This is a genomic window from Staphylococcus shinii (assembly GCF_017583065.1).
GTDB classification, from domain to species: domain Bacteria; phylum Bacillota; class Bacilli; order Staphylococcales; family Staphylococcaceae; genus Staphylococcus; species Staphylococcus shinii.
The window spans coordinates 346,028-401,491 of sequence record NZ_JAGEVL010000007.1; the positions used below are offsets into that span (position 1 = coordinate 346,028).

72 protein-coding genes, 4 pseudogenes and 1 riboswitch (1 of these 77 running past the window's edge) are annotated in these 55,464 nt (G+C 30.9%); of the genes and pseudogenes, 53 read left to right on the top strand and 23 right to left on the bottom strand.

The genetic code is table 11. The annotated features are described in order from the left end of the window. Positions 1 to 354, top strand: partial view of a DUF1722 domain-containing protein gene (locus tag J5E45_RS11380; RefSeq protein WP_101050286.1) — the 3' portion only. The gene continues 24 nt to the left of window position 1, outside the view; only the last 354 of its 378 coding nucleotides appear in the window; the start codon falls outside the window, past its left edge; it ends in the stop codon at positions 352 to 354. Between the two features lie 105 nt (positions 355 to 459). On the opposite strand, the gene J5E45_RS11385 is transcribed toward J5E45_RS11380, so the two are convergent. Beyond that, positions 460 to 948, bottom strand: a complete 489-nt coding sequence (locus tag J5E45_RS11385; protein WP_101050284.1) for a MepB family protein — start codon at positions 946 to 948, stop codon at positions 460 to 462. Positions 949 to 1,149: 201 nt separating this feature from the next. On the opposite strand from J5E45_RS11385, the gene J5E45_RS11390 reads away from it, so the two are divergent. Together J5E45_RS11390 and J5E45_RS11395 are read left to right on the top strand one after the other, a co-directional pair. Continuing rightward, positions 1,150 to 1,971 carry an alpha/beta hydrolase gene (locus J5E45_RS11390; protein WP_119586379.1) on the top strand — a complete coding sequence of 274 codons (822 nt, stop codon included), beginning with the start codon at positions 1,150 to 1,152 and terminating at the stop codon, positions 1,969 to 1,971. 118 nt (positions 1,972 to 2,089) lie between these two features. After that, on the top strand, positions 2,090 to 2,272 hold the full coding sequence (locus J5E45_RS11395) for a hypothetical protein (protein WP_069792495.1): 183 nt from the start codon (positions 2,090 to 2,092) through the stop codon (positions 2,270 to 2,272). Positions 2,273 to 2,486: 214 nt separating this feature from the next. Here the strand turns inward: J5E45_RS11395 and J5E45_RS11400 are convergent, their stop codons facing one another. Next, positions 2,487 to 2,687: a helix-turn-helix domain-containing protein gene (locus tag J5E45_RS11400; protein WP_052253447.1), complete on the bottom strand. Its 201-nt coding sequence runs from the start codon at positions 2,685 to 2,687 to the stop codon at positions 2,487 to 2,489. Positions 2,688 to 2,929: 242 nt separating this feature from the next. On the opposite strand from J5E45_RS11400, the gene J5E45_RS11405 reads away from it, so the two are divergent. Together J5E45_RS11405 and J5E45_RS11410 are read left to right on the top strand one after the other, a co-directional pair. Next, positions 2,930 to 3,316 carry a VOC family protein gene (locus J5E45_RS11405; RefSeq protein ID WP_119586399.1) on the top strand — a complete coding sequence of 129 codons (387 nt, stop codon included), beginning with the start codon at positions 2,930 to 2,932 and terminating at the stop codon, positions 3,314 to 3,316. A 215-nt stretch (positions 3,317 to 3,531) separates the two neighbouring features. After that, entirely contained in the window at positions 3,532 to 3,972 is a 441-nt protein-coding gene (locus J5E45_RS11410) for a GNAT family N-acetyltransferase (protein WP_208182248.1), read from the top strand. 268 nt (positions 3,973 to 4,240) lie between these two features. Here J5E45_RS11410 and vraX read toward each other — a convergent pair whose 3' ends face one another. The 7 genes from vraX to tsaT form a co-directional block, all read right to left on the bottom strand. Then, positions 4,241 to 4,405, bottom strand: coding sequence for a C1q-binding complement inhibitor VraX (gene vraX / locus J5E45_RS11415; RefSeq protein WP_157822551.1), 165 nt, complete (start codon positions 4,403 to 4,405; stop codon positions 4,241 to 4,243). A 623-nt stretch (positions 4,406 to 5,028) separates the two neighbouring features. Continuing rightward, on the bottom strand, positions 5,029 to 5,205 hold the full coding sequence (locus tag J5E45_RS11420; protein WP_172643895.1) for a hypothetical protein: 177 nt from the start codon (positions 5,203 to 5,205) through the stop codon (positions 5,029 to 5,031). A 237-nt stretch (positions 5,206 to 5,442) separates the two neighbouring features. Next, entirely contained in the window at positions 5,443 to 5,571 is a 129-nt protein-coding gene (locus J5E45_RS14465; RefSeq protein ID WP_256093178.1) for a hypothetical protein, read from the bottom strand. A gap of 234 nt (positions 5,572 to 5,805) precedes the next feature. Next, a complete protein-coding gene (locus J5E45_RS11425; RefSeq protein ID WP_208182249.1) occupies positions 5,806 to 6,768 on the bottom strand; it encodes an arsenic resistance protein in 963 nt (320 codons plus the stop codon). Between the two features lie 99 nt (positions 6,769 to 6,867). Further along, the gene (locus J5E45_RS14470; protein ID WP_256093177.1) at positions 6,868 to 6,999 is read right to left on the bottom strand and encodes a hypothetical protein; all 132 of its coding nucleotides are present in this window, start codon (positions 6,997 to 6,999) and stop codon (positions 6,868 to 6,870) included. Positions 7,000 to 7,132: 133 nt separating this feature from the next. Beyond that, positions 7,133 to 7,381, bottom strand: a complete 249-nt coding sequence (locus J5E45_RS11430) for a hypothetical protein (protein WP_039068700.1) — start codon at positions 7,379 to 7,381, stop codon at positions 7,133 to 7,135. 603 nt (positions 7,382 to 7,984) lie between these two features. Then, the gene (gene tsaT, locus J5E45_RS11435; protein WP_039068703.1) at positions 7,985 to 8,167 is read right to left on the bottom strand and encodes a type II toxin-antitoxin system toxin TsaT; all 183 of its coding nucleotides are present in this window, start codon (positions 8,165 to 8,167) and stop codon (positions 7,985 to 7,987) included. Positions 8,168 to 8,395: 228 nt separating this feature from the next. Here tsaT and J5E45_RS11440 point away from each other — a divergent pair, with 228 nt between their 5' ends. The 3 genes from J5E45_RS11440 (at position 8,396) to J5E45_RS11450 (ending at position 10,136) form a co-directional block, all read left to right on the top strand. Continuing rightward, positions 8,396 to 8,899 carry a hypothetical protein gene (locus tag J5E45_RS11440; RefSeq protein WP_119586017.1) on the top strand — a complete coding sequence of 168 codons (504 nt, stop codon included), beginning with the start codon at positions 8,396 to 8,398 and terminating at the stop codon, positions 8,897 to 8,899. Between the two features lie 68 nt (positions 8,900 to 8,967). Further along, on the top strand, positions 8,968 to 9,174 hold the full coding sequence (locus J5E45_RS11445) for a TM2 domain-containing protein (protein ID WP_119586019.1): 207 nt from the start codon (positions 8,968 to 8,970) through the stop codon (positions 9,172 to 9,174). 743 nt (positions 9,175 to 9,917) lie between these two features. Then, entirely contained in the window at positions 9,918 to 10,136 is a 219-nt protein-coding gene (locus J5E45_RS11450) for a YozE family protein (protein WP_039068706.1), read from the top strand. A gap of 4 nt (positions 10,137 to 10,140) precedes the next feature. Here the strand turns inward: J5E45_RS11450 and J5E45_RS11455 are convergent, their stop codons facing one another. From J5E45_RS11455 to J5E45_RS11475, 5 genes are all read right to left on the bottom strand, one after another. Continuing rightward, on the bottom strand, positions 10,141 to 10,377 hold the full coding sequence (locus tag J5E45_RS11455; RefSeq protein ID WP_039068707.1) for a hypothetical protein: 237 nt from the start codon (positions 10,375 to 10,377) through the stop codon (positions 10,141 to 10,143). A 353-nt stretch (positions 10,378 to 10,730) separates the two neighbouring features. Then, positions 10,731 to 12,026, bottom strand: a complete 1,296-nt coding sequence (locus J5E45_RS11460; protein ID WP_039068709.1) for a CitMHS family transporter — start codon at positions 12,024 to 12,026, stop codon at positions 10,731 to 10,733. Positions 12,027 to 12,183: 157 nt separating this feature from the next. Next, entirely contained in the window at positions 12,184 to 12,447 is a 264-nt protein-coding gene (locus tag J5E45_RS11465; protein WP_039068711.1) for a hypothetical protein, read from the bottom strand. 237 nt (positions 12,448 to 12,684) lie between these two features. Beyond that, the gene (locus J5E45_RS11470) at positions 12,685 to 13,221 is read right to left on the bottom strand and encodes a GNAT family N-acetyltransferase (RefSeq protein ID WP_039068712.1); all 537 of its coding nucleotides are present in this window, start codon (positions 13,219 to 13,221) and stop codon (positions 12,685 to 12,687) included. Between the two features lie 490 nt (positions 13,222 to 13,711). After that, positions 13,712 to 14,137, bottom strand: coding sequence for an organic hydroperoxide resistance protein (locus J5E45_RS11475; protein WP_039068714.1), 426 nt, complete (start codon positions 14,135 to 14,137; stop codon positions 13,712 to 13,714). Positions 14,138 to 14,290: 153 nt separating this feature from the next. Here J5E45_RS11475 and aroD point away from each other — a divergent pair, with 153 nt between their 5' ends. Next, positions 14,291 to 15,010 (top strand): type I 3-dehydroquinate dehydratase, encoded by a 720-nt coding sequence (aroD, locus tag J5E45_RS11480; protein WP_107549966.1) that lies wholly within the window; start codon positions 14,291 to 14,293, stop codon positions 15,008 to 15,010. A 66-nt stretch (positions 15,011 to 15,076) separates the two neighbouring features. After that, the gene (locus tag J5E45_RS11485) at positions 15,077 to 15,616 is read left to right on the top strand and encodes a nitroreductase family protein (RefSeq protein ID WP_119586025.1); all 540 of its coding nucleotides are present in this window, start codon (positions 15,077 to 15,079) and stop codon (positions 15,614 to 15,616) included. 484 nt (positions 15,617 to 16,100) lie between these two features. Here J5E45_RS11485 and J5E45_RS11490 read toward each other — a convergent pair whose 3' ends face one another. Next, complete coding sequence (locus J5E45_RS11490; RefSeq protein ID WP_107548620.1) at positions 16,101 to 16,421, bottom strand: thioredoxin family protein; 321 nt, start codon at positions 16,419 to 16,421, stop codon at positions 16,101 to 16,103. Positions 16,422 to 16,562: 141 nt separating this feature from the next. Here J5E45_RS11490 and J5E45_RS11495 point away from each other — a divergent pair, with 141 nt between their 5' ends. From J5E45_RS11495 to J5E45_RS11525, 7 genes are all read left to right on the top strand, one after another. Beyond that, positions 16,563 to 16,919 (top strand): arsenate reductase family protein, encoded by a 357-nt coding sequence (locus tag J5E45_RS11495; RefSeq protein ID WP_039068722.1) that lies wholly within the window; start codon positions 16,563 to 16,565, stop codon positions 16,917 to 16,919. A 175-nt stretch (positions 16,920 to 17,094) separates the two neighbouring features. After that, a complete protein-coding gene (gene gcvH / locus J5E45_RS11500; protein ID WP_017722393.1) occupies positions 17,095 to 17,475 on the top strand; it encodes a glycine cleavage system protein GcvH in 381 nt (126 codons plus the stop codon). Between the two features lie 234 nt (positions 17,476 to 17,709). Further along, the gene (locus J5E45_RS11505; RefSeq protein WP_039068723.1) at positions 17,710 to 18,102 is read left to right on the top strand and encodes a toprim domain-containing protein; all 393 of its coding nucleotides are present in this window, start codon (positions 17,710 to 17,712) and stop codon (positions 18,100 to 18,102) included. Continuing rightward, positions 18,099 to 18,398, top strand: coding sequence for a thioredoxin family protein (locus J5E45_RS11510; RefSeq protein WP_101050266.1), 300 nt, complete (start codon positions 18,099 to 18,101; stop codon positions 18,396 to 18,398). The genes J5E45_RS11505 and J5E45_RS11510 overlap by 4 nt, the downstream gene beginning before the upstream one ends. 54 nt (positions 18,399 to 18,452) lie before the next feature. Beyond that, a riboswitch (SAM riboswitch) is annotated at positions 18,453 to 18,558 on the top strand. 85 nt (positions 18,559 to 18,643) lie between these two features. After that, entirely contained in the window at positions 18,644 to 19,669 is a 1,026-nt protein-coding gene (locus J5E45_RS11515) for a methionine ABC transporter ATP-binding protein (protein WP_069792487.1), read from the top strand. Then, entirely contained in the window at positions 19,662 to 20,357 is a 696-nt protein-coding gene (locus J5E45_RS11520) for a methionine ABC transporter permease (protein ID WP_039068729.1), read from the top strand. Before J5E45_RS11515 ends, J5E45_RS11520 begins: the two co-directional genes overlap by 8 nt. A 23-nt stretch (positions 20,358 to 20,380) precedes the next feature. Further along, positions 20,381 to 21,196 (top strand): MetQ/NlpA family ABC transporter substrate-binding protein, encoded by an 816-nt coding sequence (locus tag J5E45_RS11525; protein ID WP_039068731.1) that lies wholly within the window; start codon positions 20,381 to 20,383, stop codon positions 21,194 to 21,196. A 111-nt stretch (positions 21,197 to 21,307) separates the two neighbouring features. Here J5E45_RS11525 and J5E45_RS11530 read toward each other — a convergent pair. Next, positions 21,308 to 21,621 (bottom strand): annotated as a pseudogene (locus tag J5E45_RS11530) (tyrosine-type recombinase/integrase); the annotation flags it as partial. On the opposite strand from J5E45_RS11530, the gene J5E45_RS11535 reads away from it, so the two are divergent. From J5E45_RS11535 to J5E45_RS14505, 3 genes are all read left to right on the top strand, one after another. Beyond that, positions 21,563 to 21,811 (top strand): DnaD domain protein, encoded by a 249-nt coding sequence (locus J5E45_RS11535; RefSeq protein ID WP_081324993.1) that lies wholly within the window; start codon positions 21,563 to 21,565, stop codon positions 21,809 to 21,811. The pseudogene J5E45_RS11530 and the gene J5E45_RS11535 sit on opposite strands and share 59 nt — an antisense overlap. Further along, complete coding sequence (locus J5E45_RS14500) at positions 21,808 to 22,131, top strand: hypothetical protein (protein ID WP_119571399.1); 324 nt, start codon at positions 21,808 to 21,810, stop codon at positions 22,129 to 22,131. Before J5E45_RS11535 ends, J5E45_RS14500 begins: the two co-directional genes overlap by 4 nt. Before the next feature lie 211 nt (positions 22,132 to 22,342). Then, a complete protein-coding gene (locus tag J5E45_RS14505; RefSeq protein ID WP_338061908.1) occupies positions 22,343 to 22,588 on the top strand; it encodes a P-loop NTPase family protein in 246 nt (81 codons plus the stop codon). A gap of 432 nt (positions 22,589 to 23,020) precedes the next feature. On the opposite strand, the gene J5E45_RS11545 is transcribed toward J5E45_RS14505, so the two are convergent. After that, positions 23,021 to 23,236 (bottom strand): hypothetical protein, encoded by a 216-nt coding sequence (locus tag J5E45_RS11545; protein ID WP_208182250.1) that lies wholly within the window; start codon positions 23,234 to 23,236, stop codon positions 23,021 to 23,023. 485 nt (positions 23,237 to 23,721) lie between these two features. Between J5E45_RS11545 and J5E45_RS11550 the strand changes: the two are divergent. The 9 genes and pseudogenes from J5E45_RS11550 (at position 23,722) to J5E45_RS11590 (ending at position 27,701) form a co-directional block, all read left to right on the top strand. Further along, positions 23,722 to 24,057, top strand: a pseudogene (locus tag J5E45_RS11550) (pathogenicity island protein). Positions 24,058 to 24,060: 3 nt separating this feature from the next. Then, positions 24,061 to 24,633 carry a hypothetical protein gene (locus J5E45_RS11555; protein ID WP_069792486.1) on the top strand — a complete coding sequence of 191 codons (573 nt, stop codon included), beginning with the start codon at positions 24,061 to 24,063 and terminating at the stop codon, positions 24,631 to 24,633. Further along, a complete protein-coding gene (locus J5E45_RS11560; RefSeq protein ID WP_155278125.1) occupies positions 24,608 to 24,778 on the top strand; it encodes a hypothetical protein in 171 nt (56 codons plus the stop codon). Before J5E45_RS11555 ends, J5E45_RS11560 begins: the two co-directional genes overlap by 26 nt. A 15-nt stretch (positions 24,779 to 24,793) precedes the next feature. Then, on the top strand, positions 24,794 to 25,390 hold the full coding sequence (locus J5E45_RS11565; RefSeq protein ID WP_208182251.1) for a pathogenicity island protein: 597 nt from the start codon (positions 24,794 to 24,796) through the stop codon (positions 25,388 to 25,390). Positions 25,391 to 25,392: 2 nt separating this feature from the next. After that, positions 25,393 to 25,590, top strand: a complete 198-nt coding sequence (locus J5E45_RS11570) for a hypothetical protein (RefSeq protein WP_107548624.1) — start codon at positions 25,393 to 25,395, stop codon at positions 25,588 to 25,590. Positions 25,591 to 25,646: 56 nt separating this feature from the next. Then, positions 25,647 to 26,200: pseudogene (locus J5E45_RS11575) on the top strand (terminase small subunit). 118 nt (positions 26,201 to 26,318) lie between these two features. Then, positions 26,319 to 26,768 carry an AraC family transcriptional regulator gene (locus J5E45_RS11580; protein ID WP_158262131.1) on the top strand — a complete coding sequence of 150 codons (450 nt, stop codon included), beginning with the start codon at positions 26,319 to 26,321 and terminating at the stop codon, positions 26,766 to 26,768. A gap of 174 nt (positions 26,769 to 26,942) precedes the next feature. After that, a complete protein-coding gene (locus J5E45_RS11585) occupies positions 26,943 to 27,479 on the top strand; it encodes a hypothetical protein (protein ID WP_208182252.1) in 537 nt (178 codons plus the stop codon). 21 nt (positions 27,480 to 27,500) lie between these two features. Further along, on the top strand, positions 27,501 to 27,701 hold the full coding sequence (locus J5E45_RS11590) for a hypothetical protein (protein ID WP_039069874.1): 201 nt from the start codon (positions 27,501 to 27,503) through the stop codon (positions 27,699 to 27,701). Positions 27,702 to 27,735: 34 nt separating this feature from the next. Here J5E45_RS11590 and J5E45_RS11595 read toward each other — a convergent pair. Beyond that, positions 27,736 to 28,020, bottom strand: a pseudogene (locus J5E45_RS11595) (transposase); the annotation flags it as partial. Positions 28,021 to 28,094: 74 nt separating this feature from the next. On the opposite strand from J5E45_RS11595, the gene J5E45_RS14400 reads away from it, so the two are divergent. Next, entirely contained in the window at positions 28,095 to 28,211 is a 117-nt protein-coding gene (locus tag J5E45_RS14400; protein ID WP_327621042.1) for a VraH family peptide resistance protein, read from the top strand. Positions 28,212 to 28,820: 609 nt separating this feature from the next. On the opposite strand, the gene J5E45_RS11605 is transcribed toward J5E45_RS14400, so the two are convergent. Together J5E45_RS11605 and popT are read right to left on the bottom strand one after the other, a co-directional pair. Next, entirely contained in the window at positions 28,821 to 29,849 is a 1,029-nt protein-coding gene (locus J5E45_RS11605) for a hemolysin family protein (protein ID WP_208182254.1), read from the bottom strand. Positions 29,850 to 30,030: 181 nt separating this feature from the next. Then, complete coding sequence (popT, locus tag J5E45_RS11610; RefSeq protein ID WP_101094358.1) at positions 30,031 to 30,879, bottom strand: polyprenyl-phosphate transporter PopT; 849 nt, start codon at positions 30,877 to 30,879, stop codon at positions 30,031 to 30,033. Positions 30,880 to 31,244: 365 nt separating this feature from the next. Here popT and sufC point away from each other — a divergent pair, with 365 nt between their 5' ends. The 13 genes from sufC to J5E45_RS11675 all read left to right on the top strand — a co-directional run bounded on the left by sufC (position 31,245) and on the right by J5E45_RS11675 (position 44,903). Then, complete coding sequence (sufC, locus tag J5E45_RS11615; protein ID WP_017722384.1) at positions 31,245 to 32,006, top strand: Fe-S cluster assembly ATPase SufC; 762 nt, start codon at positions 31,245 to 31,247, stop codon at positions 32,004 to 32,006. A 101-nt stretch (positions 32,007 to 32,107) separates the two neighbouring features. Continuing rightward, positions 32,108 to 33,415 (top strand): Fe-S cluster assembly protein SufD, encoded by a 1,308-nt coding sequence (gene sufD, locus J5E45_RS11620; RefSeq protein ID WP_039067861.1) that lies wholly within the window; start codon positions 32,108 to 32,110, stop codon positions 33,413 to 33,415. Between the two features lie 151 nt (positions 33,416 to 33,566). After that, complete coding sequence (locus J5E45_RS11625; protein ID WP_237282897.1) at positions 33,567 to 34,805, top strand: cysteine desulfurase; 1,239 nt, start codon at positions 33,567 to 33,569, stop codon at positions 34,803 to 34,805. After that, positions 34,795 to 35,244, top strand: coding sequence for a Fe-S cluster assembly sulfur transfer protein SufU (gene sufU, locus J5E45_RS11630; RefSeq protein WP_069792479.1), 450 nt, complete (start codon positions 34,795 to 34,797; stop codon positions 35,242 to 35,244). Before J5E45_RS11625 ends, sufU begins: the two co-directional genes overlap by 11 nt. A gap of 179 nt (positions 35,245 to 35,423) precedes the next feature. Then, positions 35,424 to 36,821: a Fe-S cluster assembly protein SufB gene (gene sufB / locus J5E45_RS11635; protein ID WP_017722380.1), complete on the top strand. Its 1,398-nt coding sequence runs from the start codon at positions 35,424 to 35,426 to the stop codon at positions 36,819 to 36,821. 227 nt (positions 36,822 to 37,048) lie between these two features. Next, positions 37,049 to 37,576, top strand: coding sequence for a GNAT family N-acetyltransferase (locus tag J5E45_RS11640; RefSeq protein ID WP_069792478.1), 528 nt, complete (start codon positions 37,049 to 37,051; stop codon positions 37,574 to 37,576). Positions 37,577 to 37,941: 365 nt separating this feature from the next. Further along, positions 37,942 to 38,967 carry a hemolysin family protein gene (locus J5E45_RS11645; RefSeq protein WP_039067857.1) on the top strand — a complete coding sequence of 342 codons (1,026 nt, stop codon included), beginning with the start codon at positions 37,942 to 37,944 and terminating at the stop codon, positions 38,965 to 38,967. Positions 38,968 to 39,022: 55 nt separating this feature from the next. Continuing rightward, complete coding sequence (locus J5E45_RS11650; RefSeq protein WP_039067855.1) at positions 39,023 to 40,090, top strand: NAD(P)H-dependent flavin oxidoreductase; 1,068 nt, start codon at positions 39,023 to 39,025, stop codon at positions 40,088 to 40,090. Positions 40,091 to 40,306: 216 nt separating this feature from the next. After that, positions 40,307 to 41,155 (top strand): DUF72 domain-containing protein, encoded by an 849-nt coding sequence (locus J5E45_RS11655; RefSeq protein ID WP_119605281.1) that lies wholly within the window; start codon positions 40,307 to 40,309, stop codon positions 41,153 to 41,155. 10 nt (positions 41,156 to 41,165) lie between these two features. Next, entirely contained in the window at positions 41,166 to 41,990 is an 825-nt protein-coding gene (locus J5E45_RS11660) for a sulfite exporter TauE/SafE family protein (RefSeq protein WP_208182257.1), read from the top strand. Positions 41,991 to 42,011: 21 nt separating this feature from the next. Continuing rightward, positions 42,012 to 43,331 (top strand): bifunctional metallophosphatase/5'-nucleotidase, encoded by a 1,320-nt coding sequence (locus J5E45_RS11665; RefSeq protein WP_039067852.1) that lies wholly within the window; start codon positions 42,012 to 42,014, stop codon positions 43,329 to 43,331. Positions 43,332 to 43,411: 80 nt separating this feature from the next. After that, the gene (gene lipA, locus J5E45_RS11670) at positions 43,412 to 44,353 is read left to right on the top strand and encodes a lipoyl synthase (RefSeq protein ID WP_017722371.1); all 942 of its coding nucleotides are present in this window, start codon (positions 43,412 to 43,414) and stop codon (positions 44,351 to 44,353) included. 166 nt (positions 44,354 to 44,519) lie between these two features. After that, positions 44,520 to 44,903, top strand: coding sequence for a YutD family protein (locus tag J5E45_RS11675; protein ID WP_039067851.1), 384 nt, complete (start codon positions 44,520 to 44,522; stop codon positions 44,901 to 44,903). A gap of 283 nt (positions 44,904 to 45,186) precedes the next feature. Here the strand turns inward: J5E45_RS11675 and J5E45_RS11680 are convergent, their stop codons facing one another. Beyond that, complete coding sequence (locus J5E45_RS11680; protein ID WP_039067849.1) at positions 45,187 to 45,453, bottom strand: DUF3055 domain-containing protein; 267 nt, start codon at positions 45,451 to 45,453, stop codon at positions 45,187 to 45,189. 143 nt (positions 45,454 to 45,596) lie between these two features. Here J5E45_RS11680 and J5E45_RS11685 point away from each other — a divergent pair, with 143 nt between their 5' ends. The 8 genes from J5E45_RS11685 (at position 45,597) to dltD (ending at position 52,709) form a co-directional block, all read left to right on the top strand. Next, positions 45,597 to 46,028, top strand: coding sequence for a DUF86 domain-containing protein (locus J5E45_RS11685; RefSeq protein WP_101051371.1), 432 nt, complete (start codon positions 45,597 to 45,599; stop codon positions 46,026 to 46,028). 5 nt (positions 46,029 to 46,033) lie between these two features. After that, positions 46,034 to 46,813, top strand: a complete 780-nt coding sequence (locus J5E45_RS11690) for a TIGR01457 family HAD-type hydrolase (protein WP_069792472.1) — start codon at positions 46,034 to 46,036, stop codon at positions 46,811 to 46,813. A gap of 10 nt (positions 46,814 to 46,823) precedes the next feature. Next, the gene (locus tag J5E45_RS11695) at positions 46,824 to 47,789 is read left to right on the top strand and encodes a 2-hydroxyacid dehydrogenase (protein ID WP_039067845.1); all 966 of its coding nucleotides are present in this window, start codon (positions 46,824 to 46,826) and stop codon (positions 47,787 to 47,789) included. 684 nt (positions 47,790 to 48,473) lie between these two features. Next, the gene (locus J5E45_RS11700) at positions 48,474 to 48,620 is read left to right on the top strand and encodes a teichoic acid D-Ala incorporation-associated protein DltX (protein WP_039067842.1); all 147 of its coding nucleotides are present in this window, start codon (positions 48,474 to 48,476) and stop codon (positions 48,618 to 48,620) included. 14 nt (positions 48,621 to 48,634) lie between these two features. Beyond that, positions 48,635 to 50,098: a D-alanine--poly(phosphoribitol) ligase subunit DltA gene (gene dltA, locus J5E45_RS11705; protein WP_208182258.1), complete on the top strand. Its 1,464-nt coding sequence runs from the start codon at positions 48,635 to 48,637 to the stop codon at positions 50,096 to 50,098. Continuing rightward, positions 50,095 to 51,309: a D-alanyl-lipoteichoic acid biosynthesis protein DltB gene (dltB, locus tag J5E45_RS11710; RefSeq protein WP_208182260.1), complete on the top strand. Its 1,215-nt coding sequence runs from the start codon at positions 50,095 to 50,097 to the stop codon at positions 51,307 to 51,309. Before dltA ends, dltB begins: the two co-directional genes overlap by 4 nt. 18 nt (positions 51,310 to 51,327) lie before the next feature. Continuing rightward, on the top strand, positions 51,328 to 51,564 hold the full coding sequence (dltC, locus tag J5E45_RS11715) for a D-alanine--poly(phosphoribitol) ligase subunit 2 (RefSeq protein ID WP_039067839.1): 237 nt from the start codon (positions 51,328 to 51,330) through the stop codon (positions 51,562 to 51,564). Then, on the top strand, positions 51,561 to 52,709 hold the full coding sequence (gene dltD / locus J5E45_RS11720; protein WP_119585487.1) for a D-alanyl-lipoteichoic acid biosynthesis protein DltD: 1,149 nt from the start codon (positions 51,561 to 51,563) through the stop codon (positions 52,707 to 52,709). Before dltC ends, dltD begins: the two co-directional genes overlap by 4 nt. Before the next feature lie 186 nt (positions 52,710 to 52,895). Here the strand turns inward: dltD and J5E45_RS11725 are convergent, their stop codons facing one another. Further along, the gene (locus J5E45_RS11725) at positions 52,896 to 53,138 is read right to left on the bottom strand and encodes a NifU family protein (protein ID WP_002483816.1); all 243 of its coding nucleotides are present in this window, start codon (positions 53,136 to 53,138) and stop codon (positions 52,896 to 52,898) included. A gap of 105 nt (positions 53,139 to 53,243) precedes the next feature. Here J5E45_RS11725 and J5E45_RS11730 point away from each other — a divergent pair, with 105 nt between their 5' ends. Further along, entirely contained in the window at positions 53,244 to 53,555 is a 312-nt protein-coding gene (locus J5E45_RS11730) for a YuzD family protein (RefSeq protein ID WP_039067837.1), read from the top strand. A 194-nt stretch (positions 53,556 to 53,749) separates the two neighbouring features. On the opposite strand, the gene J5E45_RS11735 is transcribed toward J5E45_RS11730, so the two are convergent. Next, entirely contained in the window at positions 53,750 to 54,814 is a 1,065-nt protein-coding gene (locus tag J5E45_RS11735; RefSeq protein WP_039067836.1) for an NAD(P)/FAD-dependent oxidoreductase, read from the bottom strand. A gap of 405 nt (positions 54,815 to 55,219) precedes the next feature. Between J5E45_RS11735 and J5E45_RS11740 the strand changes: the two genes are divergently transcribed. Beyond that, positions 55,220 to 55,456 (top strand): YuzB family protein, encoded by a 237-nt coding sequence (locus J5E45_RS11740; protein ID WP_029377562.1) that lies wholly within the window; start codon positions 55,220 to 55,222, stop codon positions 55,454 to 55,456. Positions 55,457 to 55,464 lie beyond the last annotated feature (8 nt).

Below are 55,464 nucleotides of genomic sequence, written 5' to 3' on the forward strand. Positions count from 1 at the left end.
CAATTATGGAAACAACATAAGTATGAGGTACTATGGCATGATCAAAATAAATATCGATTAATTAGAGAACAATTGAAAATTGATACAACGATTGAAGAAGTTGAAAATTTAATTAACGATGCATTAAATACGAAACCAAATAGTGGATCAATAATTAATGCGTACGACCACATGTGGGGGTATTTTAAAAATAAATGTAGTTCATCAGAAAAGAACTTGCATAATTATTTAAAAGAAGCATTTAAACGTGAAGAAATAGACGAAATATATCTATTACAATTTTTAAAAAGTATGGCGGATTATTATGATATAAGCTATATCAAAACTTCATCAATAATACAAAAATTAAACTGATTATGTGTAGAGATGGTAATTATTTTTCAGTTTTAAGAGTGTAAAACGCAGAGAATTGATTTAGTTACGTTTTTATAATATTGCTTGAATTTGGTAGGTGAGGTTTTAATTTAATAAATTGTTTAATAAAACTTTATCAACATTACCAGTTAAATCAATAAAATAGTTTAATTGCCATTTTTGAGTTTTAAATGCAGTTTGATTTAAATTGTATTCCCAAGATGGATAAATCCTCATTGCCATTTTTCCCTTTTTATCTTTATTAGCTATAATATTCTTTTTAGCTAATACATCTTTTGGGAATATGAATAAACCTTTTTGACTTTCATCAATTACTGCAATAATTAATTTGTCGCAAGATTCATCAAATGTAAAGGGTCTGTTTTTATTAGCGTTATCTTTAGTCCAAAATACTACAAAATAGCCTCGCTTATTTGGTGTTTTTTTAGCGATTCTACTTCTGAAAGTTTGTTTATTAGTTTGAAAAGTACAACTTTCATATTCCTCATTAAAAATTTCTGTTTCCAAAGTTTTAATATTAATGTCATTTGTAAATTTAAATACTGAATTTATTAAGTCTACTGATTTGTACATAAGAAAATTATCCTTCTTTATTGAGATTTGCTTGTTTTGAGTATAACAAATTAATTAGACTGAAACTATTTTTATATGCGCTATCAAAATAAAATTTGCAACGAGCAGATAAGTAATAACATAAAAACGTGAGTGTAAATTGATACAATAAGGGTAGACATAATTGCGAGTATAGAATTTAAAAATTGAGGAGTGAACGAGATGCATTATATTAAATATTTAACTTCATCAGATAATACGAAACTATACACTAAAATTAATGATTGTCCAGAAGCGAAGGCAAATATAATCATAGCACATGGGTTAGCGGAACATTTAGATCGTTACGATGTTTTAACAACATATTTAAACGAAAACGAGTTTAATGTAATAAGATATGACCAAAGAGGACATGGGAGATCTGGAGGAGCGAAAACTTATTATAGTAATATGTATGAAATTGTCGAAGATTTAACGGCGATAATAGAATATGTGAAAAATACTTTTGAAGGTAAAGTATACCTCATTGGACATAGCATGGGTGGTTATACTGTCACTCTATTTGAAACGCTTTATCCTGGTACTGTAGATGGAGTAGTTACATCTGGTGCCTTAACACGCTATAACAATAAACTATTCGGTAATCCTAATCGAAACATTTCATCAGATACTTATATCAAAAATGAATTAGGAGAGGGGCTATGCTCTGATGCTGAAGTTATTAGAAAATATGAAATAGACCAATTAAATGCTCAACACATATCCATGGGATTAATTTTTACATTAATGGATGGCATAACATATTTGAATAATAATGCGCAGCGATTTACGAATAATATTTTGATATTACATGGAAAAGAAGATGGTTTAGTAAGTTATCATGACTCATTACAATTATACCAAGAAATTGGATCCGAACATAAATCCATCCATATTTATGATAGATTACAACATGAAATATTAAATGAATCATCTTATAATTTAAGTATTTTCAAAGAAATTGTTGATTGGTTAGATAATGAAATACGTATTTCTAAAATTTAAAAAGTATCCTTACAATAAAAGTGTTTAATCAAACTAAGTAAGTCTCGTAATGTTTGTTACGGAAAATTCATAGATTTATAATTAGTTATGAAAAAAATTGTGGAAAGGAAAGATTACTATGAAGATAAAAACATTGCATATGCAATATGAAGAAAGTTTTGAAGAATTTGATGAACGTGTCAACGAATTCTTAAAAAACGTGGATGAGAAACAGCATTGGGAATTAGTGAGTGTCACGCCATCAGTAACAAATAGCATTGAAGGTGTTGACTACTTTATTACTGTTGTTTACAAAAAATAAAGTGACTGGAAAATTTGAAAAATAAGAGTTGAAATGGAATAGTAATAGAGAAAAATCAAGCAGTATAAAAAAAGTGTTTTGTATAATAGAGTTTATTGTTAAGGGAATTTTATATAACCATTCTCAAGATTAAAGGCTATGACATTTGCTATGTCATAGCCTTTAGTAACAATTTATTGTCCCTTAATTTATTATTACATTCCGTTGGATGCAATTATGAAATAAATGTTTCTCCTGAAACATTAAAATAGTCTGCTAACATTGCAGCGTCTTTTTCTGAAATTGTGCGATAGCCATTTTCCCAATCCCATATTTGGCAATTTCTGATATCTGTACCATAGCCATTATTCAAATTAATAGCTAGTTTGGATATGCTTAAATTTGATTTTTCGCGTAATTCGTTAAGAATTTTCACAACCATTCACTCCTAAAAAATAGATAATACTACTACCACTATTAATTGTAATATATAGGTAGTAGTATTACAAAATTTATGTTTTTTTATTTTAGTAAATTAAATAAAAAATTGTATATTTACATTAATTTTTATAGTGATATAGAAAAGTGTAATTTATATAGTTAATTGTAAGTATGTGTCAAAATAATTTAATTAGGGCATATGTATAAAATAATAAATTATGACAAAGGAGATCAATAATGAAAATAATCGCTATGAGTATTTTTGTTAATAGTCAAGATAAAGCACAACAAGTTTATACCGAAAAATTAGGCTTTAAATTAAAGCATAATATTGAAATAGGCGGTGATTTTAGATGGTTAACAGTTACTGAAGAGAATTCTAATAACCCTGTTGAAATTGTTTTGGAGCCTAATGAAAGTCCAATTGCTAAAAACTATCAAGATGGATTATATGCAGCGGGTATACCGGTAACTATGTTTGGTGTAGATAACTTGGAAAAAGAATATGAAATATTATTAAATAAAGGGATTGAATTTTATACAAAACCTAAAGAGGTTGAAGGTGTAAAATATGCTATATTTGATGATACATGCGGTAATTTAATTCAAATTGTTGAGCAATAGAAAATATAAATTTTAAGATATAATAAACTGGCTAAAATGAGTGAATAACTATAAAGTAAATGAGTTTTTTACTTGGCTACGAATTAAATCGTTAACTCTTGTATGTTTTTCTTTTCATGGATTAATTTTGTTGATAGTGCTAGATTTATTCTTAGTATCCTCGTTTTTAGTAGGGAAGGATAGAGCTAGTACTTTTTTAATTGGAGAAATAGGGGTTGGAATTAGTTATAAAGCACACAAAAGAAATGTCGAATTTGGAATTGATTAAAGTGTTCCAAGTTAGGGTCAATGTATTCATAGTTGAGCAAAATTGTGTTTATCAAGAAGTAGATGAATTTGATTTAAATACTTTGCATATAATGCTCAAAAATGGGGAAGAAATCGTTGCATATACTCGTATTATTGAACATCCATCTTATATCACTTTCGGTAGGGTGCTAGTAGTAGAAAAATATAGAAAATCTCGCTATGGTAGGGAAATTGTAAAAGCCACACTTGATGAGATAAAAAAGAGATACAAACAAACGCTTGTTAGAATATCTGGTCAAGCATATCTTAAGTCATTCTATGAGTTATTTGGCTTTGAAAGCGTTTCAGATGTTTATTTAGAAGATAATATCCCTCACATAACTTTTCAAATTGATTTAGACTATTAATAATCTGAAAATATAATTTAAAAATACGTGAATTCGAAATCTAAAACTTTGTTTAGGTTTCACATTCACGCATTTCGTATGTGTTACTATATCGGAATTATTTATTCGAAACATAATATTAACCTTTTATCTCAGTATATTACTACAGTTAATGTATTTTTTATCTTATACAGGTGTTTTACTGCTTAATTGCCCCTTTATTTAAACATGCACCTAATAATTAGATTATGTATTATACATTTTGTAGTATTTTATAAAATATAATCGTTTATTTTTTCATTTTATCAATATCTTGAGATACGAGTGTTAATAGTTCTTCAGTTTCTTGTTCTGTTAGTTCGTCAGAACCTTTGATCCGAATGACTGATCCTTTGTCAGTTTTGACATGATAGATTGGTTCATCGTCCTTATAAACTTTACGTAGTACTTCCATTTCATCACCCTTTTTATTGAAAACAGTTCTATTATTAAGTTAATACATAACTAAATAGAATTGCGTTGTAAATTATTACTACGAATAACGATTATTTAATTACTCATTTCATTTAATGCTTTATCTATAGGATAACTTTTTATTAAATTGTTTTCCAACAGTATGATTGGATTCATTTAATTTTTTTCTTAAACATCAAAATATATATTAGCAAAAATGCTAAAATGAATATATTGAATTAATAAATAAAATTAAGGGATTTAAAAATAATTTAGTTATTCATGTTTTTATTAAATAATTTAAGGGTAGATATAAATAAGCACAAGAAGTCCTCCAAACTCTAGTGTGGATTATATTTTCGAGATTTGCGCCATCCTTAGAGATGGCGCTTTTTTCTTGTTATTTAATCTCTAAGTATTTTTGGATTAATTCAGTACATAATTATAAAAACTGCGAAAAAATCTTTAACTACAGATCTTTTCACAGTTCATCTAAATAGGATTGTCATATAGATACCTAAAGAAGTGAATAGTTTTTAAAATTGTTATTAAACAACAGTAATGAAGGAAGCCTTTACAAACCGTCATTAAATTTTTGAATATAAAGAATATAGAAACTGTTATTTATTCTATATTACTCCTCAATTTATCATCCATTTCCTTTGCTACGTCAATCAACATTTGTTTTGTTTCGGCATTGTTTAAAGAAGGATTAGATTTAATTTTAATGATTAAACCTAGATCAGTTTTTATATAATATACAAGGGCGTCATTGTCAGTCACTTTTCTTAGTATTTGCATCAAATCACCTCAAATTTAGAAATTTCACATGTATAGAGGACTTAAAGGTATAATGGATTAAATTGGTACATAATCATTATAAATTAAAAACTATATATCTATTTTATAGTAAATTTACACAAAATAACAATAATTGAATTGTGACTAGAAATATCAAAAAAACCAACAAACTCTTAAGAGTTTGTTGGCGCTTTTGAAAATACTCATAATTGACCTATCGTATTTACATACAGTAGTTTAAAATTGTTCGTTTGTTCGATCCTCGTCAACACTTTCATCTTCGTCATCGATTACAACTGTTAACAAAGGTTTGATTAAAAATGCAGTACCTAGTGCCCCTAATAAAACTAAAATAAATTTTTTCAAAACATCCAACTCCTCAGTTTAATAGTTTAAATCCAATATGAAACTTAATGAATTTATGCTCAAACGTATTAAAGTATTAACTTATATGAAGACTTTAAATCAAAAGGTAATATTCTACGATTGATATCTATTATAGCAAATGTTTTAATTGCATGATATGTAATTCTGATATAATAAAAAACTTTTTTTATATCAGAAAACGGGGTGTTGATTATAAAAACTTTATAGTAAGCATTATTTAATTAATTTTGGTATTACTTTTATATAGAAAATCTCTCCTGTTAACTCAACCAGCGTTTGTGTGATAATCACAGTTGTTGTGATTGTGACCAATCTATCTGGTAATGAAAGAGCTAAAGGTAATACAACCAAAGCATTTCTTGTACTTGAACTAAAAGCTAATGTTCGTAAAGTCTCAGTTTCTAACGCAAATAATTTCCCTGACATATATCCAATATAAGGAGCGATAATCATAAATATAATATAGATTGGGACGACAGTAGCTAAGATATTTAAATCATGAGTGATTTTATGTATTTGAGAACCAACCACTGAAAAAAGTACGAATGACATAAATATTTCTGGTAACCATTCAGTGATATTCAAAGTTTTCGCTATAATCAAAGTACGCTTACTAAAATATTGTAATAGCATAGCAATCACTAGTGGTAATACGATAAAAATGATAAATGATTGAACAAAGGGCGCTAAATCTATAGAAGTAAATAAATTTTCTTTATTAAAAATAGCGAAGTATAAGGGCAATAAGATAATTTGTAAAATAAACAAAATAGGCGTAGAAAACAACATATATTGTGCATTGCCTTTGCCCAATGAGGTAAAGACAACCACATAATCAATACAGGGCGTTAACAATACGAGCATTATACCTATCAATATAGCAGTGGAAGTGATATTGAATAAAGAGATTAGACAAAACACCAAAATAGGGATAAGTACGAAATTTGATAGAACTAAAGCTATAATATATTTAACACTTAGAACGTTTTTACGTAAGTTAAAAAAAGGAATTTGTGAAAACATGCTAAGCATTAAAATTCCAATAAAGATAGGGATTAATGATTCAAGTAATGTAGATGTATAATCTAATGTTAATCCCACAATTACACCAAGCAATATGGCAGCAAAATATATATAGATTTGATAATTTTCAATTTTAGTTTTTAATTGTTGCATATTTACCTCTCTTTGAAATATAAACTAAAGTCAGAAATATAACACTAACAATCATTAAAATTCAAAATAATGATTGTTAGTTAAATTAATATTAATTTATTATTTTTGTTTATCTTGAACACTCACTTTGTTTTCTATTTTATTATTAGTTGAATTATCAACACTTAATAAAAGCGCGCGGACGACTAATACACCAGATACGAGTAACAATAAATTTCTGAAAAATTTCATACAAATCACTCACCTATCTTATTTTAGATAAAATAAATAACACATGCTATAAATAGTATACCCATTAATTGCTTTAATAAGTGAAAATCTATATCTAATATTTATTCTGAATTATTGTTTAGAATGTAGCGTTTTAAATATCTTTAATTATTAACCGTTTCTTTGATTCATCGATTTCAATAATTAAAGATTTGCTGTTATTTTCTATTTTATAGTTTGTTATTACTCCTCCATCGACATCAAAATACACCTGGCTTAAAATCCCCATGGCATAATCATTTATAGGGCTAACAATTGATAGCGATGTGTTATCTTCTTGTATAACAAATTGTTTTTGACTTTGGTTAATAACAGCCCATTGTGGTAAATAAGTTAAATTCATAATAGTTCCTCCTTTAAAAGTTTTTATCCGAGCTAAATCCAATTTAATTTAATTATAAATCAAAAAGTTGTAATACTGTTGCTAATATTCAATCAATCCTTCATTAAAATCCAAAATACAGGGAATAAGAATTAAGAAAAACAATGTTTTTTAGAGGTGAGCCTATGAACATAGTTATTATTATAATATTAAGTCTTATTTTTGCATTTTTAGCTACAATGCCGTTTTTGTTTATTAACACTAGGTTACATGAAAATAAAAATTATGCCAAAGATGAAATACGGCATGAAAAGAAACGTACTTTTCAACGTTTTATTTATTTTTTTGTTTTAGCAATAGTAATATTAATCATTTACACTTTTCTGCTAGATTAAAGGATGTAGTTTAATTTTAGTAAAAAAGAACAGGGCAACAATCAAAATTAAAAATTGATTTCTGCCTTGTTCCTACTTAAAAGCATTATTAATTTGTTTTTCCAAAATCACCTATAGGGGCGTGTTAAGTATTTTGTGTTGTTTGGTTTACGTTAAGAAATAAGATATAACGCATTTTGGATTATAGATCTATAGATTCTTGTAAAAACTTTAAGTTAACATTTATTTTTTAACTAAATATCAATGAGAATAGTATACCTACAATACCAAAAACAAGAAGCATGACAGTAACGCCAAGTAAAGATTCTTTAGCTTGTTGTGAACCTCTTACTTTGTATGCAATAAGGGCGCCTATACCGCAAATTAAGAAAATTACTGATAACCAAAAAACAACCATGAAATGTAGACTCAAAATACCACACCTCCTTTTTCTGTGTATGCACTCAAGAAACTATTAACTTTGTGCAAAATTTATGTAAATCTTAAAAAATTTAACTGTAGTAACATTTAATCTTATAACATTATCATCTTATCATTAATTTGCACTCTCATATAGGATGAATTTTAAGGTTTCACTCGGTAAAGATAGGATAAAAAGTAGTAAGCTTTAATTATTCGAAGGGGGAAAGAGGGAGAAATAATGAAAGAATATGATAGTAATTTGAAAAAGATTGAGCAAAAAGTTGAAACATTGAAGTCGAAAAGTGTTAGCGATTATGTAGAGTCATATAATCAAATAGAAAATGATATTGTTGAACAAAAAAACTTGATTCGCAATGATTTAATGCCTAAAAATAGACAAGAAGATGAAAGAATTAGAGAAATCGCCGACAAAATTCATTTGCATATCCGTACTGGCCTTGAAACATATAGTAGTGTAGACGATATACTTAGTTATTTAGAGCCTGCTTTTCAAAGAAGTAAAGTAGATAAAACTTATGGGCGTGCACTTGTGCTCTTAGAAGAAAATATGGTTATTGAACAAATCAAACACAAGTTTAAAGATGCTAAGTATAATGCTTACTTGATAATTTTAATTTTAGATAAGTTTATCGAATTAAGTACTGAAATTATGCCTAATAGCTATACAAATATTTTGAAATTAGAGCAATCATATTTCGAAATATATTATGATAACATGTAATATTATTTAATTTATTAAATAGTTTGATGTATAATGGAGTTAATATAAATAAGTAAGGAGATAAAAATATGAATGAAGTAAATAAAGTTATTTACATTGTTTTAGCCGTTTTTTTAGGTAGCTTTGGTATTCATAAATTTTATGCTAGAAAAACAGGAATGGGATTATTATTCTTAGTATTTTGTTGGACTGGTGTTCCACAAATTTTAGCTATCATAGGCGCAATATTAACATTGTTCAAACCAGCAGATCAAAATGGTAACGTGTTAGTATAATCACAATTAAAAAATATACTCATAATAGCTGTAAAGTAATTTATCATTTTGGATTGCTTTATAGCTTTTTTAGTTAAAAGGCAAAATTTTACGTTTAAAATAAGAAGTTTTAATAAACAAAAAGGGAGCGTTTCATATATTGATTAGCTTAAAAATATATTTGTAAACAATTGTTTTATACATATAATTTCATTTTTTAGTATAAGAATGGTTATTTAATTTAAAGGTGGTTTTGTTTTGAATTTATTGAGTTTTGTAATTGTTATGTTTGTTTGATCAATTAAGTTGGCTACATTGAAAAAGTAGGACTTTAATTTTCAAAGCATTTTAACATAAAATTATATATGATTGCGCCGTATTTTGGCGAGACTCTTGGGGAACAGGACAAGTTGAAGACTACAGGCTGAAGCTGTCCTCTAAGAAAGCGAGCTAACAATACGAAGTATTGAATAAAAAAGAAGCACTTAGAGGATTGAATTGAATCATCTAAGTGCTATTTATCTAGGATTTATGTCCCAGGCTCTATCTATAGTTTAATTTATGAAATTAACATTAAATTAAAAAAACTTTGTAAATTTTACAATTCAAATTAAATATTGTCATAGCAGTATTTAATTTATAAACATTTAAATTTATAAATGTATCGTGATAGACAAAACATTATTATTTGTTATGATTAAACAAACGCTCACATAATTGAAAACACTGTAACGATTAAAATATTGATAATCGAGGTAATGCTTATGACATTTTATAATTTTGTAATCGGTTTTATAGAAGATGATACACCACTCGGGCAACTTGCGCATAATATTATTGGCGACAAAAATTTTCCGAAAAATGAAACAAGCTTTATTGCATTAAATTCGTATTTCTATAGTAACTATTTTGATCATGAAGTTTTAGCTTCTGCCAAGCGAGCATTAAGTTTATATCGACATAACGTAGAGTTAGCTAATTAATAATTTAATTGTCATAATACCAATTTTGTTTTTCTAAGGCAGCTTTTATATCTGTTGTTTTAAAATTAATTTCGTTGTTTCTAATAGAAAAAGGTTCAATGATATTTTGTGCCATCCAAGAATTAATGAGTTCCTTTGGCAATCCATCTAGTTCCATGTCACTTTTGCTTAGTACAAAGCATTCCCAATCAAGTGAAATATTAGAAGGATTGATATAATTACATTCATTAATTTGATTCATAAAAACACTCCTCAATATTGTAAATCCGACGTTAACTTTTACCCATGTAAAACATAAATAAAACGGTTTGTATGATACAAATTTATTTCTTCTAATATTTCTTGTTTACTATCTACGTTTATGTTGAAATATGAACGCTAAAATACTGCAATGGGGCATATGAGATGTATCAATATATGAACAGACAAAAGTGGGACCTTGTATAATGATTACTATCTCCAGGTTGGAGCAATAAATCATAAATGCTACAATGCTTGCCATAAGTATATAGAAATGGGGCTATGCCGCCTATCTTTTTAGATAAGTTGCATAGCCCCATATTTTATAATTTATTTTAAAAGTTTACTTTGAAGTTACCACGGTATAATTCCTAAAATACACGCAACAAGTATCATAAATAAACTAGATCCAACTGCCCATTTTATTACAATTCTTTGATTTTGTCCGTATTCTATATCAAGCATACCAACTAGTAAATAACCAGCGGCATATAAAGGACTTAGTACATGTAATGGTTGGCCTAATACAGAAGCTCTTGCCATATCAACTTTTGAAATACCGAATTGATGTGCAGATTCAGCAAGAATTGGTAGTACACCATAATAGAATGGGTCGTTTGCCATGAAGTATGTAAAAGGCCCACTTAATATCGCAGTTATCAATGCAAAATGATTACCCATAGCATCTGGAATGATATTTACTAAGGCATTTGCCATTTCATTAACCATTTTTGTACCGTTCATCACACCTGTAAAAATACCAGAGGCAAATACTAAACTAATAACTGATAATACATCGCCTGCATGTTTTTTAACCACTGAATTTTGAATACTAAGATTTGGATAATTTAATAAAATTGCGATTCCAAACCAAAGCATAAACATTACTGGGATTGGTAGTATACCTATTACCAAACAGACAATTAGTGAAATTGTAAGTATTGCATTTGGTATCAACATTTTTGGTCTTTTCAGCAATGAGTCTTCAGTTGAAATTTCTGGTTTAATGTCATTTAAATCTATATCGGTATAAGATGTAATATGTCTTTTAGCTCGTTTTCCTAGTATGAACGCAACACCGAAAGCAAAAACAATACCTGCGATCATTGCAGGTATTATAGGAATAAATACTTCTTCGGTTGTTACTTGCAAAGAAGAAATAGCTCGAGCTGTCGGGCCGCCCCAAGGTAACATATTCATAACACCAATAGATAATAATGCAAGCGTTGACAGTGTGTATAAACTCATACCAATTTTTTTATAAAGTGGCATCATTGCTGTGACAGTGATAATAAATGTAGTTGTGCCATCTCCATCCAATGCCACCATTGAAGCTAATATTACAGTACCAAATGCAATTTTAACGGGATCCCCTTTGACCACTTTAATGATTTGGTTAATTACAGGTTCAAATAGACCCGCATCTATCATAACTCCGAAATAAAGAATTGCGAATGTAAGCATAATTCCTGTCGGTGCAACTGTTTCTATTCCTTCGAGCATAAATTTACCTAACCCAGCATAGAACCCACCAAGCAAAGCGAAAATTGTTGGTAAAACAATTAAAGCTGTTAATGCTGACATTTTACGCGTCATGATTAATATCATAAAAATAATTATCATGATAAAACCTAATAATGCTAAATTCATAATGTTCTCCCCCTTATTTTTTATATTATAGCGTTTTCAGAAAATTTGTAAATTTATATTTACAGCATAATAATATATATAAAATCATAAAAAGCTTCATAGTTACAGATATAGTAACCATAAAGCTTTTATAAATAAGTTGAGATATTTATTAGTATTATAAAAAACCAATTACAAAAGGTTTCCATAATGGATAGCTTAATAAAACGAATGAAAATATGGAAACACATAGTGCGAATAAATTAGCAATACGGTCGCCACGTATTGCTGCATATATATTAATTAATATAACGCCTAAGATAAATAGTCCGCCTGCTAATATCGGCAGTTTGCCTTCTAAAACTTCGTTTACTACTAACAATGGAGTAGCAAGTGTGATTAATGACAAGAACAGTGATAATAATGTTGTAGCATATTTCAAAATGTTCAGCCCTCTCTTAAATAATAAGATGAATAGAATATTTATTGATACAATAGCACTTAACAAAAATAATATTTGTTAAGCAATATAATTGCAAGTTATTTTTAAGATTAGTTGGACAGGATTATAGTAAGCAAACTGTTTAAAATTAAAAACAATCTATCAACTTGCACGTAAAATTAATTGTGAGGTAGGGGATTTGGTCTCCTGTTGTCAACGATTTATCAATCACTGTTATTAAGCAAATAAATCATCGTCATCACCGTTAAAGTAATATATAAGCCAGTGTTCATCTACATAATAATTATCATACTTTCTAGCGTGCTGTTCTAAAACAAGTGTTTCAAAATTTAAGTTACTAAAAAAGACTTTGCCACTGATATTATTTGAAATAAGTGAAGTCATCAATATTTCAATTTCTTTTTCATGGCATATTTCAAATATTTGACGCATAAGCATTTTTGAAATAAGTTCTTTGGAAATTTGACTTTCATCTTTAATGCACATATTTTCTAAGGTTGCTTTATGAGATAAACTATAGGTTTGGTGATGGATTAATGTAACAGCGCCAATAAGAACATCTTGTTCGAAAGCTCCAAGAACGATACAATCTGTTGAATCTGCAGATAATAGTTTGTGTAAATCTGTATCATTTAAGCACTTCTCATTTTGTAATTTCCAGGCTAATACTTCGAGTTCTTTATGAATGCCTTGTAGTAATAAGGATTTATAAATAGAAAAATCTTCAGTAGTTAAATAACGAATTTGCGTCATTCAATGCCTCCTAACTTCTGCAAAGGTTTTTTTATAATGTATGAATAATTCTCGTTTACCAATTTAATTATAATATTAAAGGAAATAATTTATTTGAGCAATACTATCTTTAATGTTTTACAAAAATATGTGGACATTTACAATTCAAGATACAAAAGAATAGGTTTTTATAAAGTTTTAAATTTATTTTAATATGTATTTTAAGTAAATAAGAGAGATATGATAATTATGGTATAATGTAGTGAGACGCATAAATGTGAATGGAGGCATAAATTGTGGGAGCTTTAATAACTATTATAGTTTCACTAGCAGTGCTAATCCTGATTTCTTTTGCTGTATTAATTGCTTATATCTTTTCTCAAAGTAAAGATGAAGGGAACAAGTGATTAAATTTTATGTAAGCATTAAAGCATCTAGATTTTACATCAGGAATAAAAAGACAAAAAACCCCTCAAAAATTTCAAATAAGAAATTTTCGAGGGGAAATAAATTAGTCAACTACTGATACATTTAAGTCAACTTCGATGTTGCCACGTGTAGCTTTTGAATATGGACAAAATTCATGCGCGTCTTGTAAATATTTCTCAGCTTCTTCTTGAGATAATACATTTTTAACTTTTGCATCAATTGAGACGCTTAATTTAGGGCTTTCAGCGTCTGGGTCATCTTCTAAACGTACTGTTAAAGTAACTTCTGGCTCAGCGCCTCTAACTTTGTTTTGTTTTAAGATTAAATCAAATGCGCCATTAAAACATGAAGCATATCCGGCTGCAAACAATTGCTCTGGGTTCGTACCTTTTTCAGCATCAGCTTGAGCTGGTGGCACAATTGCTACATCAATTGCTTTATCATCAGTTTGAACGTGACCATTACGTCCACCTGTATTTGTTGCTTTTGTTTCATAATTTACTGCCATTTTATGACCTCCTTAAAAACTTCTAATTCATGTTTACCCAAGAAAAATTATTTAAATCATTTCAACGAGTAATTTATATGTTTTTTTAATTGTATTATTTTTAGAAATTGTTATACAATTATTTAAATATTACTTATAAAAGGAAGTTTAAACATGGCAAAAGTTGATATAGCTGTAACAATTGCACCTGAACGTGAATTACTACGAACTACAATTGAAGATTTGAAACAATATCAATCATCTATAGATATTATAGAACTAAGAATAGATCAATGGTCAGTTTTTGATGAAACATATCTGGCGAAAATTGCTGAAGATATATACAATTTAAACTTAAATAAAAAATTATTAGTAACCTATCGAACGAAGACACAAGGTGGAGAAGGTCTACTAGAAAACGACGCATACTTAAACGTGCTAAAGAGGATAATTCCATTAAACTACATCGATATGATAGATATTGAATATGAAGAAGCTATGCCAATAGAAAAATATCATACAGTAATAGATTCAGCGCATCGTGAAAATCTAGAAGTTGTCTTATCACAACATAATTTCAAAAAGACACCTAAATTGGAAATTTTAAAACGTTTATATTATAAAATGCATCAGCTTGAGCCAGATTATTTAAAAGTAGCTGTTATGCCTCATGATAAACAAGATGTCTTAAATTTATTAAATGCAATGTCTGAGACAGTAGACACGGTTTCACAAAACGTTGTTGGTATAGCGATGTCTAAGTTAGGGTTAATTTCAAGAACTGCTCAGGGATTGTTCGGAGGTTCAGTTTCATACGGTTGTTTAGATGCGCCAAAAGCGCCTGGTCAAATTCATGTTGAAAAATTAAAAGAACAAATTAAATTATACGAGTAGTTTGAAAATAGTGGTCGCCTGATTTATAATTGAAAATAATTATCATTAACGAAAGGGCGATAATCAATGGAACTACAAGATGCAATTGCACATCGTAGAAGTATTAAGGTTTTTAAAAGAGACATGACGATAGATGATAACGCATTATATCAAGCAATACAGCAAGCGACAGACGCGCCCAATCATGGTATGAGAGAGCCTTGGAGAGTGGTTCATATCGCTAAAGATCGTTTAGGTCCGATGAGTAAACAACTCTCAGAAGTTGCCTTTCCTAATTTAGATAAAAAACAAGAAAATCATTATAATACCGTTACGAATCTTGGTGGCATGCTTGCCTTAATTCTAAAAAGGGATCCGAGACAACGAGAAAATTTAGAGAATAACATGGCATTTGGCGCTTTCGCACAAAACCTAATGTTATTGTTGTATGAAGCTGGTATTGGCACATGTTGGAAATCACCGACATATATATTTACGCCTGAAATAAGATCAATATTTAATGTAAAGGATGATGAACAACTTGTAGGTTTCTTATATCTTACAGATTTACAAGACGAGATGCCACATAGAAAACGTCATGCGGAGCAGGTAATAGAAAAGTTTTAAAGCAAATTTTAGGGAGTGAGATAAGAATCAAATTTTACGTTAGATTCTTATCCCACTCCCAATTGTTATAGCTATTCACTCAAAATTTAAAAATAATGTTTATATAAAAAATGAGAGAGTGAGACAAAAATCTAATTCATTTAAAAAGATTGCGACGGCCTGTTAGTAAAGGCGAGTAGGGTTGAGAGGGACAAAAGGCCTACTTAAGTCTAAGGTTATTATAAGGTCCCACTAATTTAAAACTGGTTACAAGAGCTGGTGCTCATGCATAAGAACCACTAACTTTCAAAAGTGAAACACATGTGTATGGACTCAGGTGTAAGAGCCACTAACTCAAAACTGATTGCCTGAACTAAAGCTCATGCATAAGAGCCACTAACTCAATAAATTGAGAAGTGGCTCTTTAAAAAATACTGCTATTACAAAGATTAAGGCTGGACATTTAATTTGCCCCAGCCACTTAAAATGAGATAAAAAATCTCAATTATTTAAATGTTTCAGCTAAAAATGATTCTACTTGTTCTGGTGATTTTGCATTAGCTGAGTGTAAGTGAGCTAATTTTTCTCCATTTTTAAATACTAATAAGCTTGGTATACCCATCACGTCGTTGTCAGCTGCAACGTCTTCAAGCTCATCACGATTAACTGTAAACCAATCGTAATCATTGTATTTTTCTTGGATAGGGTCAATCCACATATCCATTGCTTTACAGTCAGGACACCAGCCAGCTTCGAATTTCACAATAACTGGATTACTACTTTGTACAGTTTCTTTAAATGCTTCATTTGTATTAATAGGTTTCATAAATTTCTCCTTTTTAAAAATATAATTAAGCTTATTATAACGGACATTTTAAAGTTATAAAAAAAATCAGCTTATTAATTAGAGCGTTTTAGCAATAAATTTGATATATTAATGTTAACTAGTTATAGGAGGTACAGAATAATGATAAAATTTTACCAATATCCTAATTGTACTACTTGTAAAAAAGCAGCTAAGTTTTTACAAGACTACGGTGTGAGCTTTGAACCAATCGATATAGTGCAGCATACGCCCACTAAAAACGAGTTTAAAGAAATTTTAGAGGCTACAGATATCGATATAAATAAACTTTTTAATACGCACGGTGCTAAATATCGTGAATTAGGTCTTAAAGACAAAATGAGTGATCTTACTGATGATGAAAAGTTAGATTTATTATCAACAAATGGTATGTTGGTCAAAAGACCATTAGCTATTTCTGGAGACAAAGTTACAGTAGGTTTTAAAGAAGACCAATATAAAGCAACATGGTTATCTTAATTACTTTTTTATAAAAAAAGTAATCTCTGTAAGTTGTAAATATAAATAATATATGTAAACGCTTCAACTATTGCTGTGAAAACATTATAAAAATATTAATATGTCAAGAAATAGTTGATTGTATGGTATGCATATGGCATCATTAATATGTAAAATCATTTAGGAGGGGATTCTCGTGGCAGTACCGAGTGAATTAAAATATTCTAAAGAACATGAATGGGTAAAAGTTGAAGGTAATACAGTAACTATTGGTATCACTGAATACGCTCAAGGTGAACTTGGCGACATCGTATTCGTTGAATTACCAGAAGTTGATGACGAAATTAATGAAGGCGACACTTTTGGTAGTGTTGAATCCGTAAAAACAGTTTCAGAACTATACGCGCCTGTATCAGGTAAAGTAGTTGAATCTAACGACGAGTTAGAAGATAGCCCAGAATTCGTAAATGAATCACCATACGAAAAAGCTTGGATGGTTAAAGTTGAACTAAGTGATGAAAGTCAATTAGATGAATTATTAACTGCTGAGCAATATTCAGAAATGATTGGCGAATAATATAACATTGAACTCCATGATATAATTATCTTGGAGTTTTTCTTATAGCACTGTAGATTATTGAAAACTTAGGAATTATATAAGCCTAACAAGTTCATCTTAATTTTAAAAAATGATAAATTATGGTTGTAATAATAAGAAATGTTTTAACTATGTAAATTATGTTTATTGTCACCACGGATTGTGAAGAACTAAGTAGAAAGATTTACTATCAACATTTAGAGGGTGGATGTCATGACGATACTGAACCAAGTAATTGTTGTCGAAGGAAAGTCAGACAAGAAACGAGTCAAACAGGTAATTGATCAACCGATAGAAATTATCTGCACGAATGGTACGATGGGTGTAGATAAATTAGATGAAATGATCGATACTTTATATGACAAGCAAGTATATATTCTTGTAGATTCTGATGATGAAGGTGAAAGAATACGAAAATGGTTCAAACGCTATTTAAGTGAGAGTAGACATATAAGAGTAGATAAAAAATTTTGTGAAGTTGCTCGTTGTCCTAGACCATATTTATCTAGAGTATTGGAAAAACATGGTTTTATAGTAAAGGATGAGGACAAAGTAGCGAAAGCAAGATTGGATTATATAGCTGAAAGGGTAAGTTTATTAACATGAATGTAACAAGTGAACAACGCGTTGACGTCAATAAATATATAAACGAAGATAAGTATCTTATATTTGGTTATACGCCAACATGTGGGACATGTAAGATTTCTGAACGTATGCTAGATATTGCGAATGATATTTTGAAATTACCTACAATAAAAATGGACTTAAACTTTCATCCCGATTTTAGCCAATCGTATGAAATTCAATCTGTACCAGTTTTATTAGTAATGTCAAAAGGTGAAGAGCAAAAAAGAATCTATGCGTTTCAATCGGTGCCTTATTTGTTAGAAAATTTAAAATAGTTATTGACGAAACATTAGTGCAATGGTAGGATTAAAAATAATTAAATAATGAAACTCTTATCACGAGAGGTGGAGGGATGTGCCCTATGAAGCCCGGCAACCGTCTTTAAAAGAAATGGTGCCAATTCACATAAAGTTTTAAAACTTTAGAAGATGAGAGAAGCAATTTTGCTTTCTCTATACTTCGGTGAACATAGAGGAAGCATTTTTTAATTGAATGAATAGCAACACAAGGAGGAAACACTATGATTGAGTTAAATCAAATAGTCAAAAAGTACAAAACGAAAAAACAGGACGTACTGGCTGTAGATCATGTTGATTTAAGTATTCAATCAGGCTCGATTTTTGGAGTAGTTGGTTTTTCAGGTGCGGGGAAAAGTACTTTAATTAGACTTTTAAATAACCTCGAACAACCGACTTCAGGAGACGTCATTATCGATGGAGATACAATTGGTAAGCTATCAAAATCACAATTAAGAAAAAAGCGTCAAAAAGTGAGCATGATATTTCAACATTTTAATTTACTATGGTCGCGTACTGTATTAAATAATATTACATTTCCATTGGAAATAGCCGGCGTACCTCGCCGTGAAGCAAAACAACGAGCAAAAGAATTAGTAGAACTTGTTGGACTAAAAGGTAGAGAAAGTGCATATCCTTCAGAGCTGTCAGGTGGTCAAAAACAACGTGTAGGTATTGCACGTGCGTTAGCAAACGAACCAACTGTATTACTTTGTGATGAAGCGACAAGTGCTTTGGATCCACAAACAACAGATGAAATTTTAGAGTTATTATTGAAAATTAAAGAAGAAAGAAATTTGACAATAGTGATTATCACGCACGAAATGCATGTCATTAGACGTATATGCGATGAAGTAGCTGTTATGGAAAACGGTCGTGTGATTGAACAGGGTCAAGTATCCACTGTCTTTGAAAATCCACAACATGCCGTTACAAAACGCTTTGTCAAAGATGATTTAAATGATGATTTCGATGAATCTATTAGTGACTTAGTATCGCTTAATGAAGATGATTATGTTGTACGTTTGAATTTCACAGGGAATAATGCCACGCAACCACTAGTGTCATACATAACGAAAACACATAATATTGATGTGAATATATTAGAAGCTAATATTAAACATACAAAAGACGGTTCACTTGGATTCTTAGTAATTCAATTGGGCGAGGTAAATTCAGAAAAATTCGAAAAGTTCAAAAATGATTTAGAAGCGCAACATGTATCAGTGGAGGTGTTAAGACATGGGTAATTCATTGAGTGACATCCTCCGCGAGATGTTTACAATGCCAAACGTCAGCTGGGACGAAGTTTGGTTAGCGACATACGAAACAATTTATATGACAGTAATTTCGACAATTTTTGCGTTTGTATTAGGTTTAATATTAGGTGTATTACTATTTTTATCAGCTAAAAGTAAATCACCTATAGCAAGAGTTTTCTATAGCGTTGTTTCATTTATAGTTAACTTGTTTAGAGCGATACCATTTATTATTTTAATACTTTTATTAATTCCATTTACAAGTTTAGTCTTAGGCACGATTAGTGGTCCAACTGGAGCATTACCAGCTTTAATCATTAGTGCGGCGCCATTCTATGCCAGACTTGTAGAAATTGCATTTAAAGAGATTGATAAAGGTGTTATTGAAGCGGCTTGGTCAATGGGTGCTACTACTTGGACTGTAGTCAAAAAAGTACTTTTACCTGAAGCGATGCCAGCGTTAATTTCAGGTATTACTGTTACAGCGATTGCTTTAGTAGGTTCAACTGCAGTGGCCGGTGTTATTGGTGCAGGTGGTTTAGGTAACCTAGCTTATTTAACAGGTTTCACTAGAAATCAAAATGACGTTATTTTTGTTTCAACAATTTTAATCCTTATTATAGTGTTCATCATTCAATTTATTGGTGATTGGGCTACTAATAAAATTGACAAGAGATAATCTTAAAAAGGGGGACTTTTTATATGAAAAAATTATTTAGTTTAGCTTCTGTGCTTGTATTAGCGCTTGTTTTAGCAGCCTGTGGGAATAGTGGAGGTAGTGAAGATAAAAAAATTACAGTAGGTGCTTCTCCAGCCCCTCATGCTGAAATATTAGAAAAAGCCAAGCCATTATTAAAAGATAAAGGCTATGATTTGAAAATTAAAACAATCAATGATTATACAACACCGAATAAATTATTAGATAAAGGTGAATTAGACGCAAACTTTTTCCAACATACACCTTACTTAAAAACTGAGAAAAAAGATAAAGGATATAAAGTAGAATCAGCGGGTAATGTTCATTTAGAACCAATGGCTGTTTATTCTAAAAAGTATAAGAGTCTAAAAGATTTACCAAAAGGTGCCACAGTTTATGTTTCTAATAATCCAGCTGAAGAAGGCCGTTTCTTAAAATTCTTCCAAGATGCAGGATTAATTAAAATAAAAGATGGCGTGAAGATTGAAGATGCAAAATTTGATGATATCGTAGAAAACAAAAAAGATATCAAATTTAATAATAAACAATCTGCAGAATACTTACCGAAAATTTATCAAAATGAAGATGCTGATGCTGTCATTATCAACTCTAATTTTGCAATCGATCAAAAATTAAGTCCTAAAGATGATTCTATTGTATTAGAGAAAGCGAAAGACAATCCTTATGCCAATTTAATTGCTGTTAAAGAAGGGCATAAAGATGATAAAAAAATCAAAGCATTGATGGAAGTATTACAATCTAAAGAAATTAAAGATGAAATCAATAAAAAATATGATGGTGCCGTTGTACCAGCTAAATAATATTGAAGTATGCAAAGAACCCTAAAACCACAGTGGTTTTAGGGTTCTTTTTGTTTAACTTTAATTAGAAAAAGGGTAGTGTTTGAAAATTATCGAATACAAAGCATAAAAGATACACCCATCTATTTCATTTAACTCAAGATATTTATTACGCTTGTTTTTAATCTCATCATACGTTTTGATTTTTTGTTTAGCGTAATATCTTTTAAGAATTCCAAATCTTGTAATTTATATATGCGTCTAGCGTACTCAAATACGTGTTTAAATATACTTAATGCTTCTTTGTTTACTTGATATACATAGCCTTTATTATCTATTTCATCGAATACTTTTTATGCATAAGAGAGTGTTATTTTGTTGATTAAAATGTCTTCATCGACAAATCTTTTCAAAGTGTTTAGTTTACTTAACTTTGTTTTAAATGTAACTAATTGGAATTATACAAATGCGATTCTGAAATCTTGGTATAACGACAATATAAAATCAATAGAAGATGTACAAGCTAGAAAGAATAAACGTGAAAAAACTAGTTCAAGTAATGAAGAAGATGATTGGCTTAATTCACCAGAAAGACAACAATACTTGAATGCATTTGATAATGGAGGTCCTTTATGAAAAGTATAGATGAAATGGATATGAAATCTAAATTAAAATATAGCATTGAGAAACAAGAAAATGATTTAAGATGCGAACGCTGTGGCAATCTATATGATTATGTAAGGTTTAGTAATGGTAGTGAAGTGCGTATAGGTTGTGATTGCGAAATGATTGAATTAGCTAAAAATAGCACTAGTAGGTATAAGGATAAGATTAAACGTGGAAAGATTAACAGTATTTTTAATCATTCAATGTTAAATGATGATTTGAAAAATGCTACGTTTGATAATTATATTCCGCCGAATGAGAATTTAACCAGATCAAAGCAAATTATTTAGAGATATGTATCTAAATTTTCAATGGAAAAAGAAAATAAGTGCTCATTGCTTTTGCAGGGGTCATTTGGACTAGGAAAATCGTCTAGCCCTTAATGAATTAAAGGCGCAAGGATATACTGTATTGTTCGCTGATGTTACTCAGTAAGTATCTACCTACAGAGATACTTATAATAAGCATTCTGATACGACTGAAAAAGAACTAGATACCATTATTAAAGACGTAGATTTCTTAGTTCTTGATGATTATGGAACGTCTCTTACAAACTATGGAAAATCTAAAATATTTGATGTCCTTAATCTAAGAACAGGACAAAACAATATTTTTACTACAAATAACACTGAAAAAGAATTAATGGGAGATAAAGATCTTTCAAAGATATTCTCAAGAATGATGAAAAATACAACAACTATAAAAATGTCTGGTGAAGATTACAGACTTAAAAGTCGTAAAAATTAATTTCATAAACCGGTGGCTATATACTGTAGTTTTTCATAATGTTTTCACGCAAGGGGTACCTATTTGGGTGCTCCCTTTTTGTTAAAAATTGTTAAGAAATGCAAATGTTCTGAGTATATAAGGGGGCACGTTTCGTTCTTTCATGATGATAATTGATGACAATTTAGAGTGTGGGGTGGGGGCGTGAAACGCGATGTTACAAATTGTTACGGCATTATTTGTTTCCGAAAAAAGAGTAACCAAAAGTACATGCTCAAAAAAGAGCTATAGCAAACGGACAAAAAAGTCCGATTGGATTGAAGGAAAAGTAATGTTAATCAAAAATGATTAATATTGGTCACATAAAAAAGTTTATCCAATAGTAGTTGGTTTATATCAATCGTAATATCATTTACAGTACTTTGCTAGCAAGGCAATATAGTTTAAAGTAACTTATTTAAAATAACTGATATAGATTGCAATGACAACAAAGATAGCTGCACAAATAGCATGCACGATAAAAATCGAATAGAACGTGCTCTTTCTCATTAACTTTAAGTTGTTACCTTTAGCTTTTCTATTATTATCCCAACGAAATATAGATGCCCAAAAGTAAGCGTAGATAGTTATAGCGATAATTCCTAGTATAATAGCGACGGGTAAGCTCATAATAAATCTCCTTTACTTGTTAATTTAAAATTAGTAAAACTATTCCAACAATTATAAATAAATATGCTAAGTATGGTTTTGGACCACCTAATAATTGAACTACTCCTGCAAGTATTAAAAAGATTCCAATTAATGTTTGAGGAGCTAAATGTAACGAGTAGAGGTTAAATGTTGCTCCGATATATATGTATAAACCTAATATGACAGAAAAAAACATAGTGATAAGTAACAGATACCTTTTCATAAAGACCACCAATTATAATAATGATTTGATAATGAAATTGCAATAATGTTCACGAAAGAGAACGTTAGTTCTATATATGGCATCGTGTGATTATGTATGATAAAACTATTCTATTGTTGTTATATAGGCATTTTTGTAAATGTTTAACAGTTTTAAAACAGCATTAAAAAGCGAACGTTAGTTTTTTTAAACGTGTAAAAAAGGTATAAAGTAAAATGGATTGAGGTGAAAAAACAATGACATTAGTAAAAGAAAAAAGAAGCAAACCTTACCCGATGACCACTTGCAGATACTCAACGTGATAAGAAATGCTTCGAATAAATATATTACTAAAGAAAAGATATTAAATCAATTAGGTTATGAGATAAATAGCACAAACGAACGATGGATTAGATCAGTAATTAGTAACTAAATTGAGCGACATGGGTATGCTATTGGTTGTAGCTATAAAAAGGCGCAACGTGGCTATTACATGATTAGTAATAAGGAAGAACAACAACAAGCAATGCTCAGTATACAAAGGCTTATCGATGGCAGTATGAGACGTTATGAAGCTATAAAGAAACTAGAGGTATAGTAGGTGAGTATTATTATTGATAATCAATCAGAGCTTGTATATGGCACATATGACCCACCAATGACATACGAAGTAAAAAAAGAAGTTAGTGATTATGAATTACTTACAAGATTTAATCCTTACTACATCTCAGAAAAGATAAGTGGAGCAGAAGAAGATATAGAAATGATGTATGAACGCATTTACCCACGTTTATCTAGTGATGAATACCTACATCAAATATACTATGAAGCTTTTCCGCTAGAGACATTAGCAATAGAGATAATGGAGCAAAAGCAGAAGTTGGATAAGTTTGTTCGAAAGAGTCAAAGAGACTTAAAAGCTTTTTATAAGGTGATAGGTAAGTACACTATTAATGAACAGAATGATATTAAGCGATATATGAAATCTCATGGCACCTATATACCAGATATTATAGACATATTAAAGCGCGAATTGTATAAACTAGTAACAGATAATCGCACAAAAAGAAATGAATTACGAGAAATTAAACGACGTGAGCATAATGAAGCACAAGCGAAACAAATTAAAGAAGAGGGGCAAAGTAGAAATGGCAGAATATGGATCACTTGCTGAATATGAAAAAAATTTAACTAGAATCGTTAATGAAACAGAGCCCTCAAGAATCAAGAAGGCAGATGATAAGTTGGATTATGGCGGAGATAAAGACTTTGAAAAAGTATTGGAAGATAAAAAAGTATTTTTAAAAATTAATGGATAGATAAGGAGTGACAAAATGAAAACACAACATTTATTCGATGAATATAATGATTATATTAATAATCAAGAACAAAGTATTTTAGATTTAGAACAACAAAAGCAAGAACTGGAAGCTAAAAATAAGGCGAATCAATCTAAATATAAAGAATTAATTGCTAGTGGTGAAGATGCCAAAGCAGATGACTTGTTCACTGTAATTGCAGAAGATGACAATAGATTGAAAGCCATAACTAAGCGTTTTGATACGAAAAAAGAGGTTTCACAAGACGCAAGAGACAATAAAACTATTGAATTATTGAAGCATCAAAAAGACTTACCGCATTTATATGCGAATGAAAAAGTTGAACTACTTGAAGAATTAAAAACTGTCGTAGATCAATACAATGTAGTTGTAGACAAAATTGAACGTGTAAATAAGGATTATGAAGATGAATTTTTACATTTTACTGATGTGTATCAAAGTGAGGATATATTTAAGAAGTCTCAAAATGATAAATCAATTACTCTAGCATTAAGGAATAACTTTAAAGAAACATTATACAGTGATTTTATAAATGTTAGTGAATTACCGTTCATACATCATAAAAAATTAAAATTTAAAGGTGGTAAATAGAAATGACAAATACACAATATAAATTAAATAATACTGAGAATACAATAGATAAATTAAAGAAAGCTTATAACTTAGATGATGAATTTATAGATGCAATTAAGCAATCAGTAATTGCAGATGTTAAAGCTAATATGCCTAAAAGTGAAAAGAGTTCAGGCGACAAAATACTTGAACTTGCTAAGAAAAACAGAAAAATTTAATTGTATAAAAAATTGGGCTGGGCTTATGTCTAGCCTTTTTATAAAGAGGTGATTGAATGAGTGAATTAAAGCCAAGACAAGCAAAGTTTGTCTCTGAATATCTAAAGACACTAAACTTAACACAGTCGGCTATCAAGGCAGGATACAGTCCATAGAGCGCCCACACACAAGGCAGTAGACTATTAAAGAATGAAAAAAGATAGCAAACTATCTCAATGAAGTTAAAAGCAAGGTTATTGATGATAATGTGCTTACTGCGAATGAGATACTACATCTTTTGTCTAATGCAGCAGTAGGAGAAGAACCAGAAATGAAAGAGGTAGTCACTAAACGTGGTTAATACGTGAAGAATTCAGATACAGGCAAATACAACATCGTTTACAACGAAAGCGTTGAGGTGATTGAAGTACCTATTAAGGTAAGTGATCGTTTAAAAACGCGTGATTTATTAGGTAAGTATCACACGTTATTTACAGATAATCATGAGCTTACTGGAGATACACCAGTAATCATTAATGTTGGTGAATGGGGTGATGAAGTAGAAGAAGAAATGGATAAGCAGTACCCTAATAGAACTAAGATTATAAATGATGTTCCGTTGGGGGATTAGTATTGTAGCCACTATCTTTATAAAAGGATGGTGGTTTAATAATTTTTTTAAAAGATTTTGAAATATATATTGTAATAAATTTTAAATGGCAGTAGTTTGTAATAGAGGAGATGATAAAATGAAAAAATATATTGAGAATATAGAAAATACCTTTGTAGGTTATTTAAGAAACATAGGTGAATATGGGGAAAATAATATTGTATTAATGGAAGAGTTAAAAAATATAATTAAAGGTAATGGGTTATGGGATGAATCTACAATTATTTATGGTATAGCATTGGATAATCCTAACGAAGTAGATCCATTAAATTATCGATATGATGTTTGTGTAGTGCTAAAAGATAAAAATATGAAGCAATTAAAATATCGTTATATTGAAGGTGGTTTATATCTTATTTTAAGAATAGAGCATACTTCACAAGCAGTGCAAAACTTATACATGCGCTTGCATGAGCTTGTTAGTGAAAGTAGGTATGAGTATGATAATACAAGAGTGATTATGGAAAGATACATAGTAAACGTTGTAGAACAACACGAGTGTGATATATGTATACCAATTAAATATTGACCACCGTAATCATCTATTGGCAGAAATGTTAGTGGGTTATTTGTTATCGTTACATTCAATTATTAAGATTAGACATTTAGGAACATAATTCAGACATATGGGCAATAAAAAACAAATAAATAAAAGGTTATGTACAATGTGGTTGTAGGGAACTAAAAAACAGGGGGTATAGGTTTGGAAAACAAATTTTTGAAATTTAGCACTGTATTTTTAGCAAGTACGATTTTATTACAACCTTTAACAATGAGTTCAGCGCAAGTGAAAGCAGCTACTACAGAGAAAAATAATGACCAACAAGCAAAAGAAGAGTATATTAAGTATAAAGAAGCTTGGATTAAAGCAATTAATGAAATGCCAGAGAGTGATTTTAAAGACCCATCAGTTAAACAAGAATTAAAGAATAACATAGCAGCTTCAGAAGAACGTGGTAAAGCGACAATAGCTGCAAAAGCAGCAGCAGAAGGTATAAGAGCTGTAATGAAAAAGGTTGGCCAAAAAGGCTGGGATAAAATGATTAAAAAAATAGAAACTACTTCTGGTCAAGAGCTTGTAGCATTACATTACAAATCGGTAACCAATTTAGTTAACATGCTTGCACAATCTCAGAAAAAGGCAACAGTAATCATAAGTGATTATTTGCAAAAAAATGCTGGATTAAATAAAGTGGCAGCAGATGGAGTTGCAGCAACATTTGTTGCAGTCATACTATAATTTATAAATAGGAGAGTTTTTATGCCTAAGTCACAACAAGTTTTAGTAGGAATTACTTTATTCTTGCTAGCGTTTAATATAGTTATACCAGTTATAGGAGAAACATTAAATGTTGGAGCGATAGATTTTAGTTCAACTTTAATTAGATGCACTCAAGGGCTATTTATTATAATCTTTGGTATTTTTACATTTAGACAAATTAAGCGAAAAGGATTTAAGTAGCATAAGATAGAGGCTGGGACATAAACATCTCAGACTAACAAAAAAAGGCAATTTCTATTGAAATAATATAGAAATTGCCTTTTTCATTATTATTTTGATTATAGTTAGCTCGTTGAGCTACTACTTTTCTTATATTAAGTGCCATTAATACAAATCCAAGTTCTCTTTTGACTTTATTTATGCCTCTAACCGACATTCGAGTGAAACCCAAAATAGCCTTCATAAATCCAAAAACAGGTTCTACATCCATTTTTCTTTGATTGTAGATTTCTTTTGTTTCTGGTTCTGAAAGCTTTTGATTGATTTGGACTTTTAAATATTAAGGAGTGGATTGAAATGAGTCTAAAAGAAATGTGGAATTACTTATTAAATAAAAAGTGACGTACTAATGATATATTAACGATTATAGCCTGTGTGTTTGTTGTAAGTTTGGTTACAACGCCATTGGTCGGTGTACCAGTTGGTGCTATCGTCTATTTACTTTGGTTTGATAAGAATTTCAAAAAATAGGTTGAAATTAATTAGTATTTAAATTTAATACTAACAGAAAGAGTAATAAAGTATTTCCTAGCAGTTGAGTTTGAATTAAACAATTCTAAGGTGTAAAATATAATTAAGTTTTAATTGATAGATTAGCTAAGTTAAATGTAAAAGGTATGATTGTTACTTTGAATATTTAATGTTATTAGTTATAAATTATTAATTTTAACTGTAATGGGAGAACTTAAAAGAATGAGAGTCATGCATCTTGATGAAGCTCTATTATTAATATATAACATGAATGAAATATCATTTTCGCTATTGATATTTTATTATTATTAAACCCGACAATTATGTTATATGCATTTTCATTTCAGTATAGATGAAAACGTATATAAGTTATGTGTCGGGTTTTATTTGTGACATTTCACTAAATAAAAATTGAATGAAATTACTCACAATCTAGAGTTCTAAAAATCAATTTTCATTTTAATAATTCTGTCATATTAATCTAACTCTAACAAGGATATCTAGTTTAGTATTTCTTTTTGAAATTTTAAACACAACTATAGATAATTAAATACGTAAAAACCGAGACATTCATTTATGCCTCGGAATCATTTGTACTTATTTTGATTATTAAGATTGATCGTATTCGTCTTTAATATCACCGACAATGTTTTCTAAAATGTTTTCCATTGTGATAATACCAAGCGGGTTTTGTTGTTCATCTTCCACTAAAGCTATATGAATTTGGTGTGATTTCATTTGCTCTAAGACTTGATGATATTTTGAATTTAATTTGATTTTAAGAATCTTATGAGTGATTTCTGTAAGCGAGTTTATTTCATTACTTAATAGATCTTTTGCATGTATATAACCTACAATTTGTGTAGAAGTGTCTTTAATCACAGGAAATCTTGTGTAGTTTGCGTTACTTACGTATGCTTTAGTTTCGTCAATATTACTATTAATATCAATAACTGAGACTTGTTCAAGTGGCAAGTAACCATCCGCAATTTTCATTTCATCAAATGCGAAAGCACGGTTAATGTGTGTTAACTCATTTTCAGAAATTTCTCCGCCTTCATGACTTTCTTTAATTAATAGTTTTAATTCTTCTTCTGAATGATATAATTCACTTTCTTTAGCAGGTTGCATGCCAAACATTTTTAAAATTAATCTTGCCGAGCCGTTAAGAATGTATATAAATGGATAAAATAATTTGTAAAACATGATAATTGGCTTAGCAATGAGTAATGTGATTTGTTCGGCTTTTTGGATTGCAATTGTTTTAGGTGCCATTTCACCAACCACAACGTGTAAATAAGTTGCAATTACAAACGCACTAATTAATGTGAATATATGAATCATTGTTTCTGAAAGGCCTAAGCTACTAAAAATAGGATGTAATAAAAACTCAAACGTAGATTCACCGACCATACCAATACCTAAAGCTGTAATTGTTATACCGAGTTGACAAGCAGCGAGATATTCATCTAAGTGTGATACTACTTTTTGTGCGGCAACTGCTTTTTTATTTTCTGCATTCGCAAGTGAGTTAATCCTTGATGTTCTAACTTTAACGATTGCGAATTCTGTGGCCACAAAGAATGCGGTTAAAGCTAATAATAAAATAAATGTAATTAAACTAATAAAGGTTCCCAAAAATTAATTAATTCCTCCGATATATTGTTATTCAATCATTTCTGATTGGTATTCTATTATATAAAAAGTACAGGTTCATAGCTAGTGTAAAGAATTACTTTATGTGAAATAAGATGGTTGAACGATAATGAATGGCTATTAATTTAATTTGTAAATAAATGCAATACCAATTAAAAAATCATTAGTCATCTGCTGTAATTTTTCCTAATTTATAACTTATAATAAATCCTAATATAAGTGTAATGATTGAAATTATCCAAGTTATAAAAGTGCCAGGTAGACCTGGGAACACTGCATAAAGTGAGCCAACTACAAAGCCTATAATAAGGGCGTATGTGAGAAACGTATAATAGGATAGTAAATACTGAATTAATTTACTTGAGAATAAAAATCCACAAATAATACCCAAGCCTACAGTTAATAAAACAGGTACTGCTGCAAAGTTTAATGACAGAAATTCTGAAATAGCAAACATTACTGTGCCATAAACGCCAAAGACGAGTAACATGAACGAACCTGATATACCAGGTAGTAACATAGCACTAGAAGCACAAACACCCGCTATAAAATATTTGATCATTAAACCGAAATCTAATGTTAAAGTTTCTCCAGCGTGTTTATCTCCATTATTTAGCAAAGTAATAACCACTATAATAATGATACCTAATAACAACAATATATAGTGCTGTATACTAAACGTTTGTTTGAATTTAGAAGTTTTCAATAGATAAGGAATAATTCCTCCGATAAGTCCAACAAAAAAGAACATTGTTGGTACTGTATGTGAGCTAAGTAAATAATTAATAAGTTTACTTAATACTCCAATTGCGATAACCATACCCAGACCAATAGGAATTAAAAATTTCAGACTTTCCCAAAATCGTTTTGAAAAAATCCCACTAACGGAACGTATGAAATCATCATAGATACCTAGCAACAGTGCAATTGTTCCACCGCTTACTCCAGGGACTAAATCAGTCGTGCCCATTGCAAAACCTTTCCATAAATTAGACCATTTAATTTTTGACATATCTTTCTCCTTTTTTAATAATGTAGTAATGATATTAGCATAAAAAAATGAAATACAATATTATAAACACTAAGAAGCTAAATGATGTAGATACCATATTTATAATGTGGATTAATGTAAAAAAAGAGAATTTATTGCATTGAGAACATTAAGGATATTTTTATCATTTACAGAAAACATAGTAATATTATCGAAAATTATTGTGTTTTAATAACGATTTTAATTTAGCACTAGAAAAGGTTTATATTCATATATAACTACGTTATAATTAGATGATGTAACAAGTGCTCAGTCTTTTGACTGTAGATTAAAATTATTATAAACTAGATAGGAAAAACATATCATATAATACGGAGGGAATATGTATGCCATCAACATTAGAAATTAAAGACCTACATGTGTCTATAGAAGATAAAGAGATTCTAAAAGGTGTTAATTTAACAATCAACACAGGTGAAATACACGCAGTTATGGGACCAAATGGTACTGGTAAATCAACATTATCATCAGCAATCATGGGTCACCCAAGCTTTGAAGTAACAAAAGGGGAAGTAATCTTAGACGGCGTTAATATCTTAGAATTAGAAGTTGACGAACGTGCAAAAGCCGGTCTTTTCTTAGCAATGCAATATCCATCAGAAATCACTGGTGTAACAAATGCAGACTTCATGCGTTCAGCAATAAATGCTAAACGTGAAGAAGGTGAAGAAATTAATTTAATGCAATTTATCAAAAAACTTGATAAAGAAATGGATTACTTAGATATCGATCAAGATATGGCACAACGTTACTTAAATGAAGGTTTCTCTGGTGGTGAGAAGAAACGTAATGAAATTCTTCAATTAATGATGTTAGAACCAAAATTCGCTATTTTAGATGAAATTGACTCAGGTTTAGATATTGATGCATTAAAAGTTGTTTCTAAAGGAATCAACCAAATGCGTGGAGACGAATTTGGCTCATTAATTATCACGCACTATCAACGTCTATTAAATTACATTACGCCTGATCATGTTCACGTTATGTATGGCGGTAAAGTAGTTACTTCTGGTGGTCCAGAATTAGCTAAGCGTCTTGAAGAAGAAGGTTACGAATGGGTTAAAGAAGAGTATGGTGCTACAGAATAAGTCTCAACTCATATTAAACATATTAATTTAGATGAAGATTTAAGGTCTTGATTTATACCGATGAATTAAATCATACAATCATCAAATGGGAGGAAAAAAGTATGACGACTGAAACTTTGAACATTTCTGAAGCGCAACTAGTTGAATATTCACAAGCCCATAATGAACCTACTTGGCTAACAGAATTACGTAAAGAAGCGTTAAAATTAACTGAAACTTTAGAAATGCCAAAACCAGATAAAACAAAAATTAACAGATGGGATTTTGACTCATTTAAGCAACACGAAACAATAGGTAGCGTATATCATACGTTAGAAGAATTACCAGAAGCAGTAAAAGATATTATCGATATAGATAATTCTGAGAATTTGATTATTCAACATAATAATACATTGGCTTTTACTAAAGTTTCTGATTCTGCAAAAAATGATGGCGTTATTGTTGAAGGTTTATCTGAGGCATTAGTTAATCATCCAGATTTAGTAAAACAATATTTCATGAATGAAACTGTTACTGTTGATGAACACAGATTAACAGCATTACACACAGCATTATTAAACGGTGGCGTATTTGTATATGTACCTAAAAATGTAGTTGTAGAACATCCAATTCAATATGTTGTCTTACATGACGATGAACAAGCAAGTTTCTACAATCATGTCATTATTAGCACAGAGGAAAGTGCAGAAGTGACATATGTTGAAAACTATCTATCAAATGCTAGCGGAGAAGGCAACCAATTGAATATCATTTCAGAAGTAAATGCAGGAGCAAACTCAAAAATCACTTATGGTTCTGTAGATTATTTAGATAAAGGCTTTACTGGTCATATTATCCGCCGTGGCGTTACTCAAGCAGATGCTACAATTAATTGGGCACTTGGACTTATGAATGAAGGTAGCCAGATTATTGATAATACAACAAACTTAATTGGTGACCGTTCAGAAAGTGAATTAAAATCTGTTGTTGTTGGTACAGGTAGCCAAAAAGTTAATTTAACATCAAAAATTGTTCAATATGGTAAAGAAACAAATGGCTATATTTTAAAACACGGTGTTATGCTTGAAAGTGCCTCAACAGTATTTAATGGTATTGGATACATCAAACATGGTGGCGCTAAATCAAATGCTAACCAAGAATCTCGTGTATTGATGTTATCTGAAAATGCTCGTGGGGATGCTAACCCAATTTTATTAATTGATGAAGATGATGTAGAAGCAGGACACGCAGCTTCAGTTGGCCGCGTAGACCCAGAGCAATTATACTACTTAATGAGTCGTGGTATTTCTCGTAGAGAAGCAGAGCGCCTAGTTATTCATGGTTTCTTAGATCCAGTAGTTCGTGAACTACCAATTGAAGATGTTAAACGTCAATTACGTGAAGTAATTGAATTAAAAGTAAATAAATAGAGTTAAAATTGAAGTTAAGACAATAGTAATTAAAGCGGGAAGTCCAATTTTGACCGTAGCGATAAAAATAGTATAACGATCTATCAATTGTGACTGAACCTTTGCTAAGGTCTGCATATTGATTTTTAATAAAGGAAGGCCTGTGAGTAATTTGACTGATACTTTAAATGTTACTGAAATTATAAAAGATTTTCCAATTCTCAATCAACAAGTTAATGGCAATCGCTTGGCTTATTTAGATACAACTGCTACTAGTCAGACACCCGTGCAAGTTATTGATGCAATGGCTGATTATTATAAACGTTATAATTCAAATGTACATCGTGGTGTACACACATTAGGGTCATTAGCGACAGATGGTTATGAAAGTGCTCGTGAAACAGTGAGACGTTTTATTAATGCAAAATACTTTGAAGAAGTCATTTTCACTAGAGGTACAACAGCATCAATAAATATTGTCGCTCACAGTTATGGGGATGCTAACATTTCAGAAGGCGATGAAATTGTCGTCACGGAGATGGAACATCATGCTAACATCGTGCCATGGCAACAATTGGCTAAGCGTAAAAATGCATCATTAAAATTTATCCCAATGACTGACGACGGAGAATTAGCAATTGAAGATGTCAAAGCTACAATTAATGATAATACAAAAATTGTAGCTGTAGCACACGTATCCAACGTACTTGGCACAATTAATGATATCAAAGCAATAACAGAAGTTGCACATGAACATGGCGCAATCATTAGCGTGGATGGTGCACAAGCAGCGCCTCACATGGCATTGGATATGCAAGAATTAGATGTTGATTTTTACAGCTTTAGTGGTCATAAAATGCTTGGTCCGACAGGTATTGGTGTTTTATATGGTAAACGCGCGTTACTTAATAAAATGGAACCAATTGAATTTGGCGGAGATATGATTGATTTTGTAGGCAAATATGAAGCTTCATGGGCTGACTTACCTACTAAATTTGAAGCTGGTACACCATTAATAGCGCAAGCAATTGGCTTAGCTGAAGCGGTAAGATATATTGAAAGCCTAGGTTTCGAAGAGATCCAACAACATGAAACAGCATTAACACAGTACGCTTACGACAAGATGTCAGAGATAGATGGTATTGAAATTTATGGACCTGCGAAAGAAAGACGCGCTGGTGTTATTACATTCAATATGACTGATGTTCATGCGCATGATGTAGCAACTGCGGTAGATACTGAAGGAGTGGCTGTAAGAGCTGGGCATCACTGTGCACAACCACTTATGAAGTGGTTGAATCAATCTTCTACTGCACGCGCAAGTTTTTATATTTATAACACACAAGAAGATATTGACCAACTCGTCGAAGCGTTGAAACAGACGAAGGAGTTTTTCTCATATGAATTTTAATAATTTAAATCAGTTGTATCGTTCAGTGATTATGGATCATTATAAAAGTCCGAGAAATAAAGGTACTTTAGATAATGGTTCTATGACCGTTGATATGAATAATCCAACGTGTGGGGACCGCATTCATCTTACGTTTGATATTGAAGATGGTTTCATAAAAGATGCTAAATTTGATGGGGAAGGTTGTTCAATTTCCATGTCTAGTGCTTCAATGATGACCGAAGCCGTAAAAGGTCATTCATTAGCAGATGCTATGAAAATGAGCCAAGAATTTTCTAAAATGATGCTTGGTGAAGATTATGAAATTAGCGAAGATATGGGTGATATTGAAGCCTTACAAGGCGTTGCTCAATTCCCTGCACGTATTAAATGTGCCACATTAGCATGGAAAGCACTCGAAAAGGGTACAGTTGAAAAAGAAGGCAATACTGAAGACTAAGATTAAACTGAAGTCGATGCATTGACAATGTGTAAAATTCCATTCAAACTAGGAATTACAACATGATAGCTAATGTAGCTAAAGGTTTAATACATTGCCTATTTAAACAGCATATAAAAAGTAAAACACAAATGATTTTGCACGTAAGTCGTTTTTAATATATAAAAGGAGTGATTTAAATGGCTAAAAAAGCACCTGATGTTGGGGATTATCAATATGGTTTCCATGATGAAGATGTTTCCATTTTTAGATCAGAACGTGGTTTGACGGAAAATATTGTCCGTGAAATTTCAAGCATGAAAGATGAACCAGAATGGATGCTTAACTATAGATTGAAATCATTAAAACAATTCTACAAAATGCCTATGCCACAATGGGGTGGAGACTTATCTGAATTGGACTTTGATGACATCACATACTATGTTAAACCATCTGAAAATACAGAACGTTCGTGGGATGAGGTACCTGAAGAAATCAAACGTACTTTTGATAAATTAGGTATTCCTGAAGCAGAACAAAAATACCTTGCTGGTGTTTCTGCACAATATGAATCTGAAGTTGTTTACCATAATATGGAAAAAGAACTTGAGGATAAAGGAATTATCTTTAAAGATACAGATAGTGCATTAAGAGAAAATGAAGAGTTATTCAGACAATATTTTTCAACAGTTGTACCTGCTGCAGACAACAAGTTCTCAGCATTAAACTCAGCTGTTTGGTCTGGTGGTTCATTCATTTATGTACCTAAAAACATTAAATTAGATACACCATTACAAGCATATTTCCGTATTAACTCTGAAAATATGGGACAATTTGAACGTACATTAATCATCGCTGATGAAGGTGCATCTGTTAACTATGTTGAAGGTTGTACAGCACCTGTTTACTCAACGAGCTCACTTCACTCAGCAGTAGTTGAAATCATCGTTCATAAAGACGCACATGTTCGTTATACAACAATCCAAAACTGGGCAAACAACGTTTATAACTTAGTTACAAAACGTACGTTAGTTCATGAAAATGGTAACATGGAATGGGTTGATGGTAACTTAGGTTCTAAATTAACGATGAAATATCCAAACTGTGTATTAATGGGTGAAGGTGCCAAAGGTAGTACTTTATCTATTGCATTTGCAGGTAAAGGACAAGTACAAGATGCTGGTGCTAAGATGATTCATAAAGCGCCAAATACTTCTTCAACAATTGTTTCTAAATCAATTTCTAAAGATGGCGGTAAAGTTGTTTATCGTGGTATCGTTCACTTTGGACGTAAAGCTAAGGGCGCACGTTCAAACATCGAATGTGATACTTTAATCTTAGATAATGAATCTACTTCAGATACAATCCCATACAACGAAGTATTCAACGATAATATTTCTTTAGAACACGAAGCGAAAGTTTCAAAAGTATCTGAAGAACAATTATTCTACTTGATGAGTCGTGGTATTTCTGAAGAAGAAGCGACTGAAATGATTGTAATGGGCTTCATTGAACCATTTACAAAAGAATTGCCAATGGAATATGCGGTTGAGATGAACCGTTTAATTAAATTTGAAATGGAAGGTAGTATCGGATAGGTTTGAGCCCCGTCCTTTCAACCTTTTAATATGAAAAAAGCACGATTGATACCATTTTGATACCATTTACTTTTAAATGTTGTCGAATATGCGTATTATATCGTGCTTTTTTGTATATAAATGACTTTAAGGTTGTATTGTCTGCCTCTATGACAAACACCCTTTTAATTTTGAAAATAAGGAAATTGAAAGGAACATATAGTTTTTACTTTTAAGGGGAATAAAACGTGACAGAGCAAAGATTAAATGAAATACAATTAACACGCGTTAAAAAGGATGAATTCGAAGCTTTCAAAAAACAATCTTCATTGTCATTTTTGAATGGCCTTAAAGAAACTTTGCCTGAACAAGAACATCCAGAAAATTTTGCATCAGTTCCATCAGAACAAGATTATAATAAATCTTTTTATTCAGATAATCCCCATATTTATTATTTTTATTTAAATGGTGAGAATATTGGTGGTGCTATCTTTGAAATTGATAAAGAAAATAAAAGAAACCATGTCGATACATTATATATTAATGACAATGCTCATGGACAAGGGATTGGGGCTAAAGTTTGGAAAGCGATTGAAAATCATTTTCCAGAAACTAAAGTTTGGGAATTACATACACCTTATTTTGAAAAGCGTAATATCCATTTCTACATAAATAAATGCAATTTTCATATTACAGGATTTTATAAAGAAATGTTTGATGTGAATGGAGTTGAAAAAGAATTTGAGTTCTTTAAATTTGAAAAAGTTATGATCTGAATTGTTTAGATTTTGCAATTGTGTGTTATCAAATCTAAGGTTGATAGCAAATGAATCATTTTAGTAACAATGGTGACTGTATTTGTTTGAAGCTGAACGATAGCTCTCTATTCTGATAGGTATTTTTTATCTATAGACATTCTATAACTTTGTTGCTGTGTTACTTTAGTTATATGGTTGTTATTCTACTATATTATTATCCTTAGAATAATTTATTTATCTGAGTTGAATAGCTCTCAATATACCTGCTTTTAACATAAAACGATTTAAAATATTACTAGAATAGCGCGTTTATAAAGTAACTAAAGTGGGAAAAAATATGAAAGTGAATTTATTAATCTAGCTTATTAAAGGAGTCATGAATTATGGTTATTGGTATAATCATACTTTTGTTTGTTTCATTTTTCTTTTCGGGAAGTGAAACCGCATTAACTGCTGCAAACAGGATGAAAATACAAACAGATGCTCAAGAGGGAAATAAAAAAGCGGGAAAATTATCAAAATTATTAACAAAACCGAGTGAATTTATCACAGCAATACTGATTGGAAATAATATTGCGAATATTATTTTACCTACATTAGTTACAATATTAGCAGTAGATATGGGTTTAAATGTTGGTATTGCAACGGCAGTAACAACAGTAGTAATCATCGTTATTTCAGAAGTTATTCCTAAGTCAATTGCAGCTACATATCCAGATAGAATTTCACGTTTAGTGTATACACCTATATCGTTTTTCGTCTTAATATTTAAACCAATCACTAAAATTCTTAATGGTATCACAGATGCAATTAACCGATTTTTATCTAGAGGACAGGAAGAGCAACAACGTTATTCAAAAGAAGAGATTAGACAGATGGTTACTATTGCAGGTAGCGAAGGGGCTTTTAATGAAATGGAACGTAATCGTATTCAAGGGGTTATGGATTTCGAACAGTTAAAAATCACTGATATTGATACTACGCCTCGCATAAATGTTACTGCCTTTTCTTCAGATATTTCATATAAAGAAGCTTATGAGACTGTGGTTTCTAATCCATATACACGTTATCCTGTATATGGTAAAGATATCGATCAAATTATAGGTATCTTTCACTCAAAATATTTATTAGCTTGGAGCCGTGAACCTGAGAATGATATTTTAAAATATACTTCCGAGCCTTTATTTGTAAATGAGCATAATCGTGCTGAATGGGTGTTGAGAAAAATGACAGTTTCACGTAAACATCTAGCTATTGTTCTAGATGAATATGGTGGTACGGAAGCTATTGTTTCTCATGAAGACCTTATTGAAGAAATGTTAGGCATGGAAATAGAAGATGAGATGGATGAAGAGGAAAATGAAAAATTAGAAGAACAAATGAAAGCGTTCAATAAAAATAATATATGACTATTATCGCAATTTAATGGTGTTATTTTGTTAAAAAGGCAAAGGGGCAGATAAAATGGAATTATCGTCTAGAGTTACTAAATTATTAAATATTAAATATCCAATTATACAAGCTGGCATGGCAGGATCGACCACGCCTGAATTAGTCGCGACAGTGAGTAATAGTGGTGGATTAGGAACGATTGGCGCAGGATATTTTAGTGCAGAGCGACTGGAAAAAGAAATCACTTATGTTCAACAATTAACTGATTTACCATATTCAGTGAATTTGTTTGTGCCTAGTGATAAGTTATTTATTCCTGAAAAAGTAGAGCACATGAATGCTTGGTTAAAACCATATCGCAGAGCATTAAATATAGATGAACCTATTGTTAATATAAGTGAAAAACAGCAGTTTGAGGATACGATTGATATGGTAATTGAAAAGGGTGTGCCTGTAGTTTCGTTTACATTCGGCATCCCTAATCAATCAATACTTACTAGATTAAAAGAAAGAAATATTAAAGTCATAGGTACGGCTACCAGTGTGGAGGAAGCAATTGCTAATGAAAGTGCCGGCATGGATGCCATCATAGCCCAAGGTAGTGAGGCAGGAGGACATAGAGGCGCGTTTACAGAAACATCTAGCAATCTTACGCCACTCATAGGTACGATGTCACTCGTACCTCAAATTGTTGATCAAGTGAATATACCTGTCGTTGCAGCAGGTGGTATTATGGATGGCAGAGGTATGGTCGCTAGTATGATTTTAGGCGCTGAAGGCATACAAATGGGTACGGCATTTTTAACATCCGAAGAAAGTGGTGCAAGCCAGCTTTATAAAAATGCAATACAACATAGTAAGGAAACGGATACTGTAGTTACAAATGTCTTTACTGGAAAACCTGCGAGAGGTATAGACAATGAATTTATTCATAAGATGAATGAGTACAATGAAGATATCCCAGACTATCCTATACAAAACCAATTGACTAGCGCAATTCGCAAAGAAGCGGCTCGAGAAGGTAATGCGCAGTGGACACATTTATGGAGTGGTCAAAGTCCTAGATTGGCACAATGTTCATCGGCATCAACATTGATGGAACGTCTTGTACAACAAGCAAATCAATTATTGAATCAGTAAGTATCTATAAATATAATGGGAAAATTACTTATTAGCTTATACTTTAGTTTAAAATATTTTTTGAAAAATAGTAATTATAAGAAATGAGAAGTAGTATTGAAATCAACTTTAATTTTTTGATTTCAATACTACTTCTTATTTTTTAAGTTATAGTAAATTGAATTTAATCAAGTGAATCCACTAAAACATATATGGTATCATTAACTTGGTGATACTATGATAAATATAGGTTTAACGGGCTGGGGTGACCATGATTCGTTATATGAAGACTTGCAGCGTAAGACAGATAAATTAGTTACATATGCAAGTCATTTTCCAATCGTAGAATTGGATGCAACGTATTATGCAATTCAGCCTGAGAGGAATATTAGAAAATGGATTAAAGAAACACCTGAAAGGTTTAAATTTATAGTTAAAATACATCAAGCATTAACTTTACATGCAGATTATCATGACTTTGCAGAGACAAGGCAAATCTTAGTAGATCAATTTAAAACAATGTTGCAACCATTAAAAGATGAAAATAAACTCGCAATGGTATTGGTACAATTTCCTCCCTGGTTTGATTGTACTGTTCAAAATATAACGTATATTCGTTATATTCGAGCACAATTAGAAGCCTTTCCTGTATGTGTAGAATTTAGACATCAGTCTTGGTTTAATGAGTCTTTTAAAGAAGAAACTTTGGCGTTTTTAACACAACAAAATATTATTCACGCAGTTTGTGATGAACCTCAAGTTGGTCAAGGTTCTGTGCCGATGGTTAATCGCATTACGAATGAAACAGCATTTGTACGGTATCATGGGAGAAATGTACATGGGTGGACTAAAAAAGATATGACGGATGAAGCATGGAGAGAAGTAAGGTATTTGTATGATTATAGTGAACAAGAATTAAAAGCATTAATTGATAAAGTGAAAGTACTAGAACATAAAGCCAAAAATATTTACGTCGTTTTTAATAATAATTCTGGTGGACATGCGGCCCAAAATGCTAAAACTTATCAACGGTTATTGGGCATAGACTATCAGGGGTTGGCACCACAACAATTAAAATTATTTTAGGAGCGATTGGATGTTAACAATAATAGTATTGATTTTAATTGGTAGTTTATCAGCAATTTTAGGTTCATTAGTTGGTATTGGTGGCGGGATAATAATCGTACCTACACTCGTTTATTTGGGTGTTGATCATGATTTGCTTGAAGGTATAACGCCTCAAATCGCTATAGGTACTTCATCAGTTATATTAATAGTAACTGGACTATCATCGACGTTGGGGTATTTGAAAACTAAACAAGTTGATGTGAAAAATGGTTCGATATTTTTATTTGGTTTGCTACCTGGGGCGCTCATTGGTTCTGTAATAAGTCGTTACTTAACATTAACATCTTTTAACTTGTATTTTGGTTTATTTTTAATTTTAGTAGCAAGTTTGCTTGTAATACGAAAGAACATAAAACCATTAAAAATATTTGCTAAAGCAAAATATGAACGGAGCTATATTGATGGTTATGGTAAGCAATATTTTTATCATGTGCCACCTTTGATTTCGTTTATCGCAACATTATTTATTGGCATATTAACAGGGTTATTAGGCATAGGTGGTGGCGCTTTGATGACGCCATTAATGTTAATTGTATTTAGATTCCCACCACATGTGGCTGTCGGTACAAGCATGATGATGATATTCTTTTCTAGTGTTATGAGTTCAATAGGCCATATTGCACAAGGACATGTGGCCTGGTTATATGCAATTGTCCTAGTGTTTGCAAGTTATTTTGGTGCAAAGATTGGCGTGAAAATTAATCACTCGGTAAAATCAGAGACTGTTGTAATATTATTGCGTACAGTAATGTTAATTATGGGTATATATTTAATAATTAAATCATTTTTATAAAACAAAGGAGGGGAACTACAGATGAAATTAACAATTTATCATACAAATGACATACATAGTCACTTACATGAATATGCACGAATTACAGAGTATTTGATTCAAGAGAGACCAAAGTTACAGCATCATTCACTTTATTTAGATATTGGCGACCATGTAGATCTTTCGGCACCTGTCACAGAAGCAACCATGGGTATCAAAAATGTCGAATTATTAAATGCGGCGCATTGTGATATCGCTACGATTGGAAATAATGAAGGTATGACAATCTCTCATGATGCATTAAACACTTTATATGACAATGCTACATTCGATGTCACTTGTGCGAATGTCTTTGACGAACAAGGGCGTTTACCACGTAATATGTCATCATCATTCATAAAAGTTATAGACGGGGTACGCATACTATTTATTGCGGCTACCGCTCCATTCACTCCTTTTTATCGAGCTTTAGATTGGATTGTTACAAATCCTTTAGCAGCAATTAAAGATGAAATAAAAGCTAATGAAGGTGCCTATGATTTACTTGTGATTATGAGCCATGTTGGTGTATTCTTTGACGAAAAATTATGTCAAGAAATCCCAGAAATTGATTTGATTTTAGGTAGTCATACACACCACTATTTTGAAAATGGTGAAATTAACAATGGTGTATTAATGGCTGCAGCAGGAAAATACGGGCATTTTTTAGGGGAAGTCACTCTAGAAATTGAAAATAATAGCATAATTAAAAAAGAAGCAACACTTCATCCAGTCGATGGATTGCCAGAAGTTGAGACTCATTTTGATGAAGAAGGAAAAATGTTGTTAAATGATTCAGTGATTGATCAACCAATTTCATTGCCTAGAAGAACAGATACCATTACTCAAACGGCTCATATTTTAGCAGAAAGTATTTTTGAATTTACAAATGCGGATTGTACAATTATTAACGCAGGACTTATCGTAAATGGCATAGATGCAGAGCGTTTAACCGAGTATGATATACATCAAATGTTACCTCATCCAATAAACGCAGTTCGCATTAGATTAAGTGGTCTAGAGTTAAAAAATATAATAATCAAAAGTCAAAAACAAGAATATCTTAATGAACACGCCCAAGGTTTAGGCTTTAGAGGTAATATTTTTGGCGGTTATATATTATATAATTTAGGATTTATTGAGTCTGAGTCACGTTACTTTATCAATGGTGAATTAATACATGATGATGAGACATACATTTTAGGAACGATAGATATGTATACGTTTGGACGTTATTTTCCTACTTTAAAAGATCAGCCCACAGATTACTTAATGCCGGAGTTTTTAAGAGATATCTTCAAAGAAAAATTATTGGAATATTAAAATATGACTTTATACGTTTTAATTTACCTGAATTTTCGTTATAATGATTAAAGATTTCAAATCAGGAGGATTGTGCGGTTATGGCTACTAAAAATGAAGAGATTTTACGTAAACCAGATTGGTTGAAAATAAAGCTAAATACTAACGAAAACTACACTGGTCTTAAGAAAATGATGCGCGAAAAGAATTTACATACAGTTTGCGAAGAGGCAAAGTGTCCAAATATACATGAATGTTGGGGAGAACGTCGTACAGCTACGTTTATGATTTTAGGTGCAGTATGTACACGTGCTTGCCGCTTCTGTGCAGTTAAAACAGGACTTCCAAATGAATTAGATTTAGATGAACCAGAGCGCGTGGCAGAATCTGTTGAATTAATGAATTTAAAGCACGTTGTTATTACTGCAGTGGCTCGTGATGACTTAAGAGATGCAGGATCAAATGTATACGCTGAAACTGTACGTAAAGTACGTGAGCGTAATCCTTTCACATCAATAGAAATCTTGCCTTCAGATATGGGCGGAGACTATGATGCATTAGAAACTTTAATGGCGTCAAAACCAGACATTTTAAACCATAACATCGAAACAGTCCGCCGTTTGACACCAAGAGTTCGTGCTAGAGCAACTTATGATCGTACGTTAGAGTTCTTAAGACGTTCTAAAGAATTACAACCTGATATCCCAACAAAATCAAGTCTTATGGTTGGATTAGGCGAAACACACGAGGAAATCTATGAAACAATGGACGACCTACGTGCTAATGATGTTGATATTTTAACAATTGGTCAATATTTGCAACCTTCACGTAAACATTTAAAAGTTGAAAAATATTATACACCATTAGAATTTGGTAAATTAAGAAAAGTTGCAATGGACAAAGGATTTAAACATTGCCAAGCAGGGCCACTTGTAAGAAGCTCATACCATGCCGACGAGCAAGTAAACGAAGCGGCTAAAGAAAAACATCGTATTGGTGAAGAACAACTTGGTACAGAAATAGGTAAGCATTTAAATAAATAAGTTAATTAAAGACTTAGTTCATTTGTTTCAGTTGCGCTTATGCGTAATATTAATGAGCTAAGTCTTTCTTAGAAATCAAATATAATTATATACAAATCAAAAACTATTAATTAACGAATTAACTAGTGATTAATAGTATTTGATGCGTTTAGATTAGGTGAATAACATGATAAAGTTAAATGGACAATATTTTGAAGTTTTAGAAGATTATAGAGAATGTTTTGATGAAGAAACATTTGTAAATCGCTATTCAGATATATTGGATAAATATGATTTTATTGTTGGAGATTTTGGTTATGACCAACTAAGATTAAAAGGGTTTTATAAAGATTCTAATAAGAAAGCAGAATTAAGTAAACGTTTTTCAACAATTCAAGATTATTTATTGGAATATTGTAATTTTGGTTGCCCGTACTTTATATTAAGACGTATTCCAGAAACAGAAATGAAAAATTATATAGAGACAAATGACATTAATGAAACGGATTTAGAAGAAGATAAGTTACATGATGTTAAAATCAAGCCTAGTATTCAAGATACTGAAAAATAATAATTTTTGTTAAGTGGTATCGTAATTAATATTTACAATTTACTTGAGTATTGGATGAAATTGTAAAGTATATAAAGTGTGTTTTGAAAATAAATTTAGTATATAAACAGAATAGTCACTATTAAAAAAGCAACTCCATTCCAAAAATGAATGAAGTTGCTTTTTTGATTTACATTATACATGCGTATATTTACAGAGAATGGAATTAGAAGAGATAAATACGAGCGCTTTAACTTAAATAATTATTCTCGATATTAGCTAAGTATATAAAAGTAGTGTTTAATTATTGAATAACTTCATTAAGATATTCGGAAATTTCATTGCCTTCATCTTCACTAACACCTAATATATGAGCAATATAACCTTCTTCTTCTAAATCATCGGTACCAATTATACCGAATTGATTTGTTTGCATATTTAATACAATCGTTTTACCGAAATGACGATTTGTTTGGACTAACATTAAGTCGTAGCGACTATGTTCACCTACAAAACCAACAAATTGCACCTGAGCTGATTCATCATCATCATAAAGATACATATCAATCACTTTCAAACACTCCTTACTTCTTCTATTTTACAATTCTAGTTTTTTAGATATTTAATTTAGTTAAAAAGTCTTAATTTACAGTATAACCATAAATGAATTTGACTGCAAAGGTATGGTATGATGACATTGATAGGGGTGAAAAGATGTATTTCGTGAATAAAGATCAATTAAATACAAAATTAAATTACTTGCAACAACTTATTCAAGATTATCCGCAAAACAAAGATAATGTTTATGCGTTCGAACGCATAGCTCAAATGTTTATTGAATCAGCAGTAGACATTGGCAACATGATTATTGATGGTTTTATCTTAAGAGACCCAGGAAATTATAAAGACGTAATAGATATTTTAGCTTTAGAAAAAGTAATTTCAAAAGATACTCAAAATCAAATTAATAAAACTGTTGATGTTAGAAAGCAATTTGTTCATTACTATGATGAACTTGATACCGCTGAATTAGTACCACTTTTTGATGAATCGGTGTCTTATTATCAAACATATGTAGATGAAGTTATGCAATTTTTAAAGAGTGAAGATGTGCCTGTAACTGCATTTGGCAAAAAAGGAGAATAAGTAATATGAAAAATTATCAAGCTTACCTAATTGATTTAGATGGTACTTTATATAAAGGCGATGAACATATAGATGGTGCATCTCAATTTATATCATATTTAAATCAACACAAAATTCCGCATTTATACGTAACTAATAATTCGACTAAAGACCCGGAAGAAGTAGCTACAAAGCTAAATAAAATGGGCTTAGTTGCACGAGCTGATGAAGTTGTTACATCTGCGTTAGCTACTGCAGAATATATTGCTGAAGAATCCCCAGGAGCAAGTGTCTATATGTTAGGTGGTAGTGGGTTGAAACATGCGTTAACAGACAAAGGGTTAGTAGTTAAAGAAGATGAATTTGTAGATTATGTAGTTATTGGTTTAGATGAAGCCGTTACTTATGAAAAACTATCAACAGCTACTTTAGGAGTGCGTAATGGCGCGAAGTTTATTTCAACGAATCAAGATGTATCGATACCGAAAGAACGTGGCTTTTTACCTGGAAACGGCGCTATTACAAGCGTAGTGACAGTGTCAACTGGCGTTCAACCTATATTCATTGGTAAACCTGAACCAATTATTATGAGAAAAGCACTAGAAATTTTAGGTTTAGAGCGCTCAGAAGTTGCCATGGTTGGAGATTTATATGATACAGATATTATGTCAGGGATCAATGTGAACATTGATACAATTCATGTACAAACAGGTGTGACAACCAAAGAAGAACTTGAACTTAAACCAGTACCTCCGACATACACATTTAAAGATTTAAATGATGTTATCAAAGAACTTCAAAGTTAGGAGTGATTGAATGGAAAAAATTATCGTAAGTAGAAGTATCCCACAACCATTTAAAGATCAATTAGAAGCTATTGGACAAGTTGAAATGTGGGACGAGTCTTTAATACCCATGCCAAGAAATCAATTTTTGGAGGCTATTAAAGATGCAACAGCTTGTTTGATTACTTTAAGTGAAAAAATAGATAGTGAAGTTATCAAAGCTGCGCCAAAGTTGAAAGTGATTGCTAATATGGCAGTTGGTTTTGATAATATAGATGTGCCTCTTGTAAATAGTAAAGGGATAACTGTTACTAATACACCTGATGTATTAACTGAAACGACCGCAGAACTTGGATTTACGTTAATGTTAACAGTAGCTAGACGTATTGTAGAAGCTGAAAAGTATGTTCAAAATGGAGAATGGCAAAGTTGGGGACCATACCTATTTGCAGGGAAAGATTTATCTAATGCCAATGTAGGTATATATGGCATGGGAGAGATTGGTAAGGCATTTGCAAGAAGGTTAAAAGGTTTTGACACTAAGATTATGTATCATAATAGATCCAGAAATAAAGATACTGAAAAAGCACTTGGTGCATTGTATGTTCCATTTGATACATTACTTGAACATAGTGATTTTATTATTTGTACTGCACCACTTACAGAAGAAACTAGAAATAAATTTAATGCCCAAGCGTTTGAAAAAATGAAAAATGATGCCATTTTTATTAATATAGGGCGAGGTGCTGTCGTAGACGAAGAAGCACTAGTTTATGCATTACAAGAAGGGCAAATTGCTGCTTGTGGACTAGATGTTTTACGTGAGGAACCTATCGATATGGCACATCCTCTATTGTCTATGGACAATGCAGTTATTGTGCCACATATTGGAAGTGCATCCGTTACAACTAGAAACCGTATGATTCAATTATGTGTTGATAATATAACATTGGTATTAAACAATCAGTATGCTAAAACACCGGTCAATTTAAAATAAACTTTGTATTTAGATAATGATATACGTGATAAAAATCATTATATACTAATATTAGACAAATAAGGTAAGAACATTATACTTACTTATAATATTGAAATACACCTCTGCTTTGGATGGAGGTGTATTTTTTATATGAAATTTTAAACCATACTGTTCTTAAAAAATTGTATAAGTGTCAATTTTATTACAAGTCGAGCTCAATTAAACAAATATATAGTAAGTAAAAAATCCTGCATTTAATGAATAATTTTCAAAAAAACTTATTGTTTTTACGCACTGTTCTGTTTATTTCCAATAATAATATAATCACTTTATTACGTACTTAAAATCCTACAGATGCTAATAACACCATGAAGTTATCACAATGACTTAGCAAGTAATTTTAACATTATTATTTAACAAATCATTACATTATTGTAATGATAATAAATTATGATATTGAATTGTGTTATGTAAAACAAACTAACAATTAACAAAATTTTAGTTTTATAAAACTCTATAAAATACACAATCTAACATTTTTGTTATATATAAAACTGTTAATTCGATTGTCACAACATCATAAAAAATGTATAATAAGTTGGTAAAATGTTAAAGTAGTGTAAATAGCATTACAACAAAAAAACTACTTATGTAATAAAAAGATAATAGTATAAAAAAACAATGGAAATGAAGAGGTGAAAAATGCGTAAAGAAATGGAGAACACGACAAAATATCAAAAAATTAAACCATGGTTATTAACTCTTTTATATTTTGCAATATTTATAGGGCTGTATTTAATTTACGGTTCTGGAGATACGCATAATAACTTTATTTATAATGAATTTTAGTCGAGGAGAATAGTATGAAGGATATTATATATTCATTAAATGAAAATGAAAAAATGTACCCTGAGCAAATAGCGGTTAAGCATAACACTGACGTATTGACGTATCGTGAATTAAATCAGTATGCAAATAGGCTTGCGTATTTAATTAAAGATACTAAAAGTCCACTAATTGTATATGGCCATATGTCACCATTTATGATAGTAGGAATGATTGCCAGTATGAAGGCGGGATGTGGTTACGTACCACTCGATATTTCAATGCCTGAAGAGCGTATTAATACTATTATTGAAAAAATTAATCCTGATTATATCTTTAATACAGGTGAAAATTCACTGGATAGTAATGGTAGAGACATTATTAATACAAAATCACTTGAGATAGATAAACGAACGGTTGAATTTGAATCTAAAATTAAAGATCAAGATATTGCGTATACCATTTTTACATCAGGTTCTACAGGAGAGCCTAAAGGTGTGCAAATTAGATATGAAAGTCTTAACGAATTTACGAACTGGATGGTAGATTTGAATAAAATAGGTGAGAATCAACAATGGCTAAATCAAGCGCCATTTTCATTTGATTTATCTGTAATGGCAATTTATCCATGTTTAGCTACTGCAGGAACATTAAATTTAGTAGATAAGACAATGATTAATAAGCCTAAATTATTAAATGATATGTTAGAGCAATCCAAAATAAACGTTTGGGTGTCTACACCATCATTTATGGAAATGTGCTTAATGTTACCTAATTTAACTGAAGAACGTTATGAAAGCTTAAAAGAATTCTTCTTTTGTGGTGAAATTTTACCGCATAAAACTGCTAAGATGTTGTTACAACGTTTTCCATCTGCATATGTTTATAATACATACGGGCCTACAGAAGCGACAGTTGCAGTTACAAGTATCTTAATCACTGAAGCAGTTATTAATCAATATAATCCATTACCAGTAGGGAAAGTGAGACCGGGAACGCAATTATCATTAGCTGAAAATGAAGAATTAATCATTTCCGGACAATGCGTAAGTGAAGGTTATGTGAAAGATGAGCAACGTTCTAACGCAGTGTTTAAAGATATAAATGATTGCAGATCTTATTTTACTGGTGATAAAGCAACCGTTCAAGATGACTTATGGTTTATCACTGGACGTATAGATTTTCAAGTGAAACTAAATGGATACCGTATGGAGCTAGAAGAAATAGAATTTCATTTAAGACAGGTAGATATAGTTAAAGAAGCAATTGTTGTACCAGTATACAGAAATAATAAAGTAACGCAATTACAAGGTGTTGTAGTGTTAAATGACTTAAACAATGTTAAAGATGAACAAACATTGATACACGATATTAAACAAGAACTTAAACAAGCGATGCCAGAATATATGATCCCAAGAAAGATTATATTTAAAGAACAATTTCCTTTAACAATAAATGGGAAATTAGATCGTAAGCAGATTGCCGAGGATGTATTAACATGATTCCATATGGCGCATTTACGTTCTTTCTTATAGCATTTATAGTCTTAATTCCGGTAATTATATTAGGTTTAGCCGGAAAGAGAAGCCGTATTTATAATGGTATAAGTACAGCTATTATGATTGTGCTCATTTTTTCTTCAGATAAACATAATTTATTTGGCCAAGCATATTTAAGTGTTCAACTTATAAACTTTGTTTTATATCTATTATGGCAAGTAGTAATTATTATGTTTTATTGGAAATCACGTTCAAAAAACAACTCATTTATAAAGTTTTTCACAGTGATTGCTTTATCGATATTGCCACTTGTAGTGGTGAAAGTAATGCAAAGTTCGTGGTTTGGTGCTGCACAATTAAAGCTCCATGAAAATAAGGTAATTGAATTTATAGGCTTCTTAGGTATTTCTTATGTTACTTTCAAAAGTGTTCAATTATTAATGGAAATTCGTGATGGTTCAATAAAAGAAGTGAAAGCTACTAAAGTATTTCAATTCATTTCGTTTTTCCCGACAATTTCATCTGGTCCAATTGACCGCTACAAACGTTTTGTTAAGGATGAAAGCAAAATACAAAGTAGTGAAAATTATCAAATATCATTAAATAAAGCAATACATTTTATCATGCTAGGTTTTTTGTATAAATACATTATTGCTTATTTAATACAAGTTTATGCGATTAATCCATTAATGTTAGATTTTTCAAATTTCACTGCTAAATGGTTATATATGTATGCATATAGTTTGTATCTCTTCTTTGATTTCGCTGGTTATTCATTATTTGCGATGGCATTTAGCTATATATATGGCATACAGACGCCACAAAACTTTAAACAACCGTTTAAAGCAAAGAATATCAAAGATTTTTGGAATAGATGGCATATGTCTTTATCTTTCTGGTTCAGAGATTGTATCTATATGAGATCTTTATTCTTTATGTCGAAAAAACGCTTATTAAAAAATCAATTTACAATGTCTAATATTGCTTTCTCATTAAACTTCTTAATTATGGGTATTTGGCATGGTATTGAAGTTCATTATATTTTGTATGGTTTATATCACGCAGTTTTATTTATTGGTTATGGTTATTATGAAAAATGGCGAAAAAATCATCCGCCAAGATTGTCTAACAAATACACATCAATGTTAAGTATTATCGTTACATTCCATTTTGTAACGTTTGGTTTTCTTATCTTTTCTGGGAAACTGTTTTAATTATGAGGAGGAATTATTATGGAATTTAGAGAACAAGTATTAGATTTATTAACTGAAGTTGCTGAAAATAATGTCGTTAAGGAGAATCCAGATGTAGAACTTTTTGAAGAGGGGATTATTGATTCTTTTCAAACGGTAGGTCTTTTGCTAGAGATTCAAAATAAATTAGATATTGAAGTATCGATTATGGATTTTGATAGAGATGAATGGGCGACACCTAACAAGATTGTAGCGGTATTAGAAGAATTACGATGAAATTAAAACCGTTTATACCTATTATTTTAAGTCTTGTATTGTTTGGAATTTTCTTAGTGTTGCCAGCAAGTTGGTTCACTGGGTTAATTAATTCTAAGACAATAGCTACGCAAAGTGTTGCTCTAACAGATCAAGTATTAAAAGGAACTTTAGTGCAGGATAAAATGTATCAGTCTGATGCGTATTATCCGATATATGGTTCTAGTGAATTAGAAAAAGACGACCCATTTAATCCAGCAATTTTATTGAATAACCGAAATCAAGTTAGTAAGAAACCCTTCTTAATAGGTACTGGTGGTTCAACAGATTTAGTAAACGCTGTGGAATTAGGTTCACAATATAGGAATTTAAAGGGTAAAAAAATGGCATTTATCGTTTCACCACAGTGGTTTACTAAAAATGGCTTAACGCAAGATAATTTTAAGGCGCGTATTTCAAAAGTACAACTCAATCAGTTGTTTAATCAAGAACAATTAAGTCCAGAACTTAAACAACGCTATGCCAAACGATTATTACAATTTAAAGATGTGGAGAACCGTTCATATTTAGAAAAAGTTGCACAAGGGAAAACACAAGAAGATAAAAGTTATCTTTCAAATTTTAAAGATGAGCAATTGAAGAAAATTGAAGCTATTAAAGCTGTGTACCCATTGAGAAAATCACCTGTGTCACATGTCGATCCTGTTACTTCAAAAAATGATTCCTGGGATGATGTGATGACGGAAGCGGAAATCTATGGCGCGAAACATACAAAAACAAATGAATTTGGTATTCGAGATGAATATTGGGATTTAATAAAGAAGCATAAACGAAAAATTAATAGAAATCATGAATTTAGGGAAAATTCACCTGAATTCAAAGATTTAGAGTTACTTGTAGATACATTACGAGAAGCTGGCGCGGATGTTGACTATATTATTATACCTTCTAACGGTAAGTGGTATGATCACATTGGTATTGATAAAGATAGACGTCAGAATATATATAAAAAAATTGATAAAACAATAGTGGATCATGGTGGACAGACATATGATATGTCAGATAAAGATTATGAACCGTATGTAGTAAGTGATGCAGTACATATTGGCTGGAAAGGCTGGGTATACATCACTAAAAATATCAATGAGCATATGCATCAAAAATAAAATATAAAAATAAAATTCCTTTCATCAACTACACGTGTTAGTGAGGTGTTGAAAGGATTTTTTGCATAAAAAATAGGAACAGTACAATGAAAACAATTATATTGAAAGATCATTGTACTGTTCCTTATGAAAGTGTTCGAAAGGAACTAAATTTTCTGATGTTATATTATATAAAGCTTCTATCACTTAGAATACTTGTTCTACTTCGATTACTCCTGGTACTTCTTCGTGTAAAGCACGTTCGATACCTGCTTTTAATGTGATTGTTGAACTTGGGCATGTACCACAAGCACCATGTAATTGTAATTTAACAATTCCGTCTTCTACGTCAACAAGGGAACAGTCACCACCATCACGCAGTAAGAAGGGACGTAATTTTTCGATGACTTCCGCTACTTGATCAAACATTGTTACGTTTTCAGTTGGCATGGAAATGCCTCCTTTCAAGTATATTATTTCATTTTCTACTTATCTTTTTATTATAATAGAAATGTAACGAAAAATCTATAATTCAAGATAAAAGGGGAAAGATATATGGACAAAATAAGTGTTGTTGTTTATGGGGCTGATGTTGTTTGTGCAAGTTGTGTCAATGCACCGACATCTCGTAATACGTTTGACTGGTTGCAGCCATTATTGCATAGAAAGTATCCAGATAAACAATTTGAATTTACGTATATTGATATTGAAAAAGATACCGAAAATTTATCAGATCATGATCAACAATTTATTGAGCGTATTCAAGATGACGAACTCTTTTATCCACTCGTAACTATGAATGACGAGTATGTATCTGATGGATATGTACAATTAAAGGATATAACTCGCTTTTTAGATAATCATTAAATCAAGTTATTCAATCAAAAAGATATTTAAGTTATGACTATTAATCATATAATAATCACGGTTCTAAAATTTTGTTTTTAAAATAAACCCAGGCGACACCATTAACAAATGATGGTGCCGCCTGGGTTTATAAGTATGAAAACAGACTTTCAATAAACTTAACTTATTTAGTTTATATTTACTAAAGTCATTAATTAACCGTTATGATATTTATACATCCAAAGTACACCGGATTTTAAAATGGAAGCTAAGCGACCTGTAACGGTACGATCCATAATATAAGCAAATCCTTTTTTATCTCCTAGAGAACCGAGGAAACCTTGTATTTTGATTTCTGGCATTTTTTCAGGTAGTGGTTTACCTTGCCATTGTAATTTCATAACATCCGCAATTTGATCGCCTTGGGCTTCAGCTAGTTGAGCACTTGGCGCATGTGGCAAGTCTGCACAGTCACCTACGACATAAACGTTTTTGTAAGTTGGGACTTGGTGATATTGGTTTAAAATCACACGACCGCTTTTACTAATGTCTATAGGTAAATTTCTTACTAATTCTACTGGTTGAATTCCAGCAGTCCAGACAATTAAATCCACATCTTCAGGTACGTCATTATTATAAATACGACCTGGTTCCACGCGATTAATATCAGAATTAGGAACAACTGTTACATCATGTTCGTTGAACCATTTTTCAATATACTTACTAAGTTTTTCAGGGAAACGACATAAAATACGTTCGCCTCTATCATAAAGGAAGATTTGAAGGTCTTTACGACTTTCTCTTAATTCACTAGCTAATTCAATACCACTTAAACCGGCACCGACAATACCTACTTTGGCACCATTTGGTAGTTCGCTTAAATGGTGGAAAGTCTCACGTGATTTAGAAAGTGTTTGAATACTATGCGTGTATTCTTCTGCACCAGGAACATTATGATACTTATCTTCACAGCCTAAACCAATAACTAATTCATCATAGTCTACTTTTGTGTTACCAACAGAAACAATTTGATCTTCTAAATTAATATCATTGATTTCTCCATAGACATTATTGATTCTATCTGAATCAGGAAAATTCATACGAATATCTTTATCTGATTTTGTACCAGCTGCTAATTCATAAAATTCTGGTTTTAAACCATGATAAGGCATACGATCTATTAATGTAATCGTATAGTTTTCAGGCAATGCAGATGGTAAGATATGTGACATAATACGCATATTTCCATAACCGCCACCTAATAATACTAAATTTTTCATTTGTGATACCCCTCTAGTAAAAATTGTATTGAGCATAAACATACAATTACTTACTTTTATAGTAGGTAATTGAACTTGTTATCTCGTCAATGTAAGTTATTAAATATAATGTGGTTAAATCATATTTCGTCCTGCATCGATATACCAATTTTCTATAATCAGCTTACTTATATTTATTATATGCTTTTTTATTTGTTACTACAAATAAAGAAGACAAATTGTAATTATTAAAAATATATGTTTTATTTTAATGGACATTATTGCCTGCAACTCTATTGTATTCTGAAAGTGAAGTGCATATTATTTCTATTATTTATCAAGTGATAATTTATAAGCTAGTATGTAGAAATAACAATAACCTTTTTGTTATAATTGCTTAACTGATATTTTATGAGAGGGTGTATTATGAATCCAATAATCGAGTTCTGCATTTCGAATTTAGCGAAGGGTGGAGATTATGTATATAATCAGCTTGAAAATGACCCAGATGTAGACGTCTTAGAATACGGTTGTTTACAAAATTGTGGCATATGTTCTAGTGGGTTGTATGCATTAGTGAATGGTGATATCGTTGAAGGTGATTCGCCAGATGATTTATTACAAAAAATTTACGCACATATAGAAGAAACATGGATTTTTTAGGGAGGTAA

What these genes read in the sequence shown, in the direction of transcription:
- J5E45_RS11455 (WP_039068707.1), bottom strand. Translation starts at nt 10,377, where the DNA reads ATGAATCAAATTAATGAATGTAATTATATCAATCCTTCTAATATTTCA.
- J5E45_RS11495 (WP_039068722.1), top strand. Translation starts at nt 16,563, where the DNA reads ATGATAAAATTTTACCAATATCCTAATTGTACTACTTGTAAAAAAGCA.
- J5E45_RS11645 (WP_039067857.1), top strand. Translation starts at nt 37,942, where the DNA reads ATGGTTATTGGTATAATCATACTTTTGTTTGTTTCATTTTTCTTTTCG.
- J5E45_RS11660 (WP_208182257.1), top strand. Translation starts at nt 41,166, where the DNA reads ATGTTAACAATAATAGTATTGATTTTAATTGGTAGTTTATCAGCAATT.
- J5E45_RS11515 (WP_069792487.1), top strand. Translation starts at nt 18,644, where the DNA reads ATGATTGAGTTAAATCAAATAGTCAAAAAGTACAAAACGAAAAAACAG.
- J5E45_RS11590 (WP_039069874.1), top strand. Translation starts at nt 27,501, where the DNA reads ATGCCTAAGTCACAACAAGTTTTAGTAGGAATTACTTTATTCTTGCTA.
- J5E45_RS11675 (WP_039067851.1), top strand. Translation starts at nt 44,520, where the DNA reads ATGATAAAGTTAAATGGACAATATTTTGAAGTTTTAGAAGATTATAGA.
- aroD (WP_107549966.1), top strand. Translation starts at nt 14,291, where the DNA reads ATGGCAAAAGTTGATATAGCTGTAACAATTGCACCTGAACGTGAATTA.
- J5E45_RS11700 (WP_039067842.1), top strand. Translation starts at nt 48,474, where the DNA reads ATGCGTAAAGAAATGGAGAACACGACAAAATATCAAAAAATTAAACCA.
- J5E45_RS11570 (WP_107548624.1), top strand. Translation starts at nt 25,393, where the DNA reads ATGACAAATACACAATATAAATTAAATAATACTGAGAATACAATAGAT.
- J5E45_RS11430 (WP_039068700.1), bottom strand. Translation starts at nt 7,381, where the DNA reads ATGAATTTAACTTATTTACCACAATGGGCTGTTATTAACCAAAGTCAA.
- dltC (WP_039067839.1), top strand. Translation starts at nt 51,328, where the DNA reads ATGGAATTTAGAGAACAAGTATTAGATTTATTAACTGAAGTTGCTGAA.
- J5E45_RS11505 (WP_039068723.1), top strand. Translation starts at nt 17,710, where the DNA reads ATGACGATACTGAACCAAGTAATTGTTGTCGAAGGAAAGTCAGACAAG.
- J5E45_RS11650 (WP_039067855.1), top strand. Translation starts at nt 39,023, where the DNA reads ATGGAATTATCGTCTAGAGTTACTAAATTATTAAATATTAAATATCCA.
- J5E45_RS11460 (WP_039068709.1), bottom strand. Translation starts at nt 12,026, where the DNA reads ATGAATTTAGCATTATTAGGTTTTATCATGATAATTATTTTTATGATA.
- J5E45_RS11730 (WP_039067837.1), top strand. Translation starts at nt 53,244, where the DNA reads ATGGACAAAATAAGTGTTGTTGTTTATGGGGCTGATGTTGTTTGTGCA.
- sufU (WP_069792479.1), top strand. Translation starts at nt 34,795, where the DNA reads ATGAATTTTAATAATTTAAATCAGTTGTATCGTTCAGTGATTATGGAT.
- sufC (WP_017722384.1), top strand. Translation starts at nt 31,245, where the DNA reads ATGCCATCAACATTAGAAATTAAAGACCTACATGTGTCTATAGAAGAT.
- J5E45_RS11580 (WP_158262131.1), top strand. Translation starts at nt 26,319, where the DNA reads ATGAAAAAATATATTGAGAATATAGAAAATACCTTTGTAGGTTATTTA.
- J5E45_RS11565 (WP_208182251.1), top strand. Translation starts at nt 24,794, where the DNA reads ATGAAAACACAACATTTATTCGATGAATATAATGATTATATTAATAAT.
- J5E45_RS11425 (WP_208182249.1), bottom strand. Translation starts at nt 6,768, where the DNA reads ATGCAACAATTAAAAACTAAAATTGAAAATTATCAAATCTATATATAT.
- J5E45_RS11420 (WP_172643895.1), bottom strand. Translation starts at nt 5,205, where the DNA reads ATGCAAATACTAAGAAAAGTGACTGACAATGACGCCCTTGTATATTAT.
- J5E45_RS11475 (WP_039068714.1), bottom strand. Translation starts at nt 14,137, where the DNA reads ATGGCAGTAAATTATGAAACAAAAGCAACAAATACAGGTGGACGTAAT.
- dltA (WP_208182258.1), top strand. Translation starts at nt 48,635, where the DNA reads ATGAAGGATATTATATATTCATTAAATGAAAATGAAAAAATGTACCCT.
- J5E45_RS14500 (WP_119571399.1), top strand. Translation starts at nt 21,808, where the DNA reads ATGAAAAGTATAGATGAAATGGATATGAAATCTAAATTAAAATATAGC.
- J5E45_RS11655 (WP_119605281.1), top strand. Translation starts at nt 40,307, where the DNA reads ATGATAAATATAGGTTTAACGGGCTGGGGTGACCATGATTCGTTATAT.
- J5E45_RS11395 (WP_069792495.1), top strand. Translation starts at nt 2,090, where the DNA reads ATGAAGATAAAAACATTGCATATGCAATATGAAGAAAGTTTTGAAGAA.
- lipA (WP_017722371.1), top strand. Translation starts at nt 43,412, where the DNA reads ATGGCTACTAAAAATGAAGAGATTTTACGTAAACCAGATTGGTTGAAA.
- J5E45_RS11405 (WP_119586399.1), top strand. Translation starts at nt 2,930, where the DNA reads ATGAAAATAATCGCTATGAGTATTTTTGTTAATAGTCAAGATAAAGCA.
- J5E45_RS11535 (WP_081324993.1), top strand. Translation starts at nt 21,563, where the DNA reads ATGTCTTCATCGACAAATCTTTTCAAAGTGTTTAGTTTACTTAACTTT.
- vraX (WP_157822551.1), bottom strand. Translation starts at nt 4,405, where the DNA reads ATGGAAGTACTACGTAAAGTTTATAAGGACGATGAACCAATCTATCAT.
- J5E45_RS11665 (WP_039067852.1), top strand. Translation starts at nt 42,012, where the DNA reads ATGAAATTAACAATTTATCATACAAATGACATACATAGTCACTTACAT.
- J5E45_RS11545 (WP_208182250.1), bottom strand. Translation starts at nt 23,236, where the DNA reads ATGAGCTTACCCGTCGCTATTATACTAGGAATTATCGCTATAACTATC.
- J5E45_RS11685 (WP_101051371.1), top strand. Translation starts at nt 45,597, where the DNA reads ATGTATTTCGTGAATAAAGATCAATTAAATACAAAATTAAATTACTTG.
- J5E45_RS11695 (WP_039067845.1), top strand. Translation starts at nt 46,824, where the DNA reads ATGGAAAAAATTATCGTAAGTAGAAGTATCCCACAACCATTTAAAGAT.
- J5E45_RS11385 (WP_101050284.1), bottom strand. Translation starts at nt 948, where the DNA reads ATGTACAAATCAGTAGACTTAATAAATTCAGTATTTAAATTTACAAAT.
- J5E45_RS11560 (WP_155278125.1), top strand. Translation starts at nt 24,608, where the DNA reads ATGGCAGAATATGGATCACTTGCTGAATATGAAAAAAATTTAACTAGA.
- J5E45_RS11725 (WP_002483816.1), bottom strand. Translation starts at nt 53,138, where the DNA reads ATGCCAACTGAAAACGTAACAATGTTTGATCAAGTAGCGGAAGTCATC.
- J5E45_RS11510 (WP_101050266.1), top strand. Translation starts at nt 18,099, where the DNA reads ATGAATGTAACAAGTGAACAACGCGTTGACGTCAATAAATATATAAAC.
- popT (WP_101094358.1), bottom strand. Translation starts at nt 30,879, where the DNA reads ATGTCAAAAATTAAATGGTCTAATTTATGGAAAGGTTTTGCAATGGGC.
- J5E45_RS11390 (WP_119586379.1), top strand. Translation starts at nt 1,150, where the DNA reads ATGCATTATATTAAATATTTAACTTCATCAGATAATACGAAACTATAC.
- J5E45_RS11690 (WP_069792472.1), top strand. Translation starts at nt 46,034, where the DNA reads ATGAAAAATTATCAAGCTTACCTAATTGATTTAGATGGTACTTTATAT.
- J5E45_RS11440 (WP_119586017.1), top strand. Translation starts at nt 8,396, where the DNA reads ATGAAAGAATATGATAGTAATTTGAAAAAGATTGAGCAAAAAGTTGAA.
- J5E45_RS14470 (WP_256093177.1), bottom strand. Translation starts at nt 6,999, where the DNA reads ATGAAATTTTTCAGAAATTTATTGTTACTCGTATCTGGTGTATTAGTC.
- dltB (WP_208182260.1), top strand. Translation starts at nt 50,095, where the DNA reads ATGATTCCATATGGCGCATTTACGTTCTTTCTTATAGCATTTATAGTC.
- J5E45_RS11525 (WP_039068731.1), top strand. Translation starts at nt 20,381, where the DNA reads ATGAAAAAATTATTTAGTTTAGCTTCTGTGCTTGTATTAGCGCTTGTT.
- J5E45_RS11485 (WP_119586025.1), top strand. Translation starts at nt 15,077, where the DNA reads ATGGAACTACAAGATGCAATTGCACATCGTAGAAGTATTAAGGTTTTT.
- J5E45_RS11490 (WP_107548620.1), bottom strand. Translation starts at nt 16,421, where the DNA reads ATGAAACCTATTAATACAAATGAAGCATTTAAAGAAACTGTACAAAGT.
- J5E45_RS11520 (WP_039068729.1), top strand. Translation starts at nt 19,662, where the DNA reads ATGGGTAATTCATTGAGTGACATCCTCCGCGAGATGTTTACAATGCCA.
- J5E45_RS11735 (WP_039067836.1), bottom strand. Translation starts at nt 54,814, where the DNA reads ATGAAAAATTTAGTATTATTAGGTGGCGGTTATGGAAATATGCGTATT.
- sufB (WP_017722380.1), top strand. Translation starts at nt 35,424, where the DNA reads ATGGCTAAAAAAGCACCTGATGTTGGGGATTATCAATATGGTTTCCAT.
- J5E45_RS11445 (WP_119586019.1), top strand. Translation starts at nt 8,968, where the DNA reads ATGAATGAAGTAAATAAAGTTATTTACATTGTTTTAGCCGTTTTTTTA.
- J5E45_RS11740 (WP_029377562.1), top strand. Translation starts at nt 55,220, where the DNA reads ATGAATCCAATAATCGAGTTCTGCATTTCGAATTTAGCGAAGGGTGGA.
- sufD (WP_039067861.1), top strand. Translation starts at nt 32,108, where the DNA reads ATGACGACTGAAACTTTGAACATTTCTGAAGCGCAACTAGTTGAATAT.
- J5E45_RS11470 (WP_039068712.1), bottom strand. Translation starts at nt 13,221, where the DNA reads ATGACGCAAATTCGTTATTTAACTACTGAAGATTTTTCTATTTATAAA.
- dltD (WP_119585487.1), top strand. Translation starts at nt 51,561, where the DNA reads ATGAAATTAAAACCGTTTATACCTATTATTTTAAGTCTTGTATTGTTT.
- J5E45_RS11450 (WP_039068706.1), top strand. Translation starts at nt 9,918, where the DNA reads ATGACATTTTATAATTTTGTAATCGGTTTTATAGAAGATGATACACCA.